This is a genomic window from Bradyrhizobium sp. MI1.7, from assembly GCF_055811795.1.
The window spans coordinates 1-56556 of sequence record NZ_JBVVPO010000055.1; the positions used below are offsets into that span (position 1 = coordinate 1).

The 56556-nt window shown below is 63.7% G+C and carries 53 protein-coding genes; 32 read left to right on the forward strand and 21 right to left on the reverse strand.

All coding sequences use genetic code 11. The annotated features are described in order from the left end of the window. Positions 1 to 134: 134 nt before the first annotated feature. Together AC0L3X_RS34795 and AC0L3X_RS34800 are read right to left on the reverse strand one after the other, a co-directional pair. Positions 135 to 1664, reverse strand: coding sequence for an FAD-dependent monooxygenase (locus AC0L3X_RS34795; protein WP_473317154.1), 1530 nt, complete (start codon positions 1662 to 1664; stop codon positions 135 to 137). A 229-nt stretch (positions 1665 to 1893) separates the two neighbouring features. Next, on the reverse strand, positions 1894 to 2238 hold the full coding sequence (locus tag AC0L3X_RS34800) for a response regulator (RefSeq protein WP_063982070.1): 345 nt from the start codon (positions 2236 to 2238) through the stop codon (positions 1894 to 1896). Positions 2239 to 2771: 533 nt separating this feature from the next. Between AC0L3X_RS34800 and AC0L3X_RS34805 the strand changes: the two genes are divergently transcribed. The 5 genes from AC0L3X_RS34805 to AC0L3X_RS34825 all read left to right on the forward strand — a co-directional run bounded on the left by AC0L3X_RS34805 (position 2772) and on the right by AC0L3X_RS34825 (position 7046). Then, complete coding sequence (locus AC0L3X_RS34805; protein WP_063986218.1) at positions 2772 to 3113, forward strand: hypothetical protein; 342 nt, start codon at positions 2772 to 2774, stop codon at positions 3111 to 3113. Then, positions 3110 to 3301 (forward strand): hypothetical protein, encoded by a 192-nt coding sequence (locus AC0L3X_RS34810; RefSeq protein WP_346283371.1) that lies wholly within the window; start codon positions 3110 to 3112, stop codon positions 3299 to 3301. The genes AC0L3X_RS34805 and AC0L3X_RS34810 overlap by 4 nt, the downstream gene beginning before the upstream one ends. A 485-nt stretch (positions 3302 to 3786) precedes the next feature. Next, positions 3787 to 5061, forward strand: coding sequence for a CaiB/BaiF CoA transferase family protein (locus AC0L3X_RS34815; protein ID WP_063982071.1), 1275 nt, complete (start codon positions 3787 to 3789; stop codon positions 5059 to 5061). A 182-nt stretch (positions 5062 to 5243) separates the two neighbouring features. Further along, a complete protein-coding gene (locus AC0L3X_RS34820; RefSeq protein WP_354132206.1) occupies positions 5244 to 6473 on the forward strand; it encodes an acyl-CoA dehydrogenase family protein in 1230 nt (409 codons plus the stop codon). A 9-nt stretch (positions 6474 to 6482) separates the two neighbouring features. Further along, complete coding sequence (locus tag AC0L3X_RS34825) at positions 6483 to 7046, forward strand: flavin reductase family protein (RefSeq protein WP_014493742.1); 564 nt, start codon at positions 6483 to 6485, stop codon at positions 7044 to 7046. A 24-nt stretch (positions 7047 to 7070) separates the two neighbouring features. Here AC0L3X_RS34825 and AC0L3X_RS34830 read toward each other — a convergent pair whose 3' ends face one another. Beyond that, positions 7071 to 7979 carry an NAD(P)-dependent oxidoreductase gene (locus AC0L3X_RS34830; RefSeq protein WP_354132207.1) on the reverse strand — a complete coding sequence of 303 codons (909 nt, stop codon included), beginning with the start codon at positions 7977 to 7979 and terminating at the stop codon, positions 7071 to 7073. A gap of 166 nt (positions 7980 to 8145) precedes the next feature. Between AC0L3X_RS34830 and AC0L3X_RS34835 the strand changes: the two genes are divergently transcribed. The 6 genes from AC0L3X_RS34835 (at position 8146) to AC0L3X_RS34860 (ending at position 14503) form a co-directional block, all read left to right on the forward strand. Then, positions 8146 to 9129: an ABC transporter substrate-binding protein gene (locus tag AC0L3X_RS34835; protein ID WP_038958560.1), complete on the forward strand. Its 984-nt coding sequence runs from the start codon at positions 8146 to 8148 to the stop codon at positions 9127 to 9129. Positions 9130 to 9205: 76 nt separating this feature from the next. Further along, positions 9206 to 10900 carry a dihydroxy-acid dehydratase gene (gene ilvD / locus AC0L3X_RS34840; RefSeq protein ID WP_166100142.1) on the forward strand — a complete coding sequence of 565 codons (1695 nt, stop codon included), beginning with the start codon at positions 9206 to 9208 and terminating at the stop codon, positions 10898 to 10900. 124 nt (positions 10901 to 11024) lie between these two features. Continuing rightward, entirely contained in the window at positions 11025 to 11870 is an 846-nt protein-coding gene (locus tag AC0L3X_RS34845) for an ABC transporter ATP-binding protein (RefSeq protein WP_063982076.1), read from the forward strand. Next, positions 11867 to 12652 carry an ABC transporter permease gene (locus AC0L3X_RS34850; protein ID WP_071911826.1) on the forward strand — a complete coding sequence of 262 codons (786 nt, stop codon included), beginning with the start codon at positions 11867 to 11869 and terminating at the stop codon, positions 12650 to 12652. Before AC0L3X_RS34845 ends, AC0L3X_RS34850 begins: the two co-directional genes overlap by 4 nt. Next, the gene (locus tag AC0L3X_RS34855) at positions 12649 to 13416 is read left to right on the forward strand and encodes an ABC transporter permease (protein ID WP_063982078.1); all 768 of its coding nucleotides are present in this window, start codon (positions 12649 to 12651) and stop codon (positions 13414 to 13416) included. The genes AC0L3X_RS34850 and AC0L3X_RS34855 overlap by 4 nt, the downstream gene beginning before the upstream one ends. A 40-nt stretch (positions 13417 to 13456) precedes the next feature. Further along, complete coding sequence (locus AC0L3X_RS34860) at positions 13457 to 14503, forward strand: 2,5-dihydroxypyridine 5,6-dioxygenase NicX family protein (RefSeq protein ID WP_166100127.1); 1047 nt, start codon at positions 13457 to 13459, stop codon at positions 14501 to 14503. Here AC0L3X_RS34860 and AC0L3X_RS34865 read toward each other — a convergent pair. The 5 genes from AC0L3X_RS34865 to AC0L3X_RS34885 are packed head-to-tail and all read right to left on the reverse strand — an operon-like array spanning position 14500 to position 20227. Beyond that, positions 14500 to 15492 (reverse strand): 3-hydroxybutyryl-CoA dehydrogenase, encoded by a 993-nt coding sequence (locus AC0L3X_RS34865; RefSeq protein WP_071911830.1) that lies wholly within the window; start codon positions 15490 to 15492, stop codon positions 14500 to 14502. The two genes, AC0L3X_RS34860 and AC0L3X_RS34865, sit on opposite strands and share 4 nt — an antisense overlap. A gap of 3 nt (positions 15493 to 15495) precedes the next feature. Further along, positions 15496 to 16584 (reverse strand): NAD/NADP-dependent octopine/nopaline dehydrogenase family protein, encoded by a 1089-nt coding sequence (locus AC0L3X_RS34870; RefSeq protein WP_354130628.1) that lies wholly within the window; start codon positions 16582 to 16584, stop codon positions 15496 to 15498. Further along, on the reverse strand, positions 16581 to 18107 hold the full coding sequence (locus AC0L3X_RS34875) for a class I adenylate-forming enzyme family protein (protein WP_354132208.1): 1527 nt from the start codon (positions 18105 to 18107) through the stop codon (positions 16581 to 16583). The genes AC0L3X_RS34870 and AC0L3X_RS34875 overlap by 4 nt, the downstream gene beginning before the upstream one ends. A 2-nt stretch (positions 18108 to 18109) precedes the next feature. After that, on the reverse strand, positions 18110 to 19399 hold the full coding sequence (locus AC0L3X_RS34880; RefSeq protein WP_354130626.1) for an acyl-CoA dehydrogenase family protein: 1290 nt from the start codon (positions 19397 to 19399) through the stop codon (positions 18110 to 18112). A gap of 12 nt (positions 19400 to 19411) precedes the next feature. Continuing rightward, positions 19412 to 20227: an alpha/beta fold hydrolase gene (locus AC0L3X_RS34885; RefSeq protein WP_441256269.1), complete on the reverse strand. Its 816-nt coding sequence runs from the start codon at positions 20225 to 20227 to the stop codon at positions 19412 to 19414. Positions 20228 to 20419: 192 nt separating this feature from the next. Here AC0L3X_RS34885 and AC0L3X_RS34890 point away from each other — a divergent pair, with 192 nt between their 5' ends. The 3 genes from AC0L3X_RS34890 (at position 20420) to AC0L3X_RS34900 (ending at position 23540) form a co-directional block, all read left to right on the forward strand. Then, a complete protein-coding gene (locus tag AC0L3X_RS34890; protein WP_354130624.1) occupies positions 20420 to 21181 on the forward strand; it encodes an SDR family NAD(P)-dependent oxidoreductase in 762 nt (253 codons plus the stop codon). A gap of 31 nt (positions 21182 to 21212) precedes the next feature. Continuing rightward, the gene (locus AC0L3X_RS34895) at positions 21213 to 22049 is read left to right on the forward strand and encodes an enoyl-CoA hydratase family protein (RefSeq protein ID WP_028156623.1); all 837 of its coding nucleotides are present in this window, start codon (positions 21213 to 21215) and stop codon (positions 22047 to 22049) included. Between the two features lie 240 nt (positions 22050 to 22289). Further along, positions 22290 to 23540 (forward strand): flavin-dependent oxidoreductase, encoded by a 1251-nt coding sequence (locus tag AC0L3X_RS34900; RefSeq protein ID WP_028156622.1) that lies wholly within the window; start codon positions 22290 to 22292, stop codon positions 23538 to 23540. A gap of 9 nt (positions 23541 to 23549) precedes the next feature. On the opposite strand, the gene AC0L3X_RS34905 is transcribed toward AC0L3X_RS34900, so the two are convergent. Both AC0L3X_RS34905 and AC0L3X_RS34910 read right to left on the reverse strand, forming a co-directional pair. Continuing rightward, a complete protein-coding gene (locus AC0L3X_RS34905; RefSeq protein ID WP_007601580.1) occupies positions 23550 to 24005 on the reverse strand; it encodes a cupin domain-containing protein in 456 nt (151 codons plus the stop codon). A 27-nt stretch (positions 24006 to 24032) separates the two neighbouring features. Then, positions 24033 to 25208 carry an ABC transporter substrate-binding protein gene (locus AC0L3X_RS34910; protein ID WP_354100405.1) on the reverse strand — a complete coding sequence of 392 codons (1176 nt, stop codon included), beginning with the start codon at positions 25206 to 25208 and terminating at the stop codon, positions 24033 to 24035. 258 nt (positions 25209 to 25466) lie between these two features. Between AC0L3X_RS34910 and AC0L3X_RS34915 the strand changes: the two genes are divergently transcribed. The 3 genes from AC0L3X_RS34915 (at position 25467) to AC0L3X_RS34925 (ending at position 28299) form a co-directional block, all read left to right on the forward strand. Then, complete coding sequence (locus tag AC0L3X_RS34915) at positions 25467 to 25976, forward strand: MarR family winged helix-turn-helix transcriptional regulator (protein WP_231142628.1); 510 nt, start codon at positions 25467 to 25469, stop codon at positions 25974 to 25976. Positions 25977 to 26127: 151 nt separating this feature from the next. Then, complete coding sequence (locus AC0L3X_RS34920; protein ID WP_354130623.1) at positions 26128 to 27819, forward strand: benzoate-CoA ligase family protein; 1692 nt, start codon at positions 26128 to 26130, stop codon at positions 27817 to 27819. 21 nt (positions 27820 to 27840) lie between these two features. After that, positions 27841 to 28299: a RidA family protein gene (locus AC0L3X_RS34925; RefSeq protein ID WP_441256270.1), complete on the forward strand. Its 459-nt coding sequence runs from the start codon at positions 27841 to 27843 to the stop codon at positions 28297 to 28299. Positions 28300 to 28317: 18 nt separating this feature from the next. On the opposite strand, the gene AC0L3X_RS34930 is transcribed toward AC0L3X_RS34925, so the two are convergent. From AC0L3X_RS34930 to AC0L3X_RS34940, 3 genes are all read right to left on the reverse strand, one after another. Beyond that, positions 28318 to 29046: a CBS domain-containing protein gene (locus tag AC0L3X_RS34930; RefSeq protein WP_354130621.1), complete on the reverse strand. Its 729-nt coding sequence runs from the start codon at positions 29044 to 29046 to the stop codon at positions 28318 to 28320. 92 nt (positions 29047 to 29138) lie between these two features. Further along, positions 29139 to 30113 (reverse strand): CHAD domain-containing protein, encoded by a 975-nt coding sequence (locus AC0L3X_RS34935; protein ID WP_071911849.1) that lies wholly within the window; start codon positions 30111 to 30113, stop codon positions 29139 to 29141. 25 nt (positions 30114 to 30138) lie between these two features. Beyond that, complete coding sequence (locus tag AC0L3X_RS34940; RefSeq protein ID WP_354130620.1) at positions 30139 to 31662, reverse strand: bifunctional aminoglycoside phosphotransferase/ATP-binding protein; 1524 nt, start codon at positions 31660 to 31662, stop codon at positions 30139 to 30141. Positions 31663 to 31845: 183 nt separating this feature from the next. Between AC0L3X_RS34940 and AC0L3X_RS34945 the strand changes: the two genes are divergently transcribed. After that, positions 31846 to 32685, forward strand: coding sequence for a universal stress protein (locus tag AC0L3X_RS34945; protein WP_354130619.1), 840 nt, complete (start codon positions 31846 to 31848; stop codon positions 32683 to 32685). Between the two features lie 69 nt (positions 32686 to 32754). After that, on the forward strand, positions 32755 to 35448 hold the full coding sequence (locus tag AC0L3X_RS34950) for a bifunctional acetate--CoA ligase family protein/GNAT family N-acetyltransferase (RefSeq protein ID WP_473317156.1): 2694 nt from the start codon (positions 32755 to 32757) through the stop codon (positions 35446 to 35448). A 9-nt stretch (positions 35449 to 35457) separates the two neighbouring features. On the opposite strand, the gene AC0L3X_RS34955 is transcribed toward AC0L3X_RS34950, so the two are convergent. Both AC0L3X_RS34955 and AC0L3X_RS34960 read right to left on the reverse strand, forming a co-directional pair. Beyond that, entirely contained in the window at positions 35458 to 35940 is a 483-nt protein-coding gene (locus AC0L3X_RS34955; protein WP_063982094.1) for a phage holin family protein, read from the reverse strand. After that, entirely contained in the window at positions 35941 to 36216 is a 276-nt protein-coding gene (locus AC0L3X_RS34960) for a hypothetical protein (RefSeq protein WP_063982095.1), read from the reverse strand. Between the two features lie 176 nt (positions 36217 to 36392). Between AC0L3X_RS34960 and AC0L3X_RS34965 the strand changes: the two genes are divergently transcribed. The 6 genes from AC0L3X_RS34965 (at position 36393) to AC0L3X_RS34990 (ending at position 41467) form a co-directional block, all read left to right on the forward strand. Beyond that, positions 36393 to 37529, forward strand: coding sequence for an ABC transporter permease (locus AC0L3X_RS34965; RefSeq protein ID WP_063982096.1), 1137 nt, complete (start codon positions 36393 to 36395; stop codon positions 37527 to 37529). 2 nt (positions 37530 to 37531) lie between these two features. Continuing rightward, positions 37532 to 38299, forward strand: a complete 768-nt coding sequence (locus AC0L3X_RS34970; protein WP_473317157.1) for an ABC transporter ATP-binding protein — start codon at positions 37532 to 37534, stop codon at positions 38297 to 38299. 3 nt (positions 38300 to 38302) lie between these two features. Further along, complete coding sequence (locus AC0L3X_RS34975) at positions 38303 to 39406, forward strand: ABC-type transport auxiliary lipoprotein family protein (RefSeq protein ID WP_354130614.1); 1104 nt, start codon at positions 38303 to 38305, stop codon at positions 39404 to 39406. A 127-nt stretch (positions 39407 to 39533) separates the two neighbouring features. Continuing rightward, positions 39534 to 40247, forward strand: coding sequence for a helix-turn-helix domain-containing protein (locus AC0L3X_RS34980; protein ID WP_071911865.1), 714 nt, complete (start codon positions 39534 to 39536; stop codon positions 40245 to 40247). An 83-nt stretch (positions 40248 to 40330) separates the two neighbouring features. Beyond that, positions 40331 to 40456, forward strand: a complete 126-nt coding sequence (locus AC0L3X_RS34985; RefSeq protein WP_256461316.1) for a hypothetical protein — start codon at positions 40331 to 40333, stop codon at positions 40454 to 40456. Positions 40457 to 40738: 282 nt separating this feature from the next. Then, positions 40739 to 41467 carry a Crp/Fnr family transcriptional regulator gene (locus tag AC0L3X_RS34990; RefSeq protein ID WP_259256673.1) on the forward strand — a complete coding sequence of 243 codons (729 nt, stop codon included), beginning with the start codon at positions 40739 to 40741 and terminating at the stop codon, positions 41465 to 41467. Positions 41468 to 41471: 4 nt separating this feature from the next. Here AC0L3X_RS34990 and AC0L3X_RS34995 read toward each other — a convergent pair whose 3' ends face one another. Then, complete coding sequence (locus AC0L3X_RS34995; protein WP_259256674.1) at positions 41472 to 42254, reverse strand: cyclase family protein; 783 nt, start codon at positions 42252 to 42254, stop codon at positions 41472 to 41474. A gap of 428 nt (positions 42255 to 42682) precedes the next feature. Between AC0L3X_RS34995 and AC0L3X_RS35000 the strand changes: the two genes are divergently transcribed. The 5 genes from AC0L3X_RS35000 (at position 42683) to AC0L3X_RS35020 (ending at position 46696) form a co-directional block, all read left to right on the forward strand. Beyond that, entirely contained in the window at positions 42683 to 42841 is a 159-nt protein-coding gene (locus AC0L3X_RS35000; protein ID WP_155795055.1) for a hypothetical protein, read from the forward strand. Positions 42842 to 42863: 22 nt separating this feature from the next. Beyond that, positions 42864 to 43835, forward strand: coding sequence for a TRAP transporter substrate-binding protein (locus AC0L3X_RS35005; protein WP_071911867.1), 972 nt, complete (start codon positions 42864 to 42866; stop codon positions 43833 to 43835). Positions 43836 to 44035: 200 nt separating this feature from the next. Further along, entirely contained in the window at positions 44036 to 44584 is a 549-nt protein-coding gene (locus AC0L3X_RS35010) for a TRAP transporter small permease (protein ID WP_354130613.1), read from the forward strand. Continuing rightward, on the forward strand, positions 44575 to 45867 hold the full coding sequence (locus tag AC0L3X_RS35015) for a TRAP transporter large permease (RefSeq protein WP_028149682.1): 1293 nt from the start codon (positions 44575 to 44577) through the stop codon (positions 45865 to 45867). The genes AC0L3X_RS35010 and AC0L3X_RS35015 overlap by 10 nt, the downstream gene beginning before the upstream one ends. Positions 45868 to 45889: 22 nt before the next feature. Continuing rightward, a complete protein-coding gene (locus AC0L3X_RS35020) occupies positions 45890 to 46696 on the forward strand; it encodes an SDR family NAD(P)-dependent oxidoreductase (protein WP_247303232.1) in 807 nt (268 codons plus the stop codon). Between the two features lie 15 nt (positions 46697 to 46711). Here the strand turns inward: AC0L3X_RS35020 and AC0L3X_RS35025 are convergent, their stop codons facing one another. The 4 genes from AC0L3X_RS35025 to AC0L3X_RS35040 are packed head-to-tail and all read right to left on the reverse strand — an operon-like array spanning position 46712 to position 50993. Next, entirely contained in the window at positions 46712 to 47410 is a 699-nt protein-coding gene (locus AC0L3X_RS35025; RefSeq protein ID WP_473317158.1) for a molybdate ABC transporter substrate-binding protein, read from the reverse strand. Beyond that, positions 47407 to 49533 carry a xanthine dehydrogenase family protein molybdopterin-binding subunit gene (locus AC0L3X_RS35030; RefSeq protein ID WP_473317163.1) on the reverse strand — a complete coding sequence of 709 codons (2127 nt, stop codon included), beginning with the start codon at positions 49531 to 49533 and terminating at the stop codon, positions 47407 to 47409. Before AC0L3X_RS35030 ends, AC0L3X_RS35025 begins: the two co-directional genes overlap by 4 nt. Positions 49534 to 49535: 2 nt before the next feature. Next, positions 49536 to 50006, reverse strand: a complete 471-nt coding sequence (locus tag AC0L3X_RS35035) for a (2Fe-2S)-binding protein (RefSeq protein ID WP_063982107.1) — start codon at positions 50004 to 50006, stop codon at positions 49536 to 49538. A gap of 15 nt (positions 50007 to 50021) precedes the next feature. Further along, the gene (locus tag AC0L3X_RS35040; RefSeq protein WP_473317159.1) at positions 50022 to 50993 is read right to left on the reverse strand and encodes a tripartite tricarboxylate transporter substrate binding protein; all 972 of its coding nucleotides are present in this window, start codon (positions 50991 to 50993) and stop codon (positions 50022 to 50024) included. 237 nt (positions 50994 to 51230) lie between these two features. Between AC0L3X_RS35040 and AC0L3X_RS35045 the strand changes: the two genes are divergently transcribed. Together AC0L3X_RS35045 and AC0L3X_RS35050 are read left to right on the forward strand one after the other, a co-directional pair. Then, positions 51231 to 53321, forward strand: a complete 2091-nt coding sequence (locus AC0L3X_RS35045; protein ID WP_473317160.1) for a molybdopterin oxidoreductase family protein — start codon at positions 51231 to 51233, stop codon at positions 53319 to 53321. A 129-nt stretch (positions 53322 to 53450) separates the two neighbouring features. Beyond that, positions 53451 to 54233: an enoyl-CoA hydratase/isomerase family protein gene (locus AC0L3X_RS35050; protein ID WP_473317161.1), complete on the forward strand. Its 783-nt coding sequence runs from the start codon at positions 53451 to 53453 to the stop codon at positions 54231 to 54233. Between the two features lie 49 nt (positions 54234 to 54282). On the opposite strand, the gene AC0L3X_RS35055 is transcribed toward AC0L3X_RS35050, so the two are convergent. Beyond that, positions 54283 to 55521: a hypothetical protein gene (locus AC0L3X_RS35055; protein ID WP_473317162.1), complete on the reverse strand. Its 1239-nt coding sequence runs from the start codon at positions 55519 to 55521 to the stop codon at positions 54283 to 54285. Positions 55522 to 56556: the final 1035 nt, after the last annotated feature.

Genomic DNA, 56556 nt, shown 5'->3' on the forward strand with positions numbered 1-56556 from the left:
AACCGATCCCTTCAAAGAGATCGTGAAACTCGCCTATCCCATCTGCCCCGAAAAGGTGGGAGCGGAACGACGCTTACGATCAAGCCTGCGGAATGCCGCGGGCTCTTTTTGTTTCTAGGTGAGGCGCTCATGCGCTACGCCGCGGCAGCCGATCCAAACCAGATGATCAGCGCGTCCTCAAGTCCTCGCTGGCTTTCATCTCCGACCCACGCCACGTGCCCGTCTGGCCGAACCAGCACCGCTTCGGGCGCGGCGACCTGCCCGATGGCGGGGAGCTCCCACGCGCCGTCGTGGCTGGCGTTGATGACTCTGATGCGATCAGCCCTGGATACTATGTCGAAGCCGCCGGACTTGCCGAAATTGATCAGCAGCGCCTGCGCTCCGTGCAGCAGCGTGAACAATCTCTGTGGATAGCCGTCGACGATCAGGTCGAGATCGGGCATCCGGCGCCCGAGCAGTTCGTGTCCCTCGCCGAGATCATAGCGGATATCGAGCCCGCTCATCATCGCGCCAAAACGTTTGCGCGGTTCCTCCATGGCGAGCAGGTCGGACACCACATCGCGCGCGGCCCTGAGGCCGGCCTCGCCGCGGCGGAGCATGGCGATTTGCGCCATCGTGTTACGCAAGACGCGCGCGGCTACAGGATGACGTTCGGCGTGGTAGGTGTCGAGCAGGCCGTCGGGCGCAATGCCCCTGACCACCTGCGCCAGCTTCCAGCCGAGATTGACCGCGTCCTGCACGCCGGTGTTGAGGCCTTGCCCGCCGACGGAGTGATGGATATGCGCGGCATCGCCGGCGAGCAGCACGCGCTCCCGGCGATAGGACACGGCCTGCCGCGCCGCATCGGTGAAGCGGGAGATCCAGGCGGGGTTTTGGACCCCGAAGTCGGTGCCGAATGCTGCGACGAGCGCATCGCTGAGATCGCGCAGTCCGGGTTCGCCGGTGCGGTCGAGCGTCGCTTCCGTCACGACGACCAGCACGCGACCGCTCTCCGCTTTGCTGAGGCCATGAAAGCCGATGGCGTCGTGGCGGAGGCCCCATACCGGCTCGTCCCGCATCTCGACTTCGGCCATGAGATTGCTGAGCGTTGGATCGGAGCCGGCGAAATCGATGCCGGCCCGCTTGCGCACCAGGCTGCGACCGCCGTCGCAGCCGACGAGATAGTTTGCGCGCAATGTCTTGCCGCCGGAGAGCGCAACGTCGATGCCGGTCGCGTCCTGAACGAAGCCCGTCACCTCGGAGTTTCGATAGATCGGCACCGCGAGCTCCTCGACCCAGTCGGCCATGATGCGCTCGATGTGGCTCTGCCGCAGCGCGAGGCCATAAGCGTGCCGGGTGGGGAGATCGCCGATGTCGAGCCTGGTCCAGGCGAAGCCTGCGAGCTGGGTGACTTGCCCCTCGCGCAGGAAGCGCTCCGCGACGCCGCGCTGATCGAGGATCTCGATGGTACGCGCGTGCAATCCGCCGGCCCGCGTACCGACGAGCTCCTGATCCGGGCGCCGCTCGACCACGGCGACGTCGACCTCGGCGAGCGCCAGCTCGGCGGCCAGCATCAAACCGGTCGGGCCGCCGCCGGCGATCACCACGGCATGGTGACTCGCGCGGCTGGCGCCGGCCCGCTCGGAACGGCCGCGCGGCCGGGACGACGGAAGCAATACAGGCATGTGGACCCCCTGCTTTGGATGTTCATTGGGTCGGGGGTTCTACGGCAGGGCGGGGGGCTTGAAGCAAGTCTCTTGCGCACCACATATCAAAGTGGGAGGGAGGGCTCCTTCTTCCGCGTTCGCCGCGTTGACACGTCGGGCAAAACACCGGCAGAATGGCATCATCGACATGAGTTTGGTTCGACCCGCGCGGGAGCCCCCGCCGCGGGTTTTCTTTTGGGCTCTGCGTTCAGCAAACGCCGGTGGTTCGCCGCATGGTGTCGGCGAGCTCCTCGAACGAAAACGGCTTCCGGATCATTGGCAGGCCTCCGCGCCGCGGCTCGCGCCCCGATAATTGCAGGATTTTCAATCCCGGGCGTAGCCGCTTCGCCAGTTCGGCCAGTTCGTGACCATCCATGCCCGGCATATTGATGTCCGTGATAAGGATGGAGATGTTCTCGTTCTGCCCGAGCTGATCGAGCGCATCCGGGCCGCTTTCGGCGCTTGTCACCTCGCAGCCGAGATCTTCCAACATGCCCACGATGACGTCGAGGACGCCGGGATCGTCGTCAACAACCAGTACAGTGTGGCTCATCGCATGCACGTTCCTTTGACTAAAGGAATGAACGCGACGCTCTTCGGGTTAGTTCCGGCACGGTGTGGTCGAACGAGGGATGTTTGACATGTCGAAACACTGGCCAATGACATCATCGAGACGAGTTTGGTCACCCGCGCTGGAAGCACCCGCCGCGGGTTTTTCGTCTCGATTTTGAGATCGGACGGTGGCCGCGCATCCGGCCACGCACTCGCTAGACCACGTTCAAGGAACGCCGACCGGCGCGGCGCCGGGTCCGTTGCTCGCGCCGCTGCGGTCTCGGGGCTCACGGACATAGGGTTCGCGCCCGAAACGATCGCGCTTGGTCACGCGATCTGCCACTTTTTTCTTTTTCGTGGAGAGACGATGACCGCCTAACTGATATCGCTCGCACTCGCGGGCTTGGTTGCAATCGTGTTGTGGGAGACGTTTTCTTGAGCGATGAGATCGAAAGGGAGTTCGCGAGCGAGCCGGCCCGCCCGCCCGCGCGACGGAAGACGTCTAAGGCGCGGATGCTGACCGAGACTGATTGTATCCTTCTACTTCGCCAAGCGTGGTTTCGAGAACGTTGCAAGGATCATCAACCAGATGATGAAATCAGGGCGATCGTGGCTGAGACACTGGCCGAGCAACACAGGGTGCAACAGGAGAGCATCGATGCCTTCGTACTGAAGGCCGTCGCATCGGTGCTAACTTCCTTCGGAATCGAACATGACGACCGGAAGGAGCTAAGGGCTGATCTCCAACACGTGCGGAGGTGGCGAAAGAGCGTGGAGCAGGCGCAGAGCTACACCTTCAAGGCCGTTATCACGGTGATCGCGACCGGACTGATGGGGGCCGTTTTGCTAGGCGTTAGGGTCGTGCTGGGCAAGTGAGCTCCCACGGTGCCGACATCGCTGCACTTGCACGCACGCTATTTCCCGCAAACGGGCCGTACAAAATTCGCATCGTTGATGCATCCGATGACGACCTCGTCGAGACGTTGGCTGATCTGCATCGGTCGACGTTCTTCGACACGGCGGCCATGCCGCAATTCGAGTTGGGAGCGTGGTGGCTTGCCTAACATGGCGATGAGGCGGTCGCATTTGCCGGCGTCATACCGTCGACGCACATTCGAAACGGCGCTACTTCTCGAGGGTCGGCGTGCTGCGACGGCATTGGGAGCGGGGACTTCAGGGGGCTGCGTATCGAAAGGGATGTCATTGTCTTGAATACGACGGACAACTTCATCCAGGCGGGCTATCGGCTCTTCGAGCCAGAGGTGCCCGAGGCCTCGGCGCACACGCTCTATTGGCGGAAGTGGCTTCGCTGAGCAGGGTTTCCCGTAATGCGGAACGTACTTTTCTCGGCGTAGGATGGCCAATGCGAGACACAGTGTGGCTCGCACTCCCAAGATGTTCGGGGGCCCGGCGGCTTGATGGCTGACGGGCCCTTTTTGCGTATTGAAGCGATGCGGGTGAAGCACTTGCGAAGTTGGTGGTGCCGGGCTTTAAGTTTGCTCTTGCAGGAAATTCGGCAACCATAAGCCGATGTAAGGGAGCGCCGTCGATGCCCACCAAGCCTCAATTACCGGAACGTTCGTCGCGGGCGACGGGCGCGCCTACCGCGCTCGACGGTCTGTTGGTCGTCGATTTTACGCGGGTCGTGGCGGGGCCGGCCTGCACGCAGACGCTTGCCGATTTCGGTGCACGCGTCATCAAGATCGAGAATCCGGATGGTGGCGACGATACGCGGGCCTACGAACACGCCGAAATCGGCGGAGAAAGCGCCGCCTATCTGAGCCTGAACCGCAACAAGCGCGGCATCGCGCTCGACCTGACCATGCCGCAGGCTCGCGAGATCGCACTGGACCTGATCCGGAAGGCGGATGTAGTCGTGGAGAATTTTTCGAGCGGGGTCATGAAGAAGTTCGGCCTCGACTACGAGGCGGTCGCGCCGCTCAACCCGCGGCTGGTCTATTGCTCGATCTCGGCTTACGGACGCTCAGGACCATTTGCCGCGCGGCCCGGCTTCGATCCCATCACGCAGGCGGAAAGCGGCTTCATGTCCCTCAATGGGTTCGCCGATGGGCCTGCGGTTCGTACCGGCCCGCCGATCGTGGACATGGCGACGGGGATGTCCGCCTGCAACGCCATCCTGCTGGCGCTGTTGGCGCGCGATCGGCTCGGCCGTGGGCAGCATGTCGAGGTCGCCCTGTTCGACGTCGCCATGGGCATGACCGGCTTCTACGGCATGGCCTATCTGATCAACGGCGAAAACCCTGGCCGGTTCGGCAATTCGCCGAACGGGTCCCCCACTGTTGGTGTCTATGAAGCTTCCGATGGGCCGCTTTACATGGCCTGCGCCAACGACCGGCTCTATCGCCGGCTGGTGGTCGAGGTGCTGAACCGGCCCGATTTGATCACTGATCCGCAGTTCGCGTCGCGCAAAGCGCGCTCTGAGAACAAGGAGCTCCTGCGGGCAGCCATCGCAGAGGTCTTTGCGAGCGATACCCTCGAGAACTGGATAGCGAAGATGAAGCTGGCCAATATCCCGGTCGGCTATCTCCGAACGGTCGAGGAGGGGTTCAATGCGCCCGAGGCCCGCGAGCGCCATCGCCTGAACAGGATTCCGCACCGTACTGCAGAGTGGGTCCCCAATATCGAACCTCCGATCAATATGAGCCTGACGGGAGCGATTGATCCCGTCGCTGCGCCCCTGTTAGGCGAGCATACCGAAGACGTCCTGCGTGATACGCTCGGTTACGACGAGCGCCGGATTTCGGAGTTCACTCAGAAGGGCGTCTTTGGATCAGACAAGCCATCGACCTCAGGCCAAGCCTGAGCGGTCAGGTCCGCGGAGCCAGGCACCGCAAAGTTCGCGGAAAGCTGCTTTGAGAAGACGGTGTACGTGACATCGCATTCCTGCGGACAGCCGGGATGCAGGGCGACCACGCAACGTTAACCCTGCCCAGCTTGATTTGGCGAAGTTCCCGCCGCATAACTATGTGAAAGCGAGGGACACGAATGGCGCCTGGTCAAGGGCCGAGCATGGGCCAGCCGACGGGGCAGGAAGCCGGCGAACGCGCCTATGCGGCAATGATCGCGAGGACCCGGGCGCTCGTGCCGCGGCTGCGAGAGCGGGCTGCCCGCACGGAGGAGCTGCGGCATCTTCCGACGGAAACCGAGAAGGATCTCCACGACGCTGGCCTGTTCCGCATGCTGCAGCCGAAGCGCATCGGCGGTGCCGAGCTTGACTATGTCGCCCTTGTCGACTGCGCCGAACTGCTGGGAATGGCGGATGCGTCAGTGGCGTGGAATCTCGCTAACCTGGCGAGCCATCACTGGATGCTCGGCATGTTCGAGCAGAAGGCGCAGGATGTGGTCTGGGGCCGTGATCCCGACGCGCTGATTGCGTCCTCGTTCATTTTTCCAGCCGGTCGCGCCACGAGGGTCGAGGGCGGTTACAGGTTGCACGGGAGCTGGCCGTTCTCCTCGGGCGTTGCCTCCTGCGAATGGAACATGCTTGCAAGCGTTGTCTATTCCGACGACGAAGCAGACGGGATCGAGTACCGAATCTTCCTGCTGCCGAAAGTCGACTACAAGGTGCTCGACACCTGGAATGTCACGGGACTGCGCGGTACCGGCTCCTGCGATGTCGAAGTCAGGGACGTTTTCGTGGCCGACTATATGACGGTAGCGGTTGGCGATCTTGCCGGTGGCCCGACGCCGGGAAGCACGGTCAATCCCAATCCGCTGTATGCGCTACCTGTGTTCTCGCTATTTCCTTACGTCCTCTCCGGCGTCGCGCTGGGGAACGCTCAAGTATGCCTCGACGATTATGCGGAGGTCGCACGTCATCGCATTTCAACCTACAACCGCGCCAAGCTCAGCGACTTTCAAAGCACTCAGATCAAGATCGCGGAGGCTTCGGCCAAGATCGACGCTGCGCGCCTGATCATGCGTTCGGCCTGCGTCAATGCAATGGAAGATGCAAGGCGCGGCCGTATTCCTGATATGGCGATCAAGACCAGATATCGTCGCGATGGCGCATTTTCGGTGAATCTATGCACCGACGCGGTCTCGATGCTGTTTGCGGCGAGCGGAGCGCGCGGTCTGTTCACGACGGGCGTGTTGCAGCGGCAGTTCCGCGATGCGCACGCGATCAACTCGCATCTTGCGTTCAACTTCGATGCGGCCGGAACCAATTACGGACGGGTGGCTCTGGGCCTGCCGTCCGAGAATCTCACGCTGTGAGGCCGGCCGATGAATGATCTGCCGAAGCAGCCGGCCATTTCCGATCCAGCCAATGAACTCGCCAGCGACAGTTCGCCGATCGATCCTCGCGATTTTCGCAACGCGCTTGGCACATACGGAACGGGCGTAACGATCATCACGGCCATGGCCGCTGATGGAAAGCCCTATGGCATCACCTGCAATTCGTTCGCGTCAGTCTCCCTAAATCCCCCTCTGGTCCTCTGGAGCCTCGGATTCTATTCCTCAAGCCTCCCCGTGTTTCAGAACGCCAGCCATTTCGCCGTTCACATACTCGGCACGTCGCAGCAAACGCTTGCGAACAAATTTGCAAAATCGTCCGAAGACAAGTTCGCCGGGGTCGACTGGACCCCGGGCCTCGGGAACGCGCCGGTCCTTGCCGAGAGTGTCGCCAACTTTCAATGCCGATCGGTCAATCGCTATTATGGCGGTGACCACGTGATCTTTCTCGGCGCGGTCGAGGCCTATGCCTACAGTGCCAAGGAGCCCCTGCTGTTTGCGCGCGGGGGGTATGGCCGGTTCCTGGCTGATGATGAACGCAAGAAGTCGCCATAAGGCGATTCAAGGACGCTCGTCGGCTCAGCGGTCTGTGGCCGAGAGTTTGTAGATTTCCAAAGCGTCCGCGTCGGCGCCGCGTGCAGCCTTGGCCAGCCTGAATATCTGTCCCGCGAGGGTCGCCATCGGCACCGGCGTTGACGTCGCCCGGGCGACATCGGCGACCGTGTCGAGATCCTTGAGCATTGTCGCGATATGGCCAAGCGGCGGCGAGTGGATGCCCTGGACCATGCGCGGCACGAAGAGCTGAAGCGGGATGGAATCCGCAAAGCCGCCGGCGAGCGCCTCGGGCAGCCGGCCTGCGTCAATCCCTGCATTCGAGGCAAGGCGCGTGGCTTCCGCCAGAACGGCCATCGCGCATCCGACGATCACCTGGTTGCAGAGTTTTGTGGTTTGGCCAGCCCCGATCGGGCCCATGTGGGTGAACCTGCGTGCCATGTGCAGCACGTAGGGCCGTGCCCGCTCGATGTCAGCAGCTTCTCCGCCGGCCATGATGGCGAGCGTGCCTTCCTCTGCGCCCTTGGTGCCGCCGGACACCGGCGCATCTATCCAGCCTGCGCCATTCGCGTCTTTCAGCCGCGCTGCAAGATCGCGCGCGGCGTCGGGATGGATTGACGAGAAGTCAACGACGAGCTTGCCTGCGCCGGAAGCCGCTGCAAGACCGTCGGGGCCGAAAATCACGTCTTCGACGGCGGCGGCATCGGTTACGCACATAAAGACGATATCCGCGTTCGCCAACATGTCGCGGGACGTGGCTGCGCGCCTGGCGCCGGCCGCGACGAGCGGAGCGACCTTGCCCTCCGAACGATTCCAGACAGCGACTTGATGGCCGGCTTTGAGCAGGCGCCGGGTCATCGGCGTTCCCATCAGTCCAAGGCCGAGATAGCCGAGCCTCTCGACGCCCTGCGGGTTTGTCTTGCTCGCATCAGCCATAGGTTGCCTCCTTCTGTCGCAACGCAAACGCCGCCTTACCATACATTGCAGGTCGGACAGCGAAACCGTCCGGCTCGCATGGCTTGCCTGATTGTTTGAACCATGAAACATTTGAGTGGTCGGGTTGGGCGGCGCCGGTCGGCGCCGGAGCAGCGGAGTGGGCACGATGCGAACCGTTTCGAAGTGGATCCTGGCTTTGGGAGCGGCCGCGGCTGCGAGCGCGGGGGCAGGCCCGTCATGGGCACAGCAGACCATTCGCGTCGGCTGGACCATCCCGGCCGAGGAATCCAAGTACTGGATGATGCGCAGGCCGGCCGAGTTTCCCAATATCGGCAAGGCCTACAACATCGAATGGACCCAATTTCAGGGCACCGCGCCGATGACGCAGGCATTGGCGGCCGGCGCGCTGGATTGCGCGACGCAAGCGCCGCTCTCGCTGGCCAACGGTGTGGTCGGCGGCAATCTCAAGGCCTACATCGTGGCGCAGCACGTCTTCGAGAAGCCCGGCGGTTTTTCGGTCTATTGGGCGGTAATGGATGACTCGCCGATCAAGACGATCGCCGATCTCAAGGGCAAGACGGTCGGCATTTCCGTGATCGGCGGCGGCACGCAAGGCCCCTTCAACCTGTTGCTCAAGCAGAATGGCGTCGATCCGGCCAAGGACATCAAGCTGGTTGAGGTCGGCTTTGCCGTCTCCGAAGATGCGCTGCGCCAGGGCCGTGTCGACGCGGTCAACATGAACCAGCCCTTTGCCGCACGTGCGGAGGCGAAGGGTGGCACAAGAAAGCTGTTCTCATTGTCGCAGGCGATGCCGAACATCGTGCACATCCTGGAAGCCTGCCGCGCTGATTTCGTCGACAAGAACCCCGACTTGGTGAAGGCCTACGTGCGTGACATTACCTCAGGTATGAAGAAAGCGCTGGCCAACCGCGAAGAGACGCTAAAGGTCGTGAATGAGGTTCTGAAGGCGCCTATTCCGGTCCTCGAGACCTATCTGCTCAAGGACAACGATTTCGGCCGCGATCCGGGTGCGGCGCCGAACTTCCCCGCGATCCAGAAGATGCTGGACATCTACGCGGAGACCGGAATGCTGCCGAAGCTGGATGCCATGCAGTTCAAGCACGCGACGATCGTCGCGCCGCTGGAATAGGCGACGGGCGAATTGTCCGAACGAGGGGGCGCGGCGTCCCGGATCATCCCGGACGTTGCATGAAGAAGATGCGCGCATGAAGAAGTTGCGATCACGGGTCACGACTGACGGCCTCGACCGGGCTCCGCACCGCGCTTTCATGCGCGCAATGGGGCTCGACGACGCCGCGATCGCCAAGCCGATGGTGGGCGTCGTCAGCATGAAGGGCGAGCAGACGCCCTGCAATATGACCCACGACTTCCAGGTGGCCGCGGCCAAGACGGGAATCGAGGAGGCGGGCGGCACGCCGCGCGAATTCTCCACCGTGTCGGTCTCCGACGGCATCAGCATGAATCACGAGGGAATGAAGTTTTCTCTCTTTTCACGCGAGCTGATTGCCGATTCGATCGAAGCCGTCGTTCATGGTCTCGCCTATGACGCGCTGATCGGGTACGGCGGATGCGACAAGACGCTTCCCGGCGTGATGATGGGCATGGTTCGTTGCAACGTACCGTCCATTTTCATCTATGGCGGCAGCTCGTTGCCGGGCCGGGTGGACGGGCGGACTCTCACGGTGCTCGACTCCTATGAAGCTGTCGGCAGCTTCATGACCGGAGAGATCGACGGCGCCACGCTCGAACGGATCGAGCGCGCCTGCCTGCCGACCATTGGCGCGTGCGCTGGCCAATTTACCGCGAACACGATGGGGATGGTGTCGGAGGCGATGGGGCTGACCATTCCCAACGTCTCGATGGTGCCCGGTGTCTATGCCGAACGTGCACAGATCTCGCGCCGCGCCGGGCGGCTTGTGATGGAGATGCTGGAACGTGGTGGCCCGCTGCCGCGCGACCTCGTGACTCGCAAATCCCTCGAGAACGGTGCGGCGATTGTTGCCGCCACGGGCGGCTCGACCAACGCTGCGCTGCATCTGCCGGCGATCGCGAATGAGGCCGGGATCGCATTCACGATCGATGACGTCGGCAAGGTCTTTGCCAGGACGCCGCTGATTGGAAACTTGCGGCCGGGCGGCAAGTACACTGCGAAGGATGTCTACGACATCGGCGGCGCGGCCGTCGTGATCCGCGAGTTGATCCAGAGCGGGCACATCGATGGGAGTTGCTTGTCCGTCACCGGGCGCACGCTCGCCGAAGAATATGGCGCGGCCAATGCTCCCGATGGTGAAGTCGTTTACGCGTCTCGTGCGCCGATCATGCCTGATGGTGGCGTGGCGGTTCTGAAGGGCAATCTCTGTCCAGACGGTGCGGTGATCAAGGTCGCAGGTTTGAAGAGTCAGCACTTCGAGGGCGTTGCGCGCGTCTTCGAAGATGAGGAGGCATGTGTCAAAGCGGTCCGTGACCGCGCCTACACGGCGGGCGAGGTGCTGGTGATCCGCAATGAAGGGCCAGTCGGCGGCCCGGGCATGCGCGAGATGCTTGGCGTTACCGCGCTGATCTACGGCCAGGGTATGGGCGAGAAGGTGGCCCTGATCACCGATGGGCGGTTCTCCGGCGCTACTCGCGGCATGTGCATCGGCTACGTGTCCCCCGAAGCGTTCGTCGGCGGTCCGTTGGCGCTTGTTCGCGACGGCGACAGGATCCGGATCGATGCCGCAAACCGGCGGATGGATATGCTGGTCGACGACCAGGAACTCACGGCGCGCCGACGCGATTGGAAGCCGAGGCCGCCCCGTCACCGTGCAGGTGCGCTCGCAAAGTATGCGCGGCTGGTCGGACAGGCGCCGGGCGGGGCCGTCACACATGAGGGCCCTGCAGAATGGCCTTGGTTCGAATGACGCGCCGCTTCCGTGCGAGAATGACCGCCTGTCTGGCAAGTTTCTTGCTAAGCTCGATCAGCTGATGGAGGACATCAGCGGATCGGTTGCGTGACGTTCGCGCGTGAGTCAAGCGAGAGACGGAATGAGGGTAGTGCCTTCGAGATCGAGCGAATGGGTGAATCCGGTGACGTCACAAAGGCCGGCTTCTGCGATCATCGAGATCGACCGCGTCTCCCAGGTTTTTCAGACCTCGGCGCGTAAGGATCATTTGGCGCTATCGGACATCTCGCTGACGATCGGGGAAGGAGCCTTCGTCTCCATCCTTGGTCCGTCCGGCTGCGGCAAGTCGACACTTCTTTATATCGTCGGCGGCTTCGTCAACCCGACCAGCGGCGTGGCGAGGATGAAGGGACAGACGATCACGGGGCCGGGTCCGGATCGCGGACCAGTGTTTCAAGAGTTCGCTCTGTTTCCCTGGAAGACCGTGTTGGGCAATGTGATGTATGGCCCGCGCCAGCAAGGTGTGCCTGCCACCGAGGCCGGAGCACAGAGCCGGGCCTTGATCGAGATGGTCGGCCTCAAAGGCTATGAGAACTTTTATCCCAAGGAGCTCTCGGGTGGCATGAAGCAGCGCGTCGCGCTGGCCCGGACATTGGCTTACCACCCTGAAGTTCTGCTGATGGACGAGCCGTTCGGCGCGCTCGACGCGCACACCCGTACACGCCTCCAGAATGATCTCCTGAACATCTGGGAGCGTGACCGCAAGACGGTGCTGTTCGTGACCCATTCGGTCGACGAGGCCGTCTTCCTGTCGGACAAGGTCGTGATGATGTCGAAATCTCCCGGCCGCATTCGGCAGGTGATCGACATCAATCTACCCCGGCCGCGTCGCCGCAACGAGCTGTTGCTCGATCCGCGCTACCAGAAATACGTCGTCGACATCGAGCGCATGTTCGACGAGGTCGACGAGACTGGATCGCCGTCATGACATCGCTGGCTGCAGCCTCCAGACGCGCCGCCCCGGTGTTCGCTTGTATCGGGCTGCTGGCAGTGTGGCAGGTCGCGTCGCTCGCGCTGAAGAACGACAGCTTTCCGACGGCGATCGAGGCGATCCGCGCGATCCCGGACATCCTTGGCGACAAGGAGTCGCTGATCAATATCCTGGCCTCGCTTCGCCGCATGGCGATCGGGTTCAGTGTAGCCGTGCTCGTTTCGATCCCGTTGGGTCTGTTGATGGGGCGTAGCCGCGCCGTCGCGGCCTTCTTCAACCCGCTTCTGATGGTGATCTATCCGGTGCCGAAAGCGGCGCTGATGCCGATCATCATGCTTTGGCTGGGCGTCGGCGACATCACGAAGACGCTGGTGATCTTCCTCGGCGTCAGCCTTCCCGTGATCTATCACAGCTTTGAGGGCGCCCAGGCCGTCGAAGAGAAGATGCTGTGGTCGGGCGCCGCGATGGGACTTTCGCCGCTGCAACGGCTGGTGCGGATCGTGCTGCCCGCGGCGCTGCCGGAGATCCTGACCGGATGTCGCACAGGTCTCGTGCTGGCGTTGATCACGATGATCACCAGCGAGATGATCGCCCGCCAGTCCGGCGCCGGCAACATTCTGTTCAATGCACTGGACATGGGCCAATACGACACCGTCTTCGCGATGATCATCATCGTGGGGGCGATGGGAATTTGCCTCGATGCGATTTTCGAGCGGGTCCGCGCACGGCTGGTGCGCTGGTCCGAGCCTCAGTTCGACATGCCGCTGAGCTTCTCATGACATCGCGTCTTCCCTCAGCAAACGTCGTTCTCGGGCTCGCGCCGATTGTGCTGGTGATCGCGGTTTGGCAAGGCCTCGTATCGTTCGGCTTTGCGCCTGCGGTCTTGCTGCCGCCCCCGGGATACGTCTTCAGCAGGTTGCTCCAGCAACTCGTGACGTGGACGTTTCAGCAGGAGATCGCGGCGACCCTGATTCGGCTGTTTGCCGGCTTTGCCATTGCGGTCGTGCTCGGTGTAAGTATCGGCATCGCCGCGGCCGCCAATCCAGCGATCAATGCCGTGGTTCGGCCAATCGTGCGCGTATTGGCGCCGTTGCCTAAAGTCGCACTCTATCCGGCGCTGCTGCTTCTGCTCGGCTTCGGTCACGGATCGAAGATTACGCTGGTGGCTGCGGATGCGCTTTTTCCCATTTTGCTGTCCACCTATTACGGCGCGTCAGCCGTCGAGCAGAAGCTGATCTGGTCGGCGATGGCAGCGGGAACGCCGCGCTATGAAATCTTGTTCAAGGTGGTCTTACCGGCAGCGATGCCGTCGATCCTGACTGGCTGCCGGATCGGCCTTGTCATTTCCTGCATCGTGGTGTTTCTGGCCGAGATGATCACGTCGACGGACGGGTTGGGGCATGTGCTGGTGACGGCGGCCCGAACCTTTCAGGCCGTCGATATGTTCGTACCGCTGATCACGATTTCGCTGCTGGGGTTGATCCTGAACGGCTTGCTGGGCGCCCTGCGATCGTATCTCTTGCGGGGCTTCCCCGAAGCGTGATCTGACTGAACAGAAGAAACCAGAAGACCGGGAGTGAACCATGCTGGCGGATCGCATCGAGGCAAAATGGATCGACGCGTTTTGCGAGATCTTTGAGCGCTGCGCCGTCAAGGCCGGCGATACCGCGGCGATCCTCTCGGAAACCCAATCGCGTGCGCTGAACGTTCATTTGGCGGAGCTCGCCCTGCTGCGGATGGGCGCGCGGCCGTTTCATGTGGTGATGCCGACGCCGCGTAACCGGAATATCGTGCCGGTTCGCTCGACCGGCGCAAGCGAGGCAATCCAGCGGCTTGGTCCGGTCATCACCGCACTCCAGCAGGCCGGCTTTGTGGTGGATTGCACCATCGAGGGTCTGATGCACGCGGTGGAGACGCCGGATATCCTCAAGGCCGGTGCGCGGATATTGGTGATCTCCAACGAACACCCGGAAGCGCTGGAGCGGATGGTGCCGGATCCCGCACTCGAGAAACGCGTTCGCGCGGCGGCGAAGTTGTTGCGTGGGACGAAGCGGATGCGCGTGACATCGAAAGCCGGCACGGCGCTCGACGTTGACATGGTCGGTGCGTCCACGGTCGGCGTGTGGGGCTGGACCGACAAGCCGGGCACGTTGGCGCACTGGCCCGGTGGCATTGTGGTTAGCTTTCCCAAGAGCGGAACGATCAACGGGACGTTGGTGATGGCGCCCGGTGACATCAATTTGACCTTCAAGCGCTACCTGGCGTCCCCGGTGAAAATGACGCTGAAGGACGATTACGTCGTCGAGCTGGAGGGCGAGGGCACGGATGCGGCGATGATGCGTGCCTATCTCGCAGCGTGGGGCGATCGCGAGGCCTATGCGGTCTCGCATGTCGGCTTCGGCATGAACCCGGGGGCCCGCTACGAAGCCCTCTCGATGTATGACCAGCGCGACACCAACGGCACTGAAATTCGTGCCGTCTCCGGCAATTTCCTGTTCTCGACCGGCGCGAACGAATTTGCCGGCCGCTACACGGCGGGCCACTTTGATTTGCCGATGATGGGAACGACGATCGAACTCGACGGCGTCGCGGTCGTTCGTGAAGGCGTGCTGCAGGACGTCTTCGGCTAGCTGCGGTCGAGGACCGGTGGGCGCGCCAGGCCGAAATGCCGGAGCAGGTCGACCATGGCCTGAAGCCGCTTCACGCGATAGGCATCGACGTCCATGCCTGAATAATCGAGGAAGCCGGCACCCGTTCGCAAGCCGATCCGGCCTTCTTGCATATTGCGGGAAATGACGTCCGGCGCGCGATAGCGGTCGCTTCCGAGCGCGCCTTCGAGGTACCGGCTGGCGTAGTACAAGATGTCGCCGCCGCCCCAGTCGATGAACTCGAGCAGTCCGAGCACGGCATAGCGGAAGCCAAAGCCGTAACGGATCGCTTTGTCGATCTCCTCGGCGCTGGCGACGCCTTCCTCGACCATGCGTGCGGCCTCGTTCATCGCCAGCGCCTGGATGCGCGGGACGATGAAGCCGGGCGTCGCCGCGCAGACCACGGGGACCTTTCCGATGGCTTCGAGCAGCGCTTTGACCTCATCGATGATGGCGGGATCGGTGGCTTTGCCGGGCGAAATCTCGACCAGCGGGATCAGATAGGCCGGATTGAGCCAGTGCACATTGAGGAAGCGCCGAGGGTTCACGATCGCCCCAGCGAGATCGTCGACGAGGATGGTCGACGTGGTCGAAGCGATGATCGTATCCGGGCCGACTTGTTTTGAAGCCGCCCCCAGCACCTCGCGCTTGAGCTCGACGACCTCAGGAACGCCCTCGAAAACCATTCCGGCGCCGGACAGCGCTACGCCGCTTCGGCTGGCTGGCACCACCGAGACCCGTGCGATAAGCGGATCGACATCTGCCTCGTTCAGCAGTCCCAGCTTCGACAGGCTGGCAAAGGTCTTCCTGACTTCGTCGAGCGCGTCCGCCTCCAGCTTGGCGAAATCTTCCGCGGAACGGCCCTTGATGTCGATCATCGTGACCATATGCCCTGCGTAGGCGAACGCGACGGCGATGCCGCGCCCCATGCGGCCGGCCCCGAGGCAGGCAATGTTGGCGCGGCTGGTCATCGGTCAAAATCCCCTGCGAAGAAGCGCCTGGAGCTCGGCTTTGCCGAGATTGCCAAGCCCCAGCGTCTCGAGCGTTCGGCCGCGCTGCGCAAAATCCTCGCCGCAAATCGCACCGCCGATGGCCAGAAAGGCCTTGGCCAACGGTGTGGGCGTGCCCGCCAGGGCGGCGGCGGAGACCAGCAGCGACAGCCCAAGCCGCAGATCCTCACGCATATAGCGGTGCTCGGTCAGCACGATCCGCTCGCGCCAGTCGCCGGAATCGGTCAGCCGGTCGTGCGAGCCACGGCCATACATCCAGATCTCGCCCTCTTTGGCGTAGTGGTGGGCCAGCGGAAAATGCGGTGCGCCATAGCCAAGCGCTTCGCGCACCGCGATTCGTTCTGCGTCGAGCGCGTCGGTCACCCGGCGGATCGCGGCCTGCGTTCCTTCCTTGTGGATGTCCCATCGTTCGAAATGCTCGATCGGGCCCGCGTTCATCACGATCAGCGGCGGGTGAATGATGGGCCCAGCATTCATCAGCGCGCCGGAGAGCGCATCGCCGCACGGCTCGATCGCATCAGGGAAAGCGCGTCCGATCACTTCGAGTGCATGCGCGGCCCGATCGAGCGGAAACACGCCGACCGGCAGACGCTTGGCGCGTATGGTGATCGCGACCTCGAACGGCCCGTGCTTGCGGGTCAGCCAAGGCAGTGTTCCGGTCTCGGCAAAGCTTGCCTTGGCGTGGTTTCCGGCACCCCGCGCGGCTTGGGCGAAGATCATCGAGCCGAATGTGGCGGGCGGCAGGAACACGACCTGGCCGTCCCGCAAATGCGGAGCGAGCAAACGAGCAATGTCCGGCTGCGCGAAGGCGGGGGCGGGGCACAGAATCAGCTCGGTGCCATCAATTGCTTCGGCGATATCGGTCGTCACCAGCGCGAGCTTCACATCGTGCCGGCCATTATGATCCTTGACCAGGATCTGCGAGCCGGCGGCACGATGCGCCGCCACCTGATCGGCGTCGCGGCGCCAGAGCCGGACCTCATGCCCCGACAGCGCAAAATCGCCCGCGGCTGCGAAAGAGCCGTTTCCCCCACCCAGAACTGCAATCCTCAAGATGCTTCTCCTTGCGCGCGCGACTTCGCATCAAGCTGCTTCAGCAGGAAATGCTGGACCTTGCCCAGTGCCGTGCGCGGCAGGTCGTCGACGAAGACGATGTCGCGCGGAACCTTGTAACGGGCGAGCTGCGTCTGAAGATGCGCTCTCAGCTCGTCCACTTCGAGCCGGGAGCCGGACCGCCCGATGACATAGGCGATCGGCACCTCGTCCCAGCGCGGGTCCGGCCGGCCGATCACGGCGCATTCGCTGACATTGGGATGTTCGAGCAGGACGCGCTCGACCTCGGCCGGATAGACGTTCTCGCCGCCGGAAATGATCACATTCTTCTTGCGGTCGCGGACCCAGAAATACCCGTCGGCATCGCACAGGCCGATATCGCCGGTGCGATACCAACCGTCGTGCAGCGCATCGTGCGTGGCATCCGCATTGCCCCAATATTCGAAAAACACGTTGGGCCCGCGCACGGCGATTTCGCCCGGCGTACCCGCAGGGACCTCATTGCCGGCCTGATCGATCACCTTCGCTTCGCAGCACAGGCCGGCAAGTCCAGTCGATCCCGCGCGCGAAAGATCGCCGCCAAGCCGGGTGTAGACTGCGATGGGGCAAGTTTCCGTCGATCCATAAACCTGAAGCACCGGAACATCGCGCGCCACGAAGCGATCGATCAGGTGCGGTGGCACGATGGTCGAGCCGGTCGAGACGGCTTTGAGCGACGAGAGATCGGTCGTTGTCCAGGCGGGATGCTCGCTCACGGCCTGGAGGATTGCAGGCACCATCACTGTCAGGGTCGGTCGTTCCCGTTCAATGGCCGCGAGCGCAGTATCTGGCGTGAAGCGGGCGTGGATTGTGACGGTCGCACCAAGCTGCAGCGCCGGCGTGGTCTGGATGTTGAGGCCGCCGACATGGAAGAATGGCAGCACCGTCAGCACGCGATCATCCGACGTCATGTTGTGCATGTGCTGGCTCATGACGCCATTCCAGAACAAGGCTTCTTGCCGCAGAACAGCGCCCTTCGGCCGTCCCGTCGTTCCAGACGTGTAGACGACGAGCAGCGGGCAGGAGAGATCAGTGTGCGGATTGCGGCCGCTGCCTTCGCTGCGAGCCAGCAGGTCTTCGAATGTCACGCCCCGCGACGGCGCGAAATCGAGGCCGATGACGGCCGTCCCCGGCGCAAGCTCCGGGAGAACTCCGGCAAATGCCTGCTCGAGTACCAGGACCTTTGCGCCCGCATCGGTGAGAATGAAGCGCTGCTCGGCAACCGCCAGCCGCCAGTTCAGCGGCACCAGCATCGCACCAAGTCGCGCGCATGCGTAGAGCAGAACCAGATAGTCCGGCCGGTTCAGGCTCAGGATTGCGACGCGGTCGCCTCGGCCGACGCCGAGCTCCTGCTTCAACGCCGTGGCGGTCCGTTCGATGCGCGCGGCGAGTGCGGCGTAGCTCAGCCGCTCACCCTCGAAGGCGATCGCCGTCTTGTCTGGCGCGAACGCCGCGTTGCGATCGATCAGACTACAGAGGTCCACGGTCAGTCGTCCGTTTCACCGGCCTCGTACAGCGCCTCGCGCCCGATCCGGTCGAGGCAGAGCTCGGCGGTCCAGGGCAGCATCAGCGAGCCGCAGCGGCTGTCGCGATAGATGCGCTCCAGCGGCAGCGAGCGGAGCATGGCCTGACCGCCGCAGGTGCGGATCGCGAGCGCGGCGAGCTCATTGGCGCCCTCCATCACCGAATATTGCGCGGCATAGGCGCGCAGCACCTGCTCCTTGCTTGGATTGGCGTGGGCCTCGGTGATCGCCTGGAACCAGATCGCCTTGATCTGCTCGAGCTTGATCTGCATCTGCGCGACCGCGATTTGCTTGGTCGGGTACATCCGGCGCTTGACCGGCGGCATGCCCGGTACCTCGCCGCGAAGATAGCGCACGGTGAAATCATAGGCGGCTTGCGCCAGGCCCATATAGGTCGGCGACAGCGTCAGGAACATGTGAGGCCAGCGCATCGCCGCCTGGAAATAGACGCCGCGCGGCATCAGCGCGGAATCCTCAGGGACGAACACATCCTTGAACAGCAGCGTGCGAGAGACTGTGCCGCGCATGCCGAGCGGATCCCAGTCGCCGACTACCGAGACACCGTCCGATTTCGCGGAGATCGCGAGGTAAAGGGTGTTGCGGCGCGAGGCTTTTTCGCCCTCCTCCATCTCGGTGCAGAGCACGCCGTAGTAGTCGGCATGACCGGACAGCGATGCAAAGATCTTCTTGCCGTTGACGATCCAACCGCCCTTTACGGGCTTTGCTTCCGTGCCGAACGCGACGCCGCCGGCCGCGGCCGCTCCGCCCTCGGAAAAGGGCTGCGAGTAGATCGCGCCATCCTCGACGATACGCTTGTAATGAACCGCGCGCCGCCGCTCGTGCTCGGCGCGGGTCTCCGCGTCCATGTCGAGATCGTCGGCGAGCGGACCTGACCACAGGGTCGAGCAGACGTGCATGTTCCAGGTGAGGGCGGTCGCGCCGCAATAGCGGCCGATTTCGGCTGCCGCCAGTGCGTAGGTTTGATAGTTCGCGCCGAGCCCGCCATGCTTCTTGGGAACCGCGATGCCGAGCAGGCCGACGCGATGCAGGTCGCGATAATTCTCTGTCGGGAAGATCGCCTCGCGATCGTAAGTCGCCGCGCGACCAGCGAACACGCTCTGGCCGATCTCGCGGGCGCGCGCGATGATGCCGGCCTGCTCGTCGCTCAGGCGGAATGCGACGGGATCGAAGATCGGCGTATCCAGCGCGACCTTGTCGGTCGCGCCGATGTTCTTTCTGACTTGCATGGTCATTGCGCAGCCACCCTACGTTTTGGTCGCGACGGAATTCAGGAACCGGCCGAGGGCTTCGTCGAACGCGTCAGGGCGTTCAAGGTTAGCGAGATGGCCGACACCAGCCAGCTCGACATATTCGGCAGAGGAAATGAATGTTGCTGTCTTTGCCATCATGGGGGCAGGCGCGTTGTTGTCCTTGGCGCCGGACAGCAACAGCGTCGGGACGGAAATGTCCTTGAGTGTGCTGCGCTGATCGAAGCCCATCAAAGCCAGCATCATGGCGCGATAGCTCGCCTCGGGCACGCTTGCCATGCACTCGCGCGCAAGCTCCATTCCCTTCGGATCAGGATCGTCGCCGACAAGCTCCTTCACCAGGGAGGGAGCCAGCGACTTCATGGTCTCGCCGCGATCGAGCGGCCCAAGCCGCGCCGCGATGAACGACTTCTGCCAATCGCCATCGGCCTTGCCGAAGGCCGGGCTGGTCTGCGCGAGGACGACCGCGCGGGCCAGTTTCGGAGATTGCGCCAGCCATTTCTGGACGATCATGCCACCGATCGAATGGCCGACCAGAATTGGCTTGGTTGCACCAAGCTGCTCAATGAATTGCAGGAGCGCATCGGCAAGGGCCGCGATGCTGACGCTGGCGAGCGGAGCCGATCCGCCGTAGCCCGGCATGTCCCATGCAATTGCGCGGAACTGGGTGCTGAATCTCGCGATCTGCTGCCGCCAGGCCCGTGCCGCGCCGCCAATGCCATGCAGGAAGATCAGGGGTGTCGCGTCCGGATCGCCCGCGGCTTCATAGGCGAAGCGGCCGTCTTTTGTTATCATTGGCGCAGGCTGCGACACGCGACATCCTTTTGCTCGGCCGGTCGATGCTAACAGGCCTGTAGGGGATGGGAAGCGATAATTTTATACTTAAAGCAATTTTCGGGCCGGTCTCTCGCGCGAAGGCGTTCGCGGCGCTACGGCAGCTTCGTTGCAAAAACTTGAAGGTTAAAATATATCGAGGAACGATCAGCAGAGCCAAGGAGCCAGCGCATGTCCGGATTGCCGCACTCGTCGCACGCGCTCGTGACCGGTGGCGGTCGCGGCATCGGCCGCGCCATCGCAGCCTCTCTTGTCGGGGCAGGCGCAACCGTGACGGTGCTCGGCCGGAACGCCGCTGTTCTAGAAGAGGCGGTCAGCGCAGGTGCCGCGCATTTTGCTGCGATCGCCGACGTCTCGAACGAATTATCACTGAAAGCCGCTATCGCTGAAGCGAGCGCGCGAAAGCCGATCGACATCCTGATCGCCAACGCGGGAAGTGCAGAATCCGCGCCGTTCGCGAAATCGGACGCTGCCCTGTTTGCGCGCATGATGGACGTCAATTTCATGGGCGTTGTCCATGCCATCCAGGGCGTTCTGCCGGGCATGAAGGATCGTCCCTATGGCCGCATCGTCGCGATTGCCTCGACGGCGGGGCTCAAGGGCTACGCCTATGTCAGCGCGTATACGGCGGCGAAGCACGCCGTCGTCGGTCTCGTGCGCTCTCTTGCCCTCGAGACGGCCGGAAGCAATGTGACTGTGAATGCGGTGTGTCCGGGCTTCACCGACACCGATCTGGTCGCCGGCAGCATCGAGAACATCATGAAGAAGACCGGCAGGAGCCGCGAGCAGGCGATCGCCGAGCTCGCGAAGCACAATCCGCAGGGGCGGCTGATCACGCCTCAAGAGGTGGCTGACGCAGTGCTTTGGTTGTGCGGCGAAGGCGCTGGTGCGATCACCGGGCAGGCGATTGCAGTCGCAGGCGGCGAAATCTAGTAGCGCGGAACAAACATAGTTAGGAGATCGCATGAGCAGACCAGCTAATCCTGTGACCGTGCCGCTCGCGGATTATTCGCCGCAGCACTTCCTGCTGGCGGTGGTCGACGGCGTTGCCACGGTGACGCTCAACCGTCCCGAGCGGAAGAATCCACTGACCTTCGAGAGCTATCGGGAACTGACGGATTTCTTCCGCGCCTGCGCTTTCGATGATGCAGTCAAGGCCATCATCGTCACCGGCGCCGGCGGTAACTTCTCGTCCGGCGGCGATGTGTTCGAGATCATCGGCCCGCTCGTGAAGATGGACACCAAGGGGCTGACCGCTTTCACGCGGATGACCGGCGACCTCGTCAAAGCGATGCGGGCCTGCCCTCAGCCCATTGTGGCCGCGGTCGAAGGCATCTGCGCCGGCGCCGGCGCGATCATCGCGATGGCATCGGATATGCGGCTCGCGGCGAGCGGCGCGAAGGTCGCGTTCCTCTTCAACAAGGTCGGACTTGGCGGCTGCGACATGGGCGCCTGTGCGATCCTGCCGCGGATCATCGGACAGTCCCGCGCCTCCGAGCTGCTCTACACCGGCCGGTTCATGACGGCGGAGGAGGGCGAGCGCTGGGGCTTCTTCAGCCGCATCGTCACGCCCGAGCAGGTGCTGCCCCAGGCGCAGTTGCTGGCCAAGCAGGTCGCGGAAGGCCCGACCTTCGGAAACACCATGACCAAGCGGATGCTGGCGATGGAGTGGGCGATGTCGATTGAAGAGGCGATCGAAGCGGAAGCCGTTGCCCAGGCGCTGTGCATGACCACGGCGGATTTCGAGCGCGCCTTTGAAGCGTTCGCCAACAAGGTCAAGCCGGTCTTCAGGGGCGACTGAGCCCCGGACTTCCTGCGGAAGGCCAGCAATGGGGATTTGCGCCGCAGTACTTGCCCGGAAAAGATCAGATTTTCCGCAACAACGTGCGCGACCGGCGGATCTCGAGGAGCTGAGAATTAAGGCTAAGCCCAAGACCCGGGCCGAGCTCAAGGCGGAGGCGACAAAGCCGCTTGCGGCGGAGTGACCGCCCGTGCGACTTTAGCCCCATTGCCTGGCGTATTTTCGAGTGGAGTAAGGGCGATGAAGGCGATTATCGTCGGTGGCGGTATCGGTGGTCTCACCACGGCATTGATGCTGCGCTCGCGCGGCATCGGATGCGAGATTTTCGAGCAGGCCGACACCATCCGCGAGCTCGGCGTCGGCATCAACACGCTGCCGCATGCGATGCGGGAGCTTGCCGGCCTCGGTCTCCTCCAGCAGCTCGACGACGTCGCGATCCGGACCGACCAGCTCTATTACCTCAATCGCCACGGCCAGGAGGTCTGGCGCGAAGCCCGCGGCATCGACGCCGGCCATGACGTGCCGCAATTCTCGATTCACCGTGGCCGCCTTCAGGGCGTCATCCATCGTGCCGTCGAGGAGCGGCTCGGGCCGGAGGCAATTCACACCGGCTGCCGCCTCGGCGCCTTCACGCAGGACGAGGGCGGCGTCACCGCTTATTTCTTCGACCGCTCGGGCGCGCACATCCATACTGCGCGCGGTGATATCCTGATCGGCGCTGACGGCATCCATTCACGCGTTCGCGACACGCTGTTCCCGAACGAGGGACCGCCGTGCTGGAACGGCCTGATGCTATGGCGCGGTGCGCGCGATTGGCCGCTGTTCCTCACCGGCAAGTCGATGATCGTGGCCGGCGGCCTCAACGCCAAGGTGGTGATCTACCCGATCGCAGAGGGATCGAGCCCGGCGAGCCGTCTCACCAACTGGGCGGTGCTGGTGAAGGTCGGCGAGGGCAATGCCCCGCCGCCCCGGAAGGAAGACTGGTCGCGGCCCGGCCGGCGCGAGGAGTTGATGCCGCATGTCGCGCGCTTCTCGGTGCCCTATATCGACGTCAAGAGCCTGATCTCGGCAACGCCCGAGTTCTACGAATATCCGACCTGCGACCGCGATCCCTTGCCTTACTGGTCGTCCGGGCGCGTTACGCTGCTCGGCGATGCCGCGCATCCCATGTATCCGGTCGGCTCCAACGGCGCATCTCAGGCGATCCTCGACGCGCGCTGCCTTGCCGATGCGCTGGTGCGCGCCGAGCATCCGCGCCAGGCTTTGCTTGAATATGAGAAGAAGCGTCTGCCGATGACCGCTGACATCGTCCGCTCCAACCGGCGCGGCGGCCCCGAGGGCGTCATCGACGCCGTCGAGCAGCTTGCACCCGATGGCTTCGACAACGTCGACAACGTGCTGAGCTATTCCCAGCGCGAGGCGATCGTCCGCGGCTACGCCACCAAGGCCGGCTTCGCCGCAGTGCCGGGTCTGGCGGCGGTGCGCGCTTAAGACTCGCTGCTAGCCGCCGGGCGGCGGCGGCAGGAAGTGGATGTTGAACTCGGCGGCCATCGCCACCACGTCCTCCGGCTTCTGTTCCTTCATGTTGTGAAGGCCCCAGAACAGGTCGAACAGCTTGCGGGTCGGCGACACCCAGAACAGCACCTTTGCCGTCTGCTCCGACTTGTTGAAGATGCCGTGCGGCACGCCCATACCGAGGCGGATCAGATCGCCCGCGGTCGCCTGCGACTCCGAATTGCCGAGCATGAAGTCGAGCTTGCCCTCGAGCATGTAGAGATACTCATCCTGGTCGGGATGGATGTGCGGCGGCACGAATGTGCCCGGCGGCAATGTCGCGTGCCAGGAGAAGCTGTGCTCGGTATTGCTCTTCGGCACATAGGTCTGGCCGAGGATGTTCCAGGAAATGCCCTGGATCCCTTCATTGGCCCGTGTGATGCCGGTGATTTCGCTCTTCATTGCAGTCCTCCCGTAATGCGGTGCGGCTTAGTTTGCCGCCTTGCAGTCCTTGGCATAGCGGTCGCCATAGTTCTCGAAGACCTTCTGAACGATCTCGGTCTGGAACTTGCCGTCCGCACGCTTGGCGACCTTGGTCAGATAGAAATCCTGGATCGGATAGCCGTTGGTGTTGAACTTGAAGGCGCCGCGCAGAGAGGTGAAGTCGGCCTTCTTCAGCGCAGCCCCAACCGCATCCTTGTTCGAGAGATCGCCTTTCACGGCCTTGACCGCGCTGTCGATCAGCATCGCGGCGTCATACGCCTGGAAAGCGTAGGTGCCGGGCACGACGTTGTAGGCGGCTTCATAGGCCGCGACGAACTTCTTGTTCTGGGGATTGTCGAGATTGGGCGCCCAGTTCGCGCCGCCAAACATGCCGACGGCCGCATCCTGCTGTGCCGGTAAGGTCGATTCATCCACCGTGAAAGCCGAGAGCACCGGAATGCTGTCGGCAAGGCCAGCCTGCCGGTATTGCTTGACGAGATTGACGCCGAGGCCGCCTGGCATGAACGTGAACAGCGCATCGGGCTTCTGCGACGAGATCTTGGAAAGTTCCGGCTGGAAGTCCAGCGTGTTCAGCGGCATGTAGGATTCTTCGACGATCTCGCCCTTGTAGTCGAGCTTGAAGCCCGCCACCGAATCCTTGCCGGCCTGATAGTTCGGCACCATCAGATACATGCGCTTGTAGCCGCGATCCTGCGCCACCTTGCCGAGGATCTCGTGGACCTGGTCGTTCTGATACGACGTCACATAGAAGAACGGGTTGCAGTCCTTGCCGGCGAAAGTCGATGGCCCGGCGTTGGGGCTGATCAGGAACGTCTTGGACTCCGTAATGGGGCGGTGGATCGCCTGGAGGATGTTGGAGAAGATCGGGCCGACCACGAAGTCGACCTTGTCGCGCTCCAGAAGGCCCTTGACCTTCGTGACCGCTGCGTCGGGCTTCAACTCGTCATCGGCGACGATCACCTCGACATCTCGGCCGCCCATCTTGCCGCCGAGATCCTTCACGGCGAGTGCAAAGCCGTCGCGGACCTGCTGGCCAAGCGCGGCGGCGGGGCCCGACAGGGTCACGACCACGCCCAGCTTGATCTTCTCCTGGGCGAAGGAAGGGCTCACCGCGGTGCCGAGCAGCAGGGCGGCGGCGGCCAAGGTCGTTTGCGTCTTCATGATGTGTCCCCCGTGACGATCGGGCTTGCGCAGCAAGCCGCGTACTCCAATTCAAGCTTATGCCGATGATGGCGGCCGCGGCAAGCAAGCTCAAGGCGTGGCCATCCTGCGGGCAGTGCGCATGCAAGTGGCGCGCCAATTATTTGAAGCCTAAAGAAATTCGAGTGTGGTCGATTGTTGCAGCTTTAGGCTTGCGGCCCGGGCCGATTTATTTGAAGCTCAAAACGTTGGGGAATCCGTGCTGGCGCCAGGCCGGCCATGAGTGACTGCATCGAGATGCTCGATTCCGAGACCAAGGCCGTCGAGACGCCGGAGGACCACGCCGAAGAGCTTCGGCTGTGGCTGCGTTTGCTCACCTGCACCACCCTGATCGAAGGCGAAGTCCGTGGCCGCCTGCGACAGCGCTTCGACGTCACGCTGCCCCGGTTTGACCTGATGGCGCAGCTCGACAAGGCGCCCGATGGCATGACGCTGTCCGACGTCTCCAAGCGCATGATGGTGTCTAACGGCAACGTCACCGGCCTCGTCGAACGGCTGGTGGAATCGGGCCATCTCGACCGGCGCACCTCGGAGACGGACCGCCGCGTCCAGGTGATCCGCCTCACAAAGCTGGGTCGCGCCGAGTTTCGCAGGATGGCTGCGGAGCACGAGACCTGGATCGCCGATCTGTTCGCCGACCTGACCCCGAAGGACGTCCGCGAATTGATGCGGCTCCTGGCCAAGACAAAGGCGTCGGCGCAGAAATCGGCCGCTCGCCGCCGGCCGTAGTCCGCCAGCGGGGCACCCCGCCAGTCCCACCACCTTGCCGCAGGAAAATGCATGGGATGCCCAAAATCCGCTATTGCGCCGAATTGTTTTAAGCCTAAAATGTTTCCCATATGATGCTGCCGGGTGCTTTCCATGCTGAAAGGAACGTGCGATGGCCAACGCCGCTAAGGCTCAAGAGTCGGGCTCGTATGACGGCAACGCCGCGACAGCCCACGTCGATACATTCGCACGGCAGCATCTGCCGCCGCGAGAGTTCTGGCCCGAATTCATCTTCACGCGGCCGGAGCTGCACTACCCGCCGCGATTGAACTGCGTCAGCTATTTTCTCGACCGCTGGGTCGAGCAGGGCCACGGCGACGCGCCGTGCGTGATCAGTCCGGCCGTCAGCTACACCTATCGCGAGCTGCAAGCGCTCGTGAACCGCATCGCCAACGTGCTGGTTCGCAAGCTTGGTCTCGTAACCGGCGGACGCGTGCTGCTGCGCTCCGCCAACAATCCGATGATGGTTGCGACCTATCTCGCGGTGATCAAGGCTGGCGGCATCGTCGTGGCGACCATGCCTCTGCTGCGCGCCAAGGAACTATCTTATCCGATCCAGAAGGCGGAGATTACGCTCGCGCTCTGCGATGGAAAACTCTCGGAGGAGATGGAGAAGGCGAAAGCGGCGGCGCCCGGTCTCAAGCACGTGGTCTATTGGGGCAACGGCGCGTCGGACTCGCTCGAGGCGCTGATTGCTGATGCGAGCCCGGAGTTCAAGGCGGTCGATAGCGCCGCCGATGACATCTGCCTGATTGCCTTCACGTCGGGCACGACGGGCGATCCCAAGGGCACCATGCATTTCCATCGGGATATGCTGGCCGTCTGCGACGGTTATGCGCACAACATCTTGAGGGCGGAGCAGAAGGATCGCTTCGTCGGTTCAGCGCCGCTCGCCTTTACCTTCGGCTTCGGCGGCGTGCTGTTTCCGATGCATATCGGCGCTTCCTTCGTCGTGCTGGAGAAGACGACGCCGGACGACATGCTGACGGCGATCGAGCAATACAAGACCTCGGTCTGCTTCACCGCGCCGACCGCCTATCGCGCCATGATCGGCAAGCTCGCGGGTCGCGACATTTCTTCGCTGCGAAAGTGCGTCTCTGCGGGCGAGACCCTCCCCAAGCCGACATTCGATGCCTGGCTCAAGGCCACCGGCATCAAGCTGATGGACGGCATCGGTTCGACCGAGCTGCTGCACATCTTCATCAGCGCGACCGTGGACGAGATCCGTCCCGGCGCAACCGGCAAACCCGTGCCGGGTTACGAAGCAAAAATCGTCGATGACGACGGCAATGACCTGCCGCCGGGCACGATGGGGCGGCTCGCGGTGCGCGGCCCGACCGGCTGCCGCTATCTCGCCGACGAGCGGCAGCGCAAATACGTCCAGAACGGCTGGAACATCACCGGCGATACCTATCTGATGGATAGCGACGGCTACTTCTGGTACCAGTCGCGCTCCGACGACATGATCGTGTCAGCCGGGTACAACATCGCGGGCACGGATGTGGAGGCGGCGCTGCTGACGCATCCATCCGTAGCCGAGTGCGGCGTCGTCGGTGCGCCGGACGAGGCGCGTGGCATGATCGTGAAGGCTTATGTCATCGCCGCCCCCGGTGTGACGCCGGACGCTCAGCTCGCAGCGGAGTTGCAGGAGCATGTCAAACGTGAGATTGCGCCTTACAAATATCCGCGCGCGATCGAGTTCGTGGCGCAACTGCCGAAGACCGAGACCGGCAAGTTGAAGCGATTTGCCCTGCGGCAGTTGGCGCAGGCTGCAGCGACGTCCTCTGGCGTTGCGGCGGAATAAGAGAAGGATGAAGAATTGTCCGTGACGACGCCGAAAGGCCCGCACCTCGCGGTGCTGCCGACAGCAGCCGAGGGCGAAACCGGCTCCAGGGCGCAGGTGCTCCAACCGTCCGGCTGGCCGCTACCGAAAGGCTATGCCAACGGCATGGCCGCCGAGGGACGCATCGTCGTCACCGGCGGCGTGATCGGCTGGGACGTCGAGGAGCGTCTCGCGGAGGGCTTTGTCGCGCAGGTGCGCCAAGCCCTGAGCAACATCGCCGAGATACTGGCGGAGGCGGGTGCGCGGCCCGAGCACCTCGTGCGCCTGACCTGGTACGTCGTCGACATGGACGAATACCTGGCGAACCTGAGGGAGCTCGGCAAGAGCTACCGTGCCACCTTCGGTGCGCACTATCCTGCGATGGCGCTGGTGCAGGTCGTCCGCCTCGTCGAGAGGGCGGCGCGCGTCGAGATCGAAGCCACCGCTGTCATTCCCCGCTAAGTCGCCTTCGGTTCGCGCCTAACTGGCCCTGGCGAGATCGTCGTCCTCGGGCGAATTCATATAGACGCCCGATACAGTGTCGACCCAGCACAGATGGTCGTGCACCTTCTTGACGCCCTCGACGTTCTCCGCCGCGACGACGGCGGCCTGACGCGCGCGTTCCTCGGTGATGACGCCGCTGAGATGAACGATGCCGTCCCGGACGATGACGTTCAGTCCGAACGGGCACCAGTCGTTTTTCTCCATGGTGTCGATGATACGGCCGCGAATGTGATCGTCGTCGGCCGTCGGATCCGGTACCTCGCGGGCGAGCCCCGCCACCGCCTGCAATAAATTCGCGCGCGAGACGATGCCGACGACTTTGTCGCCGCGCACCACCGGCAGCCGCTTTACGTTGTTCCGTTCCATGAGATCAACGATTTCCGCGAGCGCCGTATCCTCGGTGATGGTCACGACCGAGGCGGTCATCACCTCCGAGACCTTGCGGCCATGTTCGTGGACGAAATCGCTGGCGGATGCGCCGGGGCCGAGGATGAACCGCAGCCAGCGGCCTCGCTTGCGACCGGTGCCGATTTCGCTGCGGCGGACGAAATCCCCCTCGGAGACCACGCCGACCAGCTTGCCGGCATCGTCGACCACGGTGAGGCCGCTGACGTGCCGCTTCAGCATGATGTTTGCCGCCTCGACGATGCTGGTGTGGGGGGCAACCGAGATGACCGAGCGGGTCATGATCTGGTGGGCGCGCATGGGAAAGCTCCGCAAGTTCACACGAATATCGATGTGTGGAGCTTAGGGCACCGGCAGGAAGCTGATTTGACCCAAGTCAAGCTGGTCCGCACCTAATCCTCGGGCTCTGCATTCGGGGCGAGGTCGGAGGAGCGGAACGGCTTGGCCTTGTCCAGTTTCCGGTAAGCGTTCGAGGCGGTCCGCAACAGCTTCTTTTGGCGCTTCCGGTTGAGGAAGCGAATGCCCGCCTCGGGGACGGCCTCGTTCAGCGACGCTGCCAGGGTTTGGCCTCGTGCATCGTCGTTCAATTGCCCGAGGGACTTCTGCGCCTTGCGCAATTGCTTGAGGATCGACTTCTGTTTGGTCAGCGATTCGTCTGCAAACAAATCCTCTAGCGATTCGATCGAATAGGTCAGCCGTTTGTTGAGGAGCCGCAGCTTGTGCCGTTTTTCGACGTCGAGCTTGCGGAGTTTCCGCGCCTTCCTGAGCAGCGTCGTTTCCCATTCCGTAAGCTGCGCCGTCGCGTGGTCGGCAAGCGGGCAACGGCGCAATCGGATGGCCTCCTTGCTGCGCCGGGTCGACCAAGGACCGCTCTCGATCCAGGCCGAGGTCTGCTCGACAAGACGGCGATACCGCGCCGATTGCAGCGCGCGCGCCAGCAGGCGGTGGCTCTCGGCGCGCTTCTCGTCCCAATGCTGGAGCTCGGCGATCACATCAAGCTCGCCTCCGCTCTCGGCGATAACCCGCTCGATCGCCACGTCGAGGTCGCGCACCATGCCGAGCTGGCTGTTCAGCCATTTCAGTTCGGCCCAGACATTCGGCCGCAGGGCATCGTCGACCATGGGCGAGAAGAAGCGGATGGCGGTGCGCAGATGCGTCAGTGCGATCCGGATCTGATGCAGCGCCTCGGGATCGCCGTGGCAGGTGCCATCGTGCTGGGCGAGGACGGCATCGAGGTGACGGCGGGCGATGATCCGGAACGCGGTGTCGCAGGCCATGCCAGGGCTGAGGCGGCCGGGCAGAACATTGCGCCGCGCCGCAGGCTTGGCGCGAGCGGTCGCCATCGAACTCGTGGTGGGTCGCGCCATCCTAGCCCGCGCCAATCAGATTGCCCTATTTGCCCTCAGCGATTACGTCCCGGCAATTCTGGAGCGTCTGCGCTTGTGTCCTGGATGCATCGATGGTCGCCCAACCGACATGGCCGATATTATAGTGCTCTTGCTGCGCGGCAACCTCTTGCGTGGCGTCGGACGCGTCGCCCCGGCGGCCGCCGATTCGCGCCTGGCGGGTGGCGAGGTCGGCGACGAGGAATAGTCCATTGAGCGGTACGCCGCACTCGTGGGCCAGGGCGGCCATCTCGTCTCGCTCGGACTCGCGCGCAAAGACGGCGTCGACGATTGCCGAATGGCCTTGCGCCAGAACCTGCCGGGCGCGCTGCATCAGCACCTCGTAGACCTGCGCCGTCACGTCAGGCCGGTACGTGGACGGCGGTAGCCGTTCGGTGTGTCCCACCTGAAACAGCTGCTTGCGAATGACGTCGCTGCGCAGCACGACGGCGCCCGGCTGTGGTGCCACGGCGGGCGCCAGCGCGCGCGCGAGCACGGATTTGCCGGTACCCGACAGTCCGCCAACCGCGATCAGGCGAGGGGCGGGGGGATGAATCAAAGCCCGGGCGAGCTCGAAATAGCGGCGCGCCTCGTCGAGAGTGCCGGGGCCGTCGGCATCAGGCCGTCTCAGCCGCGCCAGCGCCACCTGCGCACGGATCGCCGCGCGAATGGACATGAACAGTGGCAGCGCAGCCAGGGCGTCGAGCGTTTCGCCGGGCGCCGTCATCAGATAATGGTTCAGGACGGCATTGGCCGTGGCCGACTGGTCATGGCGCAGCAGGTCCATCAGCGTGAACGCAAGATCGTAGAGCACGTCCACGGTCGCCATCTGCGCGTCGAATTCGATCGCGTCGAACAGGACAGGCTGCCGATCGATCAACGCGATATTGGCAAGATGCAAGTCGCCGTGACAGCGGCGCACGAAACCGTGGCGCGCGCGTTCTTCCAGTGTAGCGCGGACGCGCAGGAATGCCTGATGTGAGGCTTCGCAGAGTTGCTCGATCTGGGCGGCTTCGAAATGATCGCCATTGCGCAGCCCGGTGCTGTTGCCATCGATCAGCGCAGGAATGGAGGCAATCCATGCGGTGCCGTCCGCGACCGGCGCTCTCGCATGCGATGCTGCGATCGCATCCGCGATGGCCGGGGCGAGCTCTGCATCCAGCGGGCCGGTTTTGGCCACACGGTCCAGCGTCCGGTTTTCGTCGAAGCGGGACATGTCGACCGCATACTCGACCGGCCGGCCGCCACCGTCGATCTCGATCGATCCATCCGGCTCCTCCGTGATCGCCACGACGCGGTGATAGATTTGCGGCGCGAGCGGCCGGTTGATCCTGATCTCCTCTTCGCAGGCCGCCTCGCGCTTTTCGAGCGTCGAATAGTCGAGGAATGGAAACTTGACAGCCCGCTTGATCTTCAGGGCGCGCGTTCCGTCGAGAAACACCGACGCTGCGTGGGTGTTGATCCGCTTTACGCCAGGACGCGCGTTTAGAGCTTCGAAGACCCGTTCCTGGATTGCAGAATCGTCTGTCATCTCAGCAGGCATTTCCAGATGCGTCAGCGGTGAGGCAGCAGGCTAATCCTTAGAGGCGGATCGGGGCCAGTCCTTGACATCGGTCAAAGCCTGTCGTCGGCTGGCTGCGCGGTGTTCCCGCCTTGAGGAGGATCAAGCTTCCCGGCGAAAGGTGGCTTATCCTAACCGGTAAGGAGAATCCCGATGCCCATCAAGGATGTCTTTCTGCCGCTTGTCGGCCAACCGCGCGGACCGGCCCTCGCCGCGATCGCGACATGCGTGGCTGTCACCGCCGACCTCGGCGCCAGGATCACCGCGCTCGCGCTCGAGGAAGATGTTTTCGTGCGGCCGAAGGTCATCATCCCTGGCGATCTGGATTCCGCGGAGGCGAGCGGTTCGCGTGAGGTAAGCGACGTGCAGCAACTCCTCAACGCCTTCACCAATGCAGCCTCCCGCGCCAACATTCGCGCCCAAAGCCGATCGGGCAAGGTGCCCGCGGACCAGATCGCGTCGATCCTGGCCGAGCATGCGCGCTTCAGCGATCTGACGCTGGTCCCCGTGAGGCCGCATGACAGTCAGACGGAGCGCATCATCGAAACGCTCCTGTTCGAATCCGGCCGGCCGCTGCTGCTCTGCCCGGAACAGCATGTGGACGAGCTGCGACCGGAGTTCGAGAACGTCATGATCGCCTGGGATCACTCCGCCCGCGCCGCGCGGGCCGTCGGCGACGCGCTGCCCATTCTTCAGGCTGCTTCATCCGTCCGGGTGGTCACGGTGGCGGACGACAAGACCGATGCCATCGTGCAATCCGGAACCGCGCTCGTCGATCATCTGAGGGAACACGGGGTCTACGCCTCGTTCGAAACGACGAAGGGCGGCGGCAGCTCGATCGGCAAGGTGCTCGGAAGCTGGGCTAATTCCCATGCCGTGGATGCGATCGTGATGGGCGCCTACCATCATTCACGCCTGAACGAGATCGTTTGGGGTGGTGTGACAAAGACTGTCATTGGCCAGCCGCCGTGCTGGGTTATGATCTCGCACTAGGCGCATCGCCAGTTTATCGGCCTAATTGTCAATCATCGGAACCGCCACCGACCGGGCGCATTTGCTTTCATGTCAACCTATCGCTTGAAGAATCTGCTGTCGCCGCGTTCGGTTGCGCTCGTCGGCGCGAGCGCCCGCCCGGTCTCGGTCGGACGCGCCGTTCTCGAGAACATTCACAAAGCCGAGTTCAAGGGTCGGTTCGGCCTCGTCAATCCGCGCCATGCCGAGATCGGCGGCATCGCTGCGGTGGGCAGTCTGGACAGGCTGGACTTCGTGCCCGAGCTCGTGGTCATCACCGCGCCGGCGCGGGAGGTTCCCGGCATCATTGACCAGGCCGGACGTCGCGGCTCGGCCGGCGCGCTGATCGTCTCGGCGGGCCTCGGTCACGGACCGGGATCCCTGCACGAGGCCGCGATCGCTGCTGCACGCAAATACGGCATGCGGCTGATTGGGCCGAACTGCCTCGGCATCATGATGCCGGGCGTCAGCCTCAATGCAAGCTTTGCCGCGCACATGCCGGGGGCGGGCAACCTCGCGCTGATCTCGCAATCCGGCGCGATCGCGGCCGGAATGGTGGATTGGGCTGCGCAGCGCGGCGTTGGGTTCTCCGGCATTGTCACGATCGGCGATCAGATCGATGTCGATATTGCCGACCTGCTCGATCATTTCGCGATGGATCCCAAGACCCGCGCGATCCTGCTTTACATCGAAGCCATCAAGGACGCGCGCAAGTTCATGTCGGCGGCACGGGCCGCGGCGCGCGTCAAGCCGGTCGTCGTGGTGAAGTCCGGCCGCATGGCGCAGGGTGCCAAAGCGGCGGCAACCCATACCGGCGCGCTCGCCGGCGCCGACGCCGTCTATGACGCCGCGTTCCGCCGTGCGGGCGTCCTGCGGGTCTCCGATCTGCGCGAGCTGTTCGATTGCGCCGAGACGCTCGGTCGCGTTGAACCGCCGGCGGGAAAGCGTCTCGCCATCCTCACCAATGGCGGCGGCATCGGTGTCCTGGCCGTGGATCGGTTGGTGGACCTTGGTGGAATCCCGGCGTCCATCTCGGCCGCGACGCGCAAGAGCCTCGATGCGGTGCTGCCGCCGACCTGGTCCGGTTCGAATCCCGTCGACATCGTCGGTGATGCCGATGCATCGCGCTACGCGGCCGCACTGGAGGTGCTGCTCGCGGACCCTGATAATGATGCCGTCCTCGTCCTCAACGTGCAGACCGCGATCGCCCCGGCGGCCGACATCGCCGCGACCGTGACCGAGCTCGTCGGCAAATATCGCGAGAAGCAGCGCCGATGGGCGAAGCCCGTGCTGGCGGCTTGGGTCGGAGCCGATCAGAACATCATTCAGGCGCTCTCCGGCGCGGGCATTCCGAATTATCCGACCGAAGATGATGCGGTGCGCGGCTTCATGCATCTCGTGAGGCATCGCGAGGTCGTAGAGGAGCTGAGCCAGGTTCCTCCCGCGATGCCCGACACGTTCGTGCCTGACGCCCGGGCTGCCAGGCAGATCGTCGCCGCTGCGATCGCGGACGGCCGCAAATGGCTCGATCCCGTCGAGATCAAGCACCTGCTCGGAGCCTATGATATCGCGATGGTACCGACTCGTGCTGCGACCGATGTCGAGCAGGCCGTCGCCTACGCCAGCGAGATGTTCGCGCAAGGCGTCACGGTCGTGCTGAAGATCATGTCGCGCGACATTGTCCACAAATCGGACGTCGGCGGCGTCGTCCTCAATCTGACCACGCCGGAGGCCGTGCGCGCGGCTGCCACCGACATTCTCGCGCGGGCGAGGAAGCTCCGTCCCGAAGCCCGCATCGAGGGCGTCATCGTGCAGGCGATGGTCGTCAAGGCGAAGGCGCGTGAGCTGATCCTGGGTCTTGCCGACGATCCCACCTTTGGCACCGTCGTCGTCTTCGGCCGGGGCGGGACGGCGGTCGAGATCATCAACGACAAGGCACTGGCGCTTCCGCCGCTTGATCTGCAGCTCGCCCGCGACCTGATCGGCCGCACGCGCGTATCACGGCTGCTGAAGGCCTATCGCGACGTACCCGCGGTCGAGCCGGACGCCGTCGCGCTGGTGTTGGTCAAGCTCGCCCAGATGGCCGCTGACATTCCCGAGATCCGTGAATTCGACATCAACCCACTGCTTGCGGACGAGACCGGCGTGACTGCGGTCGACGCCCGCGTCGCGGTGGGGCCGCCGCAGCGCAAATTCGCCGGCTCCGGCCCGGCCAACTTCGCCGTCCGGGCCTATCCGTCGCAGTGGGAGCGCCGCCTGGCGCTCAAGGACGACTGGCGCATCTTCGTACGGCCCTTGCGTCCCGAGGACGAGCCGACCATCCACGAATTCCTGCGTCACGTCACGGCGCACGACCTCCGCCTGCGCTTCTTCGCGCCGATGAAGGAGTTCACCCACGAGTTCATCGCGCGCCTGACCCAGCTCGACTATGCGCGCGCAATGGCCTTCATCGCATTCGACGAAGCGACCGGCGAGATGGTCGGCGTGGTCCGGCTCCATTCGGACTCGGTCTATGAGAGCGGCGAATATGCGATCCTGCTGCGGTCGGACCTCAAGGGCAGGGGGCTCGGATGGGCGTTGATGCAGTTGATCATCGACTATGCGAGGTCGGAGGGGCTGAAGACCATCTCGGGTGATGTTCTCAGGGAGAACACCACAATGCTTGAGATGTGCCGCCAGCTCGGCTTCGACGTGAAGCCGGATTCGACCGAGCCCGACCTCTGTGACGTCAGGCTCAAGCTCTGAGCGTTCCGATCACGAGTGCGCTTCGCGCGATGCGGCGGATTCCGTGGCCGTTTTCCGCAGACTCTTGACGATGATCGCGATCAGCGGCACCAGCACCGGCACAATCGTGCTGAGCGGATGATGGACCGCGCCTGACACCTGGGCTTGGAGCGCCCGCGCCTCGAGCTGCAAGGCTTCGATAGATGCGCCGTGAATTTCATTGGCGAGCTCGATGTCGCGGCCGGATGGAGGACGGCCGGCAACGATGAGGAGAATCGCCGCGATGGCGAAATTGACGGTGCCGAGGATGGCGGCCGCCGCAATTGCGCTCCAGATCTGGACCAGGGCGAAATAGGCCGACAGCTCCAGCATCAGGAGCCCGAATGTCGCGATCAGGGCCGCGAAGGCCCGCAGGCCGAGACCGATCAACAGATGGCGCAGCCTGATGTCCGCGATGATCCTGTCGATGCGCCACAGCACGCGCAGATGTTTGACGACATTCTCCGTGTTCACCTAGTGTCTCCTCAGCATGACGCCGACGACCACGCCGAGCGCGAAAGCCGAGGCCAGCGACGTGACCGGGCGTTCCGCAATGAGGCGCTGAAGCTGCTCCTGCTCGTCGCTGACGGTTTCTCCGAGCTCGGCAAGCGCAGCCTTGATCTGATCGGCCAGAGCCTCGGCCCGGTCTTTCGAGCTGTCGAACATCTCTTCGCCTGCGGTGCTCAGCAGACGCGTGACGTCAACCTTCAACGCTCGCAGTTCTTCGCTCATCCTGTCGCTGTTGAACATGGATTTGAGAACTCCCTTGAATGGAAACGACCCTAAGGCCCGGTGGCGCGGCCGCGCTTGATTTGCGTCAAGGGACGAAGCGCGGTCCTGGTCTTGAGACAGGTCAACCCGGCCGCCACATGCTGGCCTAGAAGTGGCGGCTGAATGGGGACCAATTGTCCCGATGAGGTGGAAGCGTGAACTCCGAACCGCTGTTGCTGGCAACGCCCTCCGGCGATGTGCTGAAATTGCGCCCGGAAGGGCCGTGGACGGCAGCCAACGTGTCGGCGCTCGAAACGCTGTCCCGTTCGGTCGGGGCCGATGTCGATCGATCCAGCGCCGTGACGCTGGACATGTCTGGCGTCAGCGCGCTCGACACGCTCGGCGCCTGGGTGTTGGAGAAGCTGTCGCGACGGGCCGCATCATCCGGCAGATCGGCCGAATTCGTCGGCGTTGCCGATCATTTCAGCGGCTTGATGGATGAGGTGCGTCAGGTCAACCGTCACACCCCGGCGGCTGCGGCCGCGCCAAACCCGGTTCTGCTCAGGCTCAGCGATCTCGGCAAATCCACGGTTGGCGCGCGCGAAGACGTCACGATCTTTCTTCAAATGCTGGGTGCATTGTTCATCGCCGTGATCGGCGTGCTGCGCCGGCCACGCTCGCTGCGGCTGACATCGCTTGTCTATCAGCTCTACCGGATCGGCTGGCAGGCCATTCCGATTGTCGTTCTCATTACCTTCCTGATCGGTGCCATCATCGCCCAGCAGGGGTTCTTTCATTTCCGCAGGTTCGGTGCGGAGTCCTACACTGTCGACATGGTCGGAATCCTGGTGCTGCGCGAGCTGGGTGTGCTGATCGTCGCCATCATGGTCGCCGGCCGGTCGGGGAGCGCGTACACCGCCGAGCTCGGCTCGATGAAGATGCGCGAGGAGATCGACGCGCTCTCGACCATGGGCCTCGATCCCGTCCATGTCCTGATACTGCCGCGAGTAGCAGCCCTCGTTATCGCGCTGCCGATCCTCGCGTTCATTGGGGCAGTTGCGGCGCTTTATGGCGGAGGGCTGGTCGCGCAATTCTACGGCGGCATGGCGCCGGCGATCTATATCGCGCGGCTGCATGAGGCCATCTCCGTCACCCATTTCGAGGTCGGCATCCTGAAGGCGCCCTTCATGGCTCTGGTGATCGGGATCGTCGCCTGCAGCGAAGGATTGCGCGTGAAGGGCAGCGCCGAGTCGCTGGGGCGGCAAACCACGACGTCAGTGGTGAAGTCGATCTTCCTGGTGATCGTTCTCGACGGCCTCTTCGCGATCTTCTTTGCCTCGATCGGAATGTGACGATGGAGCAGTCGCAAGAGGAGTTCGCGATCCGCGTCCGCGACCTCGTGGTCGGCTTTGGCCGCCAGACCGTGCTCGATCATCTCTCGCTCGACGTCCGCCGGGGCGAAATCCTAGGGCTCGTCGGTGCGTCCGGCGGCGGCAAGTCGGTGTTGATGCGCACCATCATCGGCCTGATCCCACGCCAGGCCGGCACCATCGACGTGATGGGACAGCCCGTCGGCGGTCGCAAGGAGGGCGCAGCCACGACATGGGGCATCCTTTTCCAGCAGGGTGCGCTGTTCTCCTCGCTGACGGTCCGGCAGAACGTCCAGTTTCCGTTGCGCGAAAATCTGGTGTTGTCGCAAGAGCTGATGGACGAGATCGCGATCGCCAAGCTCGAGATGGTCGGGCTGCGGGCGCAGGACGCCGACAAATATCCGTCCGAGCTCTCGGGCGGCATGACCAAACGCGTGGCGCTGGCCCGCGCACTCGCGCTCGATCCGCCGATCCTGTTCCTGGACGAGCCGACCTCCGGTCTCGACCCGATCGCCGCCGGCGATTTTGACGCGCTGATCGGGACGCTGCAGAAGACCCTCGGCCTCACCGTGTTCATGGTCACCCATGATCTTGCGAGCCTCACCACGGTCTGCGACCGCGTCGCCGCGCTCGCCGACGGCAAGATCGTGGCGATCGGTCCGATGCGCGATTTGCTGCAATCCGAGCATCCCTGGGTGCGCGCCTATTTCCACGGCAAGCGCTCGCAGATGCTGCAACACGAGATGAGATGAGACATGGAAACCCGGGCTCCCTACGTGCTGATCGGCAGCTTCGTGCTGGCCGCTATCCTTGCGGTGTTCGGCTTCGTCTATTGGCTGAACAACACGGGCGGCATCGGGCCGCGCGCGAACTATCATGTGCAATTCCAGGGTCCGGTGCCGGGTCTGCTGGTCGGTGCCGGTGTGCTGTTCAACGGCATCCGGGTCGGCGAGGTGACGCAGATCGGCCTCGCGCCGGATAATCCGCGCTTCGTCAATGCGACGATCTCGGTTGCCTCGACGACACCCGTGCGTACCGACACCAAGGTCGGGCTGGATTTCCAGGGGCTGACCGGCGTGCCGGTGGTGACGCTGGAGGGCGGCATGATCGTTGCCAAGGCCGGCGAGCCCGTGACCCTGGTCGCCGATGCCGGTGCAGGCCAGAGCATGACGCAGGCTGCGCGCGATGCGCTGCGACGGGTCGACACCGTGCTGGAGGACAATTCCGGTCCGCTGAAGGACACTATCGCGAACCTCAAGATATTCTCCGACGGGCTCGCGCGCAACACCGGCAAGATCGACGGTATTCTGGCAGGCCTGGAAAAGATGACCGGCGGCGGGACGCCGGCGCAGAAGATCACCTATGACCTGCGCACGCCGCAGAATCTTGGGCCGGCCGGCAAGACGCTTTCGGCGTCACTGGCGATTCCCGAGCCGACCGCGGTCGCGATGCTCCAGACCCAGCGCATGTTGTTTGCACCCAGCGGGGATAATCCGGGCTTTGCCGAATTCCTCTGGGCCGACAGCATTCCGAAGCTGGTGCAGGCGCGGCTGATCGACAGTTTTGAGAATTACGACATCGCCCACGCGCCCTTACGCACGAGCGATCTCGGCCAGGCGGACTACCAGCTTCTGATCGACATCAGGCGCTTCCGGATCGCCACGGAAGGCGAGGCTCGGGTCGAGATTGGACTGTCGGCACGCATCGTCGACAAGAACGGCAAGGTGGTGGCGTCGCGCCTCGTCGAGACCAGCGAGAAGCTTGACAAGGTCGAGCCGGCCGCAGCGGTCGCAGCGTTCGACACAGCTTTCGCCCGCATTGCAAAGGAGCTGATCGGCTGGACGGTGCAGGCGGTCTAGCAACAGCACAAGACGGCCATGCCCGCCAAAATTGATCTGGGTCAATCGGCTTTGGCGCAGTGCAGTAAAATGCAGCCCGCGCGGTGGGCTCGGCCTGATGCGGGGCAGCCGGTGCTTGGAGCGGTAGATGAAGGCTTCCGTGGTGACGATCGAGCCGAACGGGCATTTTTGTAGCGATTGTGCGGTCCGCGACTTCGCGGTGTGCTCGTCGCTGGACCCGGCCGAGCTCAGGGAATTCGAGCATCTGGGGCGCCGCGTCCTCTTTGACGGGGGCGAGACCGTCTTTTCCGAGGAGGACAGCACGACCTCGTTCTACAATCTCCTCGACGGCGTCATGCGGCTCTACAAGCTGTTGCCCGACGGCCGGCGACAGATCGTGGGATTTGCGTTACCAGGCGATTTCCTGGGGATGAATATTTCCGGCCGTCACAATTTTTCGGCGGATGCGATCGGTGGCGTCACCGTGTGCCAGTTCGCGAAGGCGCCTTTCGGCCGCTTCGTCGAGAGCCGGCCGCATCTCCTCAGGCGGATCAACGAGCTGGCGATTCGCGAGTTGAGCCAGGCGCGCGACCACATGGTCCTGCTCGGCCGCCGATCGGCGGACGAGAAAGTCGCGACGTTTCTGCTCGCCTGGCGCGAGCGGCTATTCTCGCTGAAGGGGGCGTCGGACACTGTTCAGCTGCCGATGAGTCGTCAGGACATTGCCGATTATCTCGGCCTGACCATCGAAACCGTCAGTCGCACCTTCACCAAGCTGGAGCGACATGGGGTGATCGAGATCGTTCATGGCGGCATCAGCCTGCTCGATCCGGCGAAGGTCGAGGCCTTGGCTGCGGCCTGATCCGGCGCTCGCCAATTTTGATCCCAATCAATGACGGCGGTCGTGCGCCGCCAATAATGCCCAAAATAACAGGGGAGGGCATCATGCCGACTGACGCACTGCTGGTGACGATCGCTGTCGTGGTCGTTTTTGTCACATTCGCCGGGGCCTTGGCATGGGCAGACCGGCAAACCAGCGCAGGTCGGCCCGATTCGGACGCCAAGCACTGACGGTCCCGAGATCACAATCGCGTTTTACCGTGCTTGCCGCGGAGGCTTCCACGGCCAGCTCGCGGCCGTTCGGCAGCGCCTCAACGCAATGGTGCGCGCGATAGCTGCAACTCTGCATCGACCGGGACACATTGGCTCATCCCCCGGATGCCGCCTTGGCGCCCGACCGCGGCATTTTCGCCGTATTTGGCTCAAACCGTGCATATGCTTTCCGGTTGAAAAGCCTGCTAACGTTGACTACGCAGGAACTCCAGTGCCTCGCAGTCTTAGGAGCCGAGCGGCGTGCCTCAGGACAAGACCGGCGACCCCCGACAAGCGGCGGGTAACAAATTATCGGTCCTGCGCAAGCACCCGATCTTCGCGGATCTGGAGCCAGATGCGCTCGATCAACTCTGCCGCTACGCCAAGCACACCACGGTGAAGCGCGGTGCGACCATCGCCGCCAAGGGCGATCCCGGCAACAACCTGTTCGCGGTGATCACGGGAACAGTGAAGATTTCCTCTTCTTCGCCGGATGGAAGGAACGCTATTCTCAATCTGATCGGTCCTGGAGAAATCTTTGGCGAGATCGCGGTTCTCGACGGCGCGCCGCGCTCGGCCGACGCGACTGCCAACACCAATTGCGAACTCTACATCATCGACCGTCGCGACTTCCTGCCATTCGTGAAGAGCCAGCCGGCGCTGGCGATGAAGTTCATCGAGCTGCTTTGCGCGCGCCTGCGCTGGACCAGCCAGCAGGTCGAGCAGGTGATCCTGCAAAATCTGCCGGGCCGGCTTGCGAGCGCGCTGCTCGGTCTCACCGAAGAGCGCAAGTTCGACTCCGGCAGCGGCACGCTCGCCATCACGCAGCAGGAGATCAGCGAGATGGTGGGGATGACGCGCGAGAGCATCAACAAGCAATTGCGCGCCTGGGCCGGCCGCAACTGGGTTCGTCTCGAGCACGGCGCCATCGTCGTGCTGGATACCGATGCGCTGCACGACCTCGCCGAGAGCGGCCTCAACGGCGAGTGAGGCCTCAGACCTGATTGTCGACGATGGCGACCGCTCGGGTCCACCCTGCGGACGCTCGCTCGATCTTCACCGGGAAGCATGAGACCGTGAATCCGGTCGACGGCAGCTTGTCGAGATTGTGCAGCTTCTCGAGATGGCAATAGCCGATGTGTCGTCCCGCCTTGTGACCTTCCCAGATCAGGCCGGCATCTTTTGTTTCGGCATATTTCTTCGCGGTGTAGACGAACGGCGCGTCCCAGCTCCAGCCGTCGGTGCCGGTCAGCCGCACGCCGCGTTCGAGCAGGTACATGGTGGCCTCATAGCCCATGCCGCAGCCGGAGTTGACGTAATCGGCCTGGCCGAATTTGGCGCCGGCGCTGGTATTGACGACCACGATCTCCAGCGGCGACAGCGTGTGCCCGATCCGTTTCAGCTCCTTCTCGACATCGTCGGCAGTCACCACGTACCCATTGGCCAGGTGGCGGAAGTCGAGCTTCACGCCGGGCTGCAGGCACCATTCGAGCGGCACCTCGTCGATCGTCCATGACCGCTCGCCGCGATTCATGGTCGGGTGGAAGTGCCAGGGCGCGTCGAGATGCGTGCCGTTGTGGGTGGACAGCGAGACCTGCTCGACCGCCCAGCCCTGGCCATCCGGCAAATCCTCCGCCTTGAGGCCGTCGAAGAACTGCAGCATGCGGGGCAAGCCCTGCTGGTGATCAATATATTGGATCGTCGGGTGATTGCCCGGCGGATCGGCCGTCACGTCGTTTCCGAGCGGCACGGAAATATCGATCAGCTTCCGCGGCATGGGCATTTCCTCGCGATGTTCCGTTTCGGCGCATCTTGGGCGGGCTCTCCCTGTGGCGTCAAGTAACGCCCCAGTGCAGGCGATTTCGGAAAAACGGGGCATTCGCCGATCGCGCCCTCGAAGTGATGCATGATCGATCGATGCAACTCCAGCATTGATCGATGCCGGATTTGGCTTGGACTCAGAATGCCGCCCGCCCTAGGGACGACGTTGGCGACATCGCGCTGACCAGCGCGCATCGCACAAGGATGGGGCGACCGTCACGTCTGCACCTCCAAGCCGCAACCAATAGCGGTCGATTCTAAAACCAGAGGAACGTCCATGGATATGACGAGCATCGTCACCTCGCGTCCGGCATTGGCCGACGGCGAGGCGGGATTAAAGGGAAGCCGGCACCTGCCGCGCCAGTCCCCGCCGGAGAGGGCGCGATGAAGCTCGCACCTTTCCTCGCCGTGATCATTCACCAGTCAAATCCGCTCGACTCCGCCGCGCAATCCTACCAAGGTGGTGCGTTTGCAACGCTTGACTTTACACCTGAAGTGGAGCGACCCAAGGCGGCCTGCAGCATCGGCCCGACAACGACATAATTAACTCAGGAGGAAGCCCCAGATGAAGACACTCACCGGCATCATCGCAGCCGCCGTACTGGCGGTCTCAGCGCCGCTGGCGACCGCACGCGATTTCCGCTCGGCCGACATCCACCCCGCCGATTATCCGACCGTCGAAGCCGTCAAGTTCATGGGCAAGCAGCTCGCAGCCGCGAGCGGCGGCAAGCTCGGTGTGAAGGTGTTTCCCAACGGAGCCCTGGGCTCGGAGAAGGACACCATCGAGCAGCTGAAGATCGGCGCGCTCGACATGATGCGGATCAACGCATCGCCGCTGAACAACTTCGTGCCCGAGACCATCGCGTTGTGCCTGCCCTTCGTGTTCCGGGACACGCAGCACATGCGCACGGTTCTCGATGGTCCGATCGGCGACGAAATCCTGGCGTCCATGGCGCCCGCGGGCCTGATCGGCCTTGCCTATTACGACAGCGGCGCCCGGTCCATTTACACCGTCAAGGCGCCGGTCAAATCGCTCGCCGACCTCAAGGGCCTGAAGATCCGCGTCCAGCAGTCCGACCTCTGGGTCGGCATGATCCAGAGCCTCGGCGCCAACCCGACACCGATGCCGTATGGCGAGGTCTATACCGCGCTCAAGACCGGCCTCGTGGACGCCGCCGAGAACAACTGGCCGTCCTACGAATCCTCGCGTCACTTCGAGGCCGCCAAGTTCTACAACGTCACCGAGCACTCGCTCGCGCCGGAAGTTCTCGTGATGTCCAAGACGGTCTGGGACACGTTGAGCAAGGAGGATCAGGCGATGGTCCGCAAGGCGGCCAAGGAATCGGTGCCCGTCATGCGCAAGCTCTGGGACGAGCGTGAGCAGGCCTCCCGCAAGACCGTCGAGGCGGCCGGCGTGCAGGTCGTAACGATCGCCAACAAGGCGGAATTCGTCGATGCGATGAAGCCGGTGTACGACAAGTTCGCCGGCGACGAGAAGCTGAAGGGCCTGGTCAAGCGTATCCAGGACACGAAGTAGGGCCACAGCGTCGGGGGGGGGGGGGGGGGGGCGGCGCGGGGCGGGCCCCCCCCCCCCCCCCCCCCCCCGCCGCCCCCCCCCCCCCCGCCCCCCCCCCCCCCCCCCCCCCCCCCCCCCCCCCCCCCCCCCCCCCCCCCCCCCCCCGCCGGCCGCCGCCCCCCCCCCCCCCCCCCCCCCCCCCCCCCCGCAAGGAGACGCCGATGACAGACCCACATGTCGCAAGCCACGAGCAGGAGGTAACCGGCCGACCGTCGACCGGCTTGCTGTCGCGGATCAATGCCGTCGTTGCCCGCCTCGGCATGTATCTGTCCGTGACCGGCCTGCTCATCATCGTCACCATCGTGTTCTACCAGGTGTTCGGACGTTACGTGCTCAATTCCAGCCCGACCTGGACGGAGAACCTTGCGCTGGTCCTGATCCTGTATGTCACGCTGATCGGCGCCGCCGTCGGCGTTCGCGACGCTGGACACATCGGCATGGACAGTTTGCTGGTGATGCTTCCGGATCATCTGCGAGAGAAGATCGAGCTCGTGATCCACGTTCTGGTGGCCGTGTTCGGCATTGCGATGGCCTACAACGGCTGGATCCTCGGAGCGTCGGTCGGAACCGTGAAGATCCCCAATCTCGGGCTCCCCGAGGTCATCCGCTACGTCCCGCTGATCGCCTCCGGCGTCCTGATCGTCTCCTTTTCAATCGAGCACATCATTGCGCTCCTGCGCGGCGAAGAGGTCGTCCCCTCATGGAACTGATCATTCTGGGCGCGACCTTCTTCGGCTTCCTGATCCTCGGCGTACCCGTCGCCTTCGCGATCGGTCTCTCCGCGATCTGCACCATCCTCTACGAAGGCCTGCCGGTCGCAGTCATCTTCCAGCAGATGATGTCGGGGATGAACATCTTCTCCTTCCTCGCCATTCCGTTCTTCGTCTTCAGCGGTGAGCTGATGCTGCATGGCGGGGTCGCCGACAAGATCGTGCAGCTCGCCAAAAATCTCGTTGGGCACATCCGCGGCGGGCTCGGCATGTCGAACGTGGTCGCCTGCACGCTGTTCGGCGGCGTCTCCGGCTCGCCCGTGGCCGACGTGTCGGCGATGGGCGCGGTGATGATCCCGATGATGAAAAAGGAAGGGTTCGATACCGACTACGCCGTCAACGTCACCACCCATGCCTCCCTGGTGGGGGCGCTCATGCCGACCAGCCACAACATGATCATCTATGCGCTCGCCGCGGGCGGCAAGGTCTCGATCGGCGCGCTGATCGCCGCCGGACTTCTGCCGGCGATCGTGCTGATGGTGTGCATGCTGGTCGCCGCCTACGCGGTCGCGGTGAAGCGCGGCTATCCGGCCGGCAAGTTCCCGGGCTGGGCCGAGGTTTTCCGCTCGTTCGCGGCCGCGCTGCCCGGTCTGCTGATCGTCGGCATCATCCTGGCGGGCATCCTGTCCGGTGTCTTCACCGCAACTGAGTCCGCTGCCGTCGCGGTCACCTACACGATCCTGCTGACGTTCTTCATCTACCGCACGATGACCTTGCCGAACTTCCTGCGGGCTGCCGCCAAGGCCGTGAAGACGACAGGCGTGGTGCTGCTGCTGATCGGCGTCTCCACCATGTTCCAGTATTTGATGGGACTCTACGAGGTGGCCGACTTCGCCGGCGACTTGATGAGCAAGGTGTCCTCGCAGCCCTGGGTCATCTTCCTGCTCATCAACGTCATCCTGTTCGTGCTCGGCACCTTCATGGACATGGCGGCGACCATCCTGATCTGCACCCCGATCTTCCTGCCGATCGCGATGAAGGCCGGTATGGACCCAGTGCAGTTCGGCATGCTGATGCTGATCAACTGCGCGCTGGGGCTGAACACCCCGCCGGTCGGAACGACGCAATTCGTCGGCTGCGCTATCGGCGGCATCTCGGTTGGCGCGGTGATGCGCACCATCCTGCCGTTCTATGCCGCCCTGATCGCAGCTCTGATGTTCGTGACCTACGTCCCCGCGTTCTCGCTGTGGCTGCCCCGCCTGCTGATGGGCTACAAGGGATAGCAGCAACAGGGAGAATCCGTTCGTGACTGACTATCGCAAGCTCTTCGATCTCACCGGCAAGACCGCCGTGGTGCTCGGCGCCGCCTCGGGCATCGGCAAATCGTCGGCCGAGGCGCTGGCCGGGCTCGGCGCCCGCGTCGTTTGCGCAGATCGTGCGCTTGACGCCGCCGAGGCGACGGCAGCCGGAATTCGCGACAAGGGCGGCTGGGCGGAAGCAGCTAGCTGCGACGCCGCGAGTGCTGCGGACGTCAATGCGCTCGCCAAGATCGTCATGCAGAAATTCTCGCGGCTCGACATCGCCGTGACGACGCCCGGGCTCAACATCCGCAAGACCATCCTCGACTACACCGAGGAGGATCTCGACCGCGTCCTCAACCTCAACATCAAGGGCACCGTCTGGTTCTTCCAGGCCTTCGGCCGCATCATGGTCGAGCAGAAAGGCGGCAGCATCATCGCCTGCTCCTCGGTGCGCGCGGTGACCATCGAGCCCGGTCTTGGCGTCTATGGCTCGACCAAGGCGGCGATCGGCCTGCTGGTGAAGGGTTTTGCTTCAGAGGTCGGCCACGCTGGCGTCCGCGTCAACGCGATCGCGCCGAGCATTGCCGAGACCGCGCTGACCGGCCCGTTCAAGCAGCGGCCCGACATCTACAATCTCTACGCCGGCCACACCGTGTTCAACCGCTGGAGCAGCGCCGACGAGGTCGCGACGGCGGTCGCCTACCTCGCTTCGGATGCCGCGAGCTATGTCAGCGGCAGCACGCTGTTCGTCGATGGCGGCTGGACCGCGGTCGACGGGCCGCCGACCGGTCTCACCCAGCTGCACAAATAAGGCGGCCGTCGGCACCTAGCCGGTAAAGCCCATGCTCCGGCGCAGCTCCTTCCGGTCTGCGCCGGTCAGCAGTGCGATCAGCGCGGCCGCCTCCTTCGGGTGTGCGGCCCGCGCCGTGACGCCGGCCGTGTACATCGTCACCAGTTCGCAGCCCGGCGGCAGCGACCCCGACAGCGCGATGCCGTCGGTCGCGATGATCTCGGTCGCCTGGGTGCATCCGATCGGCCGGGTTGCGGTGGATGCAGCAAGCTCGCGCATCGCGGTCGCGCCGTTCGGAAAGATCTTGAGACGCGATGCGACCTCATAAGCGATCCCAAGCTGATCCAGCACTTTTGCGACATGCTGTCCCGCGGTCGAGGCTTTGGTGTCCGGAACGTAGATGGCATCCGCGGATCGCAGCACCTCGCGGAGATCGGCTTCAGTCTTCACCGTGACTTTCGGATCGCGGTTGCGGACCGCCAGCGCGGTCTCGACCCGGCCGATATCTGCGATCGAGGAGGGGACGACGAGCTTCTCCGCGGCGAGCTTCGCAAGGAGCGCCTGCGTCAGGATCACGAGATCCGCCGGGGTGCTGGCGCGCAGCTTGTCGGCCATGATGCCGACCGCGCCGAACTCGCCGTCGATACTGAGGCCGGTCTGCACCTTGAAGGGCTCGTTGAGGCCGCGCACCAGGCCTTGCGCCGCGCCGCCGCTCAAAATGGTCACTGTCGTCACGATGCAAGCTCCATGGCTGCGATGATCCTGTCGCGCGTGATCGGCAGGTCGCGTACGCGCACGCCGAGGCAATCGTAGACCGCATTGGCGATCGCCGCCGCCACGGGACCGTGCGCGGCCTCACCGGCGCCGACCGGCTCGATCTCCGGCCGCTGGATGATTTCGACATCCACCGCCGGCACCTCGCTGAAGGTCAGGATCGGATAGTCCGTCCAGGATGTCGACGTGATGTGCGTGCGATCGAAGCGCACGCGCTCCCTCAGCACCCAGCTCGTGGCCTGGATCGCACCGCCCTCGATCTGGTTGATGACGCCGTCCGGATTGATGGCCTCGCCGACGTCGACCGCAAGTGTCAACCGCCGGACGCGAATGTCGTCGGTGCCTTCGATCTCGGCGATCGCGGCGCAATAGGCGCCCGTGTTCTTGTAGCGAGCGAAGCCGACGCCGTGGCCGATGCCAGACTGTTTTTGCGGTTTCCACTGCGCGCGCCGTGCCGCGGCGCGAATGACGTCGCTGGCGCGCTCGTCGCGGAGATGACGCAGGCGGAACGCGATCGGGTCCTCGCCGCGCAGGACCGCGATCTCGTCGAGTATGGATTCGATCGCGAACACATTGCCTTGCCCGCCCAGGGTCCGCAGTGCCGACGTGCGCACCGGCATCGTCAGCAGCCGGTGGCTCGTGATGGTCCAGGCCGGAAGGTCGTAGAGTGGAACGGAGTTGCGGTCGCCGCCCCCGCCATTGGCGGCCGGTGGATTCGTCGAGATCATGCGCGGGTAGGGGGTCGCGATCTCGGTCGCCGCAAGCAGCGCCGGCTGTGCCGCGCGTCCCGGCCGGGCGGCGTGACCGTTGCTCCAGATCGCATGGCGCCAGCCGACGATCTCGCTGTTCGCATCGAGGTCGGCCTCGATCTCGATGGCCATCGCTGCGCCAAACGGCGCATGAGACATCTCGTCATGGCGCGACCACTGCACCCGCACCGGGCGGCCGCCGGCGGCTTTCGCCAGCAACACGGCATCGAGCGCGACGTCGTCGGCCGCATTGTGCCCGTAGCAGCCGGCCCCCTCCATATGCTCGACGACGATGTTCTCGGCCGGCAGCTCGAGCACGATCGCAAGATCGGCGCGCAGCAGATAGACGCCCTGGCTGTGTGTCCAGACATGGACACGCTCGCCGTCCCATTGCGCCATGGCGCAGGACGGCGCGATCGAGGCGTGTGCGATGTAGGGACGGGTGTATTGCCGGCGGAGGGTGCGCGCAGCTTTCTTCGTCGTTGACGCTGCTCTGGTGTCGATGACGGTGGTTTCGACCGGCTGGCTCTTCAGAAAGCTCGCGAGATCGTCTTCGTCGGGCAACGGCTCGCCGGCCGACCAGGTTGCGCCCTTGCGCAAGGCTTTCAGTGCGGCTTCCGCCGAAGCCTCGCTATCGGCAACCACGCCGGCAAAGCCGCCGTCGCGGACGATCGCGACGAGGCCGGGAACGACGCGCGCCGCCGTCTCGTCGAGCGCGATCAGCCTGGCACCCGAGATGTCAGGCCGCAGCACGCGGCCGTGCACCAGGTCCGGCAATGCACAATCGTGAATGAAGCGCGGTCGCGCAAACACCTTGTCGGGAATGTCGACCCGCTGGACCGAATGTCCGGCGACATCGCGTGTGGCAGCGGGCTTCGCGACGGCGCCCGCGGTGGCGTCGCGGTCGAGCGAGACGTCGCCAGCCAGCTCCCAATAGCTGGTCCTGACGTTGCCGGGACCCGAGATCGTGCCGTCATCGACATCGAGCAGCGCCGCATCGACGCCGAGACGCTCCGATGCGGCTGCGAGGAAGCGCTGGCGCACCTCGGCGCAGACGTGTCGCAGCGCGCGGCCGGACTGCTGGACCGAAAGACTGCCCGAGGTGACACCCTCGTTCGGGCTGGCCGCCGTCGAGGCGCGGATCAGCTCGATCCTGCCGATATCGACGTCGAGCTCGTCTGCGGCGATCTGCGCCAGCGCCGTGACGATGCCCTGGCCGATCTCGACCTTGCCGGGCGAGATTGCGACACCGCCTTCGCCGCTAAACCGCACCCAGGACGACAGCTTTGGATTGGCCGCGAGGCTAACCGGCAGTTTCGGGACGGGGGAGGGCATACTCATGACGTCGCCGTCTCCGCTGCCGCGCGCAGCACGGCGCGGACCATGCGATTGTGCGATCCGCAGCGGCACAGATTGCGATCGAGCGCGGCTCTGACCTCGGTCTCCGTCGGCGAGGGGTTGCGCTTCAGCAGCGCTGCCGCGCTGATGAGGATTCCCGATACGCAGTAACCGCATTGCATCGCCTGCTCGGAGACGAAGGCGCGTTGCAGCGGATGCGGCTGCTCGGCCGTGCCGAGGCCCTCCACCGTGACGACGTCCTTGTCCGCCACCGACCACATCGGCATGTCGCAGGAGGCCATCGCGCGGTCGCCGACCATGACGTGACAGGCCCCGCACTCACCGGCCCCGCAGCCGAAATGCGGACCGGTGACGCCGAGCCGGCCGCGCAGCACATCGAGCAGCGTCTGGTCGGGATCGGCATCCACGGCTATGGCCGCGCCGTTGAGCTGAAATTGAATGGTCGGCATGATCGCTCTACGGCCTCAGGACTTGTCGAACTTCTTGACGACATCGGCCCATTTCTCGATATCGCCGCGAAGGAATTTTTCGAATTCCTCCGGCGTCATGGACATGGGTACGGCACCCTGCTCGGTCCAGAGCTTTACGATGTCCGGTCGCTTCACCATTGCGTTCACGGCGGCATTGAGCTTGTCGATGATAGGCTTCGGCGTGCCGGCCGGGGCCATTAGGCCAAGCCAGATCGTCGCCTCATAGCCTGCTACGCCGGCTTCGCCAGCGGTCGGCACGTTCGGCAGCACGGCCGAGCGCTCCTTGCCGGTGATCGCGAGCGCGCGGACCTGGTTCTCGCCAATATTCGGCGCCATCGCCGGCACGGCGTCGATCATCATCTGCACCTGTCCACCGATCACGCCGCTGCGCGCCTCGCCGCTGTTGCGGTAGGGCACGTGGACCACATCGATGCCGGCCATCGCTTTGAACAGCTCGCCGGCCATGTGATAGGGTGTGCCCTGGCCGGAGGAGGCGTAGTTCAGCTTGCCCGGCTGCGATTTGGCGAGCGCGATGAACTCCTGCAGCGTCTTCGCCGCAACCTGCGGGTTCACCACGATGACGAGGTCGGAGTAGTTCACCGGCGCGATCGGCGCGAGGTCGCGCATCAGCTCGTATTTGCGCTTGTCCGGCGTCAATAGGGATTCATTCGCGGTCTGGGTGTTGGACATCATCAGCAGCGTGTAGCCGTCGGCCGGCGACTTCGCCGCTTCGACCGTGCCGATGACGCCGCCCGCGCCGGTGCGGTTCTCGACCACGAAGGGCTGGCCAAAGCTCTCCTGGAGCACGTTGCCGATCAGCCGGGCCGCGACGTCCGCCGGCCCGCCGGCGCCGAAGGGGACAACGATCCGGACCGCGTGGTTGGGATAATCTTGCGCTAGGGAGGGGGCCGCGGAGAATGCGGCGAGGAGCCCGGCCGCCAGCGCCAGCATGAATCGTCGGGCCATCACGGCTACCTCCCTGATATCGTTCTTGTTGGCCGGCACTGTAGCGGCAGGGGATGCGGACTGTCGACGCCTCACAAAGCCGATTGTGCCGGGAATATCGCGCTGTTTTCGGTGTGGTGGCGCCTCATTTCGCAGTCGCGGCAGGAACCGTTGGCGCGTGCGATTTGAGCAAATCGCATGGGCATTGCCGGATAAATGCCCTCGGCTGGCAGGTCATTTGGTGTTACCAATTTGGACATGAACCAGCACGCCAAGATCGAAATCCGCCATTCGACCTGTCCGCACGACTGCCCCTCGGCCTGCGCGCTCGATATCGAGGTGGTCGAAGGCCGCAGCATTGGCCGCGTCCGAGGTTCGAAAAAGCAGACCTACACGGCTGGCGTCGTCTGCGCCAAGGTCGCCCGCTACGCCGAGCGCATCCATCACCCCGAGCGGCTGATGTATCCGATGCGCCGCACCGGGCCGAAGGGCTCCGGGCAGTTCGCGCGGATCTCCTGGGACGAGGCGCTGGACGAGATCGCGGATCGCTTCAACAAGGCCGAGCGCGAGTACGGCGCGGAATCGATCTGGCCTTATTACTACGCCGGCACGATGGGGCTGGTGATGCGCGACGGCCTCAATCGCCTCACGCATGTGAAGAAATATTCGCGCTTCTATCAGACCATCTGCGCCAATGTCGGGCGCATCGGGTTCGCGATCGGCACCGGCAAGATTGCCGGCGTCGATCCGCGCGAGATGGCGCTCTCCGACCTCGTCGTGATCTGGGGCACCAACCCGGTCAACACGCAGGTCAATGTGATGACGCACGCCGCGCGTGCGCGCAAGGAGCGCGGCGCCAAGATCGCGGCGGTCGACATCTACGACAACGAGACAATGAAGCAGGCTGACATCAAGATCATCCTGCGGCCCGGCACCGACGGCGCCTTCGCGTGCGGCGTGATGCATGTCCTGTTCCGCGATGGTTACGCCGACCGTGCCTATTTGGACAAGTACACGGATTGCCCCGCCGAGCTCGAGGCGCATCTGAAGACGCGCACGCCGGAGTGGGCGTCCGCGATCTCGGGCGTGCCGGTGTCCGAGATCGAGGCCTTTGCGAAACTGGTCGGCGAGACCAAGCGGACCTTCTTCCGGCTCGGCTACGGATTCACCCGCTCGCGCAACGGCGCTACGCAGATGCATGCCGCGAACTGCATTCCCGCGGTGACCGGCGCCTGGCAATATGAAGGCGGTGGCGCCTTCTTCAACAATTACGCGCTGTGGCACTTCAATGAATCCCTCATCGAGGGCCACGACGCGATCGACAAGGCCACGCGCGCGCTCGACCAGTCGCAGATCGGCCGCATCCTCACCGGCGATGCCGAGGCCTTGCTCGGCAAGGGGCCGATCAAGGCGATGCTGATTCAGAACACCAATCCGATGACGGTGGCACCGGAGCAGGCGCTGGTGCGTCAGGGGTTTGCGCGCGAGGATCTGTTCGTGGCGGTGCACGAGCAGTTCATGACCGAGACGGCCGAGATGGCCGACATCGTGCTGCCGGCGACCATGTTCATGGAGCATGACGATCTCTATTACGGCGGCGGCCACCAGCACATCTCGGTCGGGCCGAAGCTGATCGACCCGCCCGGCGAATGCCGCTCCAACCATCAGGTCATGCAGGCGCTGGCGCCGCGGCTTGGCGCGAAGCATCCGGGCTTCGAGATGACGCCGCGCGAATTGATCGACGCGACGCTGAAGCTCAGCAACCACGGCGATATCGCTGGTCTCGAAGCCGACATCTGGCGCGACCTGCAACCGGACTTCCGGACCTCGCATTATCTCGACGGCTTTGCTCATGCCGACAAGAAATTCCATTTCAAGGCCGATTGGGCGCATCCGCCGTTCGGCCAGACGATGGGCGATTTCGACAAGATGCCGTCGTTGCCGGACCATTGGGCGGTGATCGAGCATACTGATCAGGCCCATCCGTTCCGGCTTGCCACCAGCCCCTCGCGCAGCTTCCTCAACACCACCTTCAACGAGACGCCGTCCTCGCAGGCGCGCGAGGGTAAAGCCAGCGTGATGATTCATCCGCTGGATGCGGCTGCGCTCGATATCGCCGACGGCGACGCCGTGACGCTCGGCAATACCCGCGGCGAGACCACGCTGCTCGCAACGCTGTTCGACGGCGTGCGGCGCGGCGTGCTGATCGCGGAATCCGTTCACCCGAACAAGAATCATATCGGCGGCCGCGGCATCAACGTGCTGACTGGAGCCGATACGATCGCGCCGATCGGGGGAGCTGCATTCCACGACAACAAGGTCTGGATCAGGAAAACGGTCTCGGCCTGAGCGCACGCTTCGCTCGCCCGCCAATTTGTGTCGAGGCGCTAAAGCAAGACCTCGTCGCAGATTGCCCTTGCGCCTGCCGCCCGAGCTGCCGCAAATGGCTGCAAACGGGAGCAAGGAAGCGAGGGTACCATGACCGACACCACAGCAATCATCACCGAAAAGCGTGGGCAGGCGTTCTGGATCACCATCAACCGGCCGGAGAAACGCAACGCGCTGAACGGCGAGGTCATCGCCGGCATCACCAAAGGGTATCGCGACGCGCATGACGACAAGGACGTCCGCGTCATCGTGCTGACGGGGGCAGGCGACAAGGCGTTCTGCGCCGGTGCCGACTTGCAGAATTCCGGCGCAGCTTTCGCGATGGACCATTCCAAGCCGAATGTCGACTACGCCGATCTGCTGCGCCTGTCGCAGAACGCGACGAAGCCGGCGATTGCGCGCGTGGGCGGCGTCTGCATGGCCGGCGGCATGGGCCTGTTGTGCATGACCGACATGGCGATTGCCGCCGATCACGTCATCTTCGGCCTGCCCGAGGTGAAGGTCGGCGTGTTCCCGATGCAGGTGCTGAGCCTGCTGCAGGAGATCGCGCCGCGACGCCTCGTCAACGAATGGGCGCTCACCGGCGAGCCGTTCGACGCAAAGGCCGCGAAGGATGCGGGCCTGCTCAACTACGTCGTGCCGACGGCCGAGCTCGATGCCAAAGTTGATTGGCTGATCGGCCGCATCATCGACAAGTCCCCGACCGCGATCCGCCGCGGCAAATACGCCATGCGCGCCATCGCCTCGATGTCGTTCGACGAGAGCATCGCCTACACCGAAAGCCAGATCGCGCTGCTCGCAATGACGGAGGACGCGAAGGAAGGCCTGAAGGCGTTCAGCGAGAAGCGTCGGCCGTTGTGGACAGGAAAATAGGTGATCATTTCAGCACATGCGTTAGATGCTGCGGTCGCCCGATGCGGCCTCATTCCGAGGGACGATTGGCGTTTTGTCGAACAAGGAGTGACCTTGTCCGCTCCTCGCGACGCTTCTTTGTGGCCCTAATTAATTGCTTGCCGGTGCGTTTGGCGTAGGTGGGCAGTTGGCGGCTTGATCTATGACGGCCGGCGGCGCGCAATTCTGCATCCGTGAGATCGCTGTCGGCGCCTTCGGTGAACCCTCCGTGCCGGAAGGAAGTAAAGGAAAGTTCCTGACGAAGGCCCGATTCTGCGATTATCTTCCTGACCACACTACGCAGATAGCGCAGGTCCTTGCGTGGGGTAATCCATGGTAGCGGGATTACCGACCGACGATGCGCATGGTCACGTCGGAATACCAGGCCCGGGAGCGAGGTCTTCTTAATCTCGTCAAGCTCGTCCATAAGTTCAGGAAAGAGAGGGGCGCCCGTTTCGTCTGACAGCGGCCACCAGGCCTCCTCTCCATTTTTTGGATGCACGATCCTGACGCTATTTGGCCGCTCGCTAGGGCGATAGTGCGAAATGTCGAAGGCGCCGAACACGTGCTGCTCTCGTTGCAACCACTCCCATGACAACAAAGCAGCAGTTCCGATCGAGCGATAGTCGAGCCTTGTCGCGGCAGCTCTAAATGCGACGAGTTCATCCCAAGTTGCGGTCGGTGTGGGCCGTATCGGCCGTCCGGGCGCACGTGATCTTAATCCCATCCGTGAAAATGGATTGCTCGCCGGTACCATCTTTTCTTGGGCGCGCTGGCCAACGAACCACGCGCGCCGGCAGGACGCCATGGCCAGATTTGCATAACGACGACGCTCGCGGACGACTACCTCTCCATTGCTACCCACTTTCGTTACCATTAGTAACTTTCCATAAACTGCGTCGACGAAGGCCTTCGTGAAATCGGACAATTGCTTGGACCCAACGCGACTTCCATCTCTCAACTCATGATTGGCGAAGAGCGCGAGGCTTTTGCTGTACTGACGCTGAGTGCTGCTGTCGATTTCGTTCCACTTCTGGTGAGCTTGGAAGACGCCGACTAGCCAGTCGAAGGTGCCGGGTTCGGGAGAGGCAAGCACTACGTCACTGAGGCCTTGCGAGCGCCAACTATCGAAAGCGGGCAAGAGGACCTTCTCCACACGCTCGACTGCAGCCGTGAAATCGGTTCCTAAGGCTTCAGGTCCCAAATCGCAGCCTTGTCGACGAGCCCAGGTTGGCGGTGCAAAATAGTAAGCCTCCTGATTGGTCGCCAACAGCTTTCGTCGACAATATCGAGGAAGTCTTGGTGCTGTATCGAGCGATATCATACTAGGCATAAGAGATCTTCCGGTTCGCTGGCATCTCTTGTTCCAATAGGTGCCGCAAAGTGGTCCAGGGTCGCTTTCGACCAGACCGGCTGCCGCAGCCGCCCTTTTCCGCGACAGCAGACCGGCGGCGGTGCGTCTCCTCGGTGGATCGCGCGCGCGAGATCGCGTGTATCTTCAAAGTCCAGGTAGGCGGCTGCCATGTCCGCTCTCATCATCGCGGGCCACGTTCCAGCAGGTGGGTAGCGAGCGGGCAGCGCAGCGCGTGGCGGAGATTGACGTTCTGATCTCACTGATGCGTGACCGCTTAGGTGCAACAAGAGCTGAATTTGCAGAAGGACGACGTCCAGTCTCAAAGGTCTAGATTGCCTTCGGCTTGTGGTCGGTAGAGCTAGAGCCGGACTGGATCATGGAAAACTCTTACGCTGACGCAGTTTTCGTCTCTACTGCGCAGCGCGGTTTGGCGGCGATCGGCCGATTTTGCGCGCGAAAAGGCGGCCTTGGCGCGCCGCTCTCGAGCAGACTAAGTTGAGATCCCTTTGCGCGAGATGGCTTAGTTTCTTCGTGCGTGTCGTCGGTGGGACCGCTAGCAGGCAGTCAACTGCTTGAACTGCATCATCAATGGCCTTTCCGACTAGGTCGCCGGTGAACCTGCATTAAGTATATCGGGACAGCTTTTGATGTCGGAATTTGGAGGTGCGCGCTGCATCAGAACGATTCTTGCCAAAGTAGGTCCAATTCGACCGCTGCTCGGCTGGTCACTTTCGACCGCGCTGAACGGTCCTGAGCATCTTACTGCAAAGCGAGGCCGGAATGGCTGCAGGCACTAGTGGCCTTTGGTTACGCACTTGGGGTGGATGGACGACTCAAGGCCGAATTTGCAACCGAGACGGCGCCAGGGCAGGCAGAGAGGATATAAAGAAGCGATTCCCATGCTTCAGATCAGGATCTATGACGAGCAGGCGCAAGCGCGCGAGAAAATCT

What these genes read in the sequence shown, in the direction of transcription:
- AC0L3X_RS35010 (WP_354130613.1), top strand. Translation starts at nt 44,036, where the DNA reads ATGACAGACCCACATGTCGCAAGCCACGAGCAGGAGGTAACCGGCCGA.
- AC0L3X_RS34935 (WP_071911849.1), bottom strand. Translation starts at nt 30,113, where the DNA reads ATGGCGCGACCCACCACGAGTTCGATGGCGACCGCTCGCGCCAAGCCT.
- AC0L3X_RS34920 (WP_354130623.1), top strand. Translation starts at nt 26,128, where the DNA reads ATGGCCAACGCCGCTAAGGCTCAAGAGTCGGGCTCGTATGACGGCAAC.
- AC0L3X_RS34815 (WP_063982071.1), top strand. Translation starts at nt 3,787, where the DNA reads ATGCCCACCAAGCCTCAATTACCGGAACGTTCGTCGCGGGCGACGGGC.
- AC0L3X_RS34905 (WP_007601580.1), bottom strand. Translation starts at nt 24,005, where the DNA reads ATGAAGAGCGAAATCACCGGCATCACACGGGCCAATGAAGGGATCCAG.
- AC0L3X_RS34995 (WP_259256674.1), bottom strand. Translation starts at nt 42,254, where the DNA reads ATGCCGCGGAAGCTGATCGATATTTCCGTGCCGCTCGGAAACGACGTG.
- AC0L3X_RS34890 (WP_354130624.1), top strand. Translation starts at nt 20,420, where the DNA reads ATGTCCGGATTGCCGCACTCGTCGCACGCGCTCGTGACCGGTGGCGGT.
- AC0L3X_RS35015 (WP_028149682.1), top strand. Translation starts at nt 44,575, where the DNA reads ATGGAACTGATCATTCTGGGCGCGACCTTCTTCGGCTTCCTGATCCTC.
- AC0L3X_RS35050 (WP_473317161.1), top strand. Translation starts at nt 53,451, where the DNA reads ATGACCGACACCACAGCAATCATCACCGAAAAGCGTGGGCAGGCGTTC.
- AC0L3X_RS34835 (WP_038958560.1), top strand. Translation starts at nt 8,146, where the DNA reads ATGCGAACCGTTTCGAAGTGGATCCTGGCTTTGGGAGCGGCCGCGGCT.
- AC0L3X_RS34910 (WP_354100405.1), bottom strand. Translation starts at nt 25,208, where the DNA reads ATGAAGACGCAAACGACCTTGGCCGCCGCCGCCCTGCTGCTCGGCACC.
- AC0L3X_RS34850 (WP_071911826.1), top strand. Translation starts at nt 11,867, where the DNA reads ATGACATCGCTGGCTGCAGCCTCCAGACGCGCCGCCCCGGTGTTCGCT.
- AC0L3X_RS34950 (WP_473317156.1), top strand. Translation starts at nt 32,755, where the DNA reads ATGTCAACCTATCGCTTGAAGAATCTGCTGTCGCCGCGTTCGGTTGCG.
- AC0L3X_RS34845 (WP_063982076.1), top strand. Translation starts at nt 11,025, where the DNA reads ATGAGGGTAGTGCCTTCGAGATCGAGCGAATGGGTGAATCCGGTGACG.
- AC0L3X_RS35005 (WP_071911867.1), top strand. Translation starts at nt 42,864, where the DNA reads ATGAAGACACTCACCGGCATCATCGCAGCCGCCGTACTGGCGGTCTCA.
- AC0L3X_RS34975 (WP_354130614.1), top strand. Translation starts at nt 38,303, where the DNA reads ATGGAAACCCGGGCTCCCTACGTGCTGATCGGCAGCTTCGTGCTGGCC.
- AC0L3X_RS34880 (WP_354130626.1), bottom strand. Translation starts at nt 19,399, where the DNA reads ATGACCATGCAAGTCAGAAAGAACATCGGCGCGACCGACAAGGTCGCG.
- AC0L3X_RS34960 (WP_063982095.1), bottom strand. Translation starts at nt 36,216, where the DNA reads ATGTTCAACAGCGACAGGATGAGCGAAGAACTGCGAGCGTTGAAGGTT.
- AC0L3X_RS34800 (WP_063982070.1), bottom strand. Translation starts at nt 2,238, where the DNA reads ATGAGCCACACTGTACTGGTTGTTGACGACGATCCCGGCGTCCTCGAC.
- ilvD (WP_166100142.1), top strand. Translation starts at nt 9,206, where the DNA reads ATGAAGAAGTTGCGATCACGGGTCACGACTGACGGCCTCGACCGGGCT.
- AC0L3X_RS35035 (WP_063982107.1), bottom strand. Translation starts at nt 50,006, where the DNA reads ATGCCGACCATTCAATTTCAGCTCAACGGCGCGGCCATAGCCGTGGAT.
- AC0L3X_RS34980 (WP_071911865.1), top strand. Translation starts at nt 39,534, where the DNA reads ATGAAGGCTTCCGTGGTGACGATCGAGCCGAACGGGCATTTTTGTAGC.
- AC0L3X_RS34900 (WP_028156622.1), top strand. Translation starts at nt 22,290, where the DNA reads ATGAAGGCGATTATCGTCGGTGGCGGTATCGGTGGTCTCACCACGGCA.
- AC0L3X_RS34830 (WP_354132207.1), bottom strand. Translation starts at nt 7,979, where the DNA reads ATGGCTGATGCGAGCAAGACAAACCCGCAGGGCGTCGAGAGGCTCGGC.
- AC0L3X_RS34970 (WP_473317157.1), top strand. Translation starts at nt 37,532, where the DNA reads ATGGAGCAGTCGCAAGAGGAGTTCGCGATCCGCGTCCGCGACCTCGTG.
- AC0L3X_RS34930 (WP_354130621.1), bottom strand. Translation starts at nt 29,046, where the DNA reads ATGCGCGCCCACCAGATCATGACCCGCTCGGTCATCTCGGTTGCCCCC.
- AC0L3X_RS34825 (WP_014493742.1), top strand. Translation starts at nt 6,483, where the DNA reads ATGAATGATCTGCCGAAGCAGCCGGCCATTTCCGATCCAGCCAATGAA.
- AC0L3X_RS34940 (WP_354130620.1), bottom strand. Translation starts at nt 31,662, where the DNA reads ATGACAGACGATTCTGCAATCCAGGAACGGGTCTTCGAAGCTCTAAAC.
- AC0L3X_RS34795 (WP_473317154.1), bottom strand. Translation starts at nt 1,664, where the DNA reads ATGCCTGTATTGCTTCCGTCGTCCCGGCCGCGCGGCCGTTCCGAGCGG.
- AC0L3X_RS34855 (WP_063982078.1), top strand. Translation starts at nt 12,649, where the DNA reads ATGACATCGCGTCTTCCCTCAGCAAACGTCGTTCTCGGGCTCGCGCCG.
- AC0L3X_RS35045 (WP_473317160.1), top strand. Translation starts at nt 51,231, where the DNA reads ATGAACCAGCACGCCAAGATCGAAATCCGCCATTCGACCTGTCCGCAC.
- AC0L3X_RS35030 (WP_473317163.1), bottom strand. Translation starts at nt 49,533, where the DNA reads ATGCCCTCCCCCGTCCCGAAACTGCCGGTTAGCCTCGCGGCCAATCCA.
- AC0L3X_RS34915 (WP_231142628.1), top strand. Translation starts at nt 25,467, where the DNA reads ATGAGTGACTGCATCGAGATGCTCGATTCCGAGACCAAGGCCGTCGAG.
- AC0L3X_RS34860 (WP_166100127.1), top strand. Translation starts at nt 13,457, where the DNA reads ATGCTGGCGGATCGCATCGAGGCAAAATGGATCGACGCGTTTTGCGAG.
- AC0L3X_RS34985 (WP_256461316.1), top strand. Translation starts at nt 40,331, where the DNA reads ATGCCGACTGACGCACTGCTGGTGACGATCGCTGTCGTGGTCGTTTTT.
- AC0L3X_RS35040 (WP_473317159.1), bottom strand. Translation starts at nt 50,993, where the DNA reads ATGGCCCGACGATTCATGCTGGCGCTGGCGGCCGGGCTCCTCGCCGCA.
- AC0L3X_RS34820 (WP_354132206.1), top strand. Translation starts at nt 5,244, where the DNA reads ATGGCGCCTGGTCAAGGGCCGAGCATGGGCCAGCCGACGGGGCAGGAA.
- AC0L3X_RS34895 (WP_028156623.1), top strand. Translation starts at nt 21,213, where the DNA reads ATGAGCAGACCAGCTAATCCTGTGACCGTGCCGCTCGCGGATTATTCG.
- AC0L3X_RS35000 (WP_155795055.1), top strand. Translation starts at nt 42,683, where the DNA reads ATGAAGCTCGCACCTTTCCTCGCCGTGATCATTCACCAGTCAAATCCG.
- AC0L3X_RS34945 (WP_354130619.1), top strand. Translation starts at nt 31,846, where the DNA reads ATGCCCATCAAGGATGTCTTTCTGCCGCTTGTCGGCCAACCGCGCGGA.
- AC0L3X_RS34865 (WP_071911830.1), bottom strand. Translation starts at nt 15,492, where the DNA reads ATGACCAGCCGCGCCAACATTGCCTGCCTCGGGGCCGGCCGCATGGGG.